The organism is Delftia sp. WSY_7 (genome assembly GCF_043104845.1).
GTDB classification, from domain to species: Bacteria; Pseudomonadota; Gammaproteobacteria; order Burkholderiales; family Burkholderiaceae_C; genus Comamonas; species Comamonas tsuruhatensis.
This window is the reverse complement of sequence record NZ_JBICLB010000033.1, coordinates 503361-560638: the sequence shown is the minus strand read 5'-3', so window position 1 is coordinate 560638 and position 57278 is coordinate 503361. Positions and strand designations below refer to the sequence as shown.

Here is a 57278-nt window from a genome sequence, read left to right as displayed (position 1 = left end):
GCCTTACGCTTGCCGCACAACCGTGTTTTCCAGGAGGGCTTGTATGCACCATGCTGTTTCCCGATCCGGCGCCCATGTCCGGCACGCTGCAATCCTGACGGCCTGTCTTGCCGCGGGACTGGCGGATGCGCAGGGACAAGAGACGCAGGCGCAGGAGGCGCAGGCTGTGGCCACAGCCGCCGAGGGCCGCGATGCGGCCAGGGCGCAGGAGGGTGCGGTGAATCGCCCGGAATTCGGCCCCGCGCTGCTGGCGGCCGCCCAGGCCGGCGAGGCGCTGCAGGTACGCGACTGGCTCAAGCGCGGCGCACCTGTCGATGTGCGTGACCGGCAGGGCAATACGCCGCTGCTGCTGGCCGTGCGCGGCAACCATGTGGAAGTCGCGCGCTCGCTGCTGGTCCATGGGGCCAACCCCAATCTCAAGAATGACCTGCAGGACAGTGCCTATCTGCTGGCCGGTGCCCTGGGCCGCCTGGAGATACTGCGCATGACGCTGTCGTACGGCGCCGATCTGCAAAGCACCAACCGCTACGGCGGCACGGCGCTGATCCCGGCCTGCGAGCGCGGCCACGTCGATACCGTGCAGGCCTTGCTGGCTGCCGGTGTACGGGCCGACCATGTGAACCGGCTGGGCTGGACCTGCCTGCTCGAAGCCGTTTTGCTGGGCGACGGAGGCCCGCGCTACCAGGACATCGTCCGCCAGCTGATCGCGGCCAGGGCCGATCTCAATCTGCCCGACAAGGATGGCGTGACCGCCGTCGTCCACGCCCGCCAGCGCAGCCAGCATGAGGTGGAGCGCCTGCTGCAGGAGGCGGGAGCGCGCTGATCGGCGCAAGTGAAAACAAGTGAAAACGCCTGAAACCAGGGGTGATGCGCCAGATTCAGACGGGTCTGATTGCTTTGGAAAGGTTGCGTTGCAAATGATTCCCATTTTCAACGTGGATCTTTGCCATGCGCACAGCACATTTGCTATCTCGACCCTTCGTCTCCGGCCCCCAGTCGTGCCTTTTTTCGGTGTTCGCTGCGGCGCTGGTCACGCCCGCTTATGCGCAGGACGCCACTGCCGATGAGCGTCAGGTGCAGTTGGCGCCCTTGACCGTCTCCGGGCAGCGCTCCACCGGCTCGCGCACCGAGGCATCCGAATCGGCCAAATACGCCAAGCCGCTGCTGGATGTGCCGCAGACCATCACCGTGGTGCCCGGGCAGGTGCTGCAGGAGCAAAACGCCCTGAGCCTGCAGCAGGCGCTGTCCAATGTATCCGGCATCACCTTCAATGCGGGCGAGGGCGGTGCAGGCTCGGGCGACAGCATCAACATCCGCGGCTTCAGCGCCAATGCCAACCTGCAGATCGACGGGCTGCGCGACAGCGGGCAGAAGAGCCGAAGCGATCTCTTCAACACGCAATCCGTCGAGGTCATCAAGGGACCCAACTCGGTCTTCGGCGGCGCGGGCACCTCGGGCGGCAGCATCAACATGATCAGCAAGCAGCCCAAGGCCCATGACTTCACCGAGGCCGACGCAGGCCTGGGCACGGCCAGCTACCGGCGCGTCACGCTCGACGCCAACAGGGTGCTGGCTGGCGGCAAGGCTGCCATGCGCCTGAACCTCATGGGCCATGACAGCAACGTGGCGGGGCGCAATGCCATCTTCAAGCGGCGCTGGGGCGTGGCGCCCTCGCTGGCCCTGGGGCTGAATTCGCCCACGCGCCTGACCCTCGGCTTCTTCCATCAGAGCGATGACAATCTTCCCGACTATGGCGTGCCGGCCTTTCGCGGCAAGATGCTCGATGGCGTCTCGCGCAATGCCTATTTCGGCTGGCGCAACCTTGACCGGGACAAGATCGGCCAGGATGCCCTGACCGCGAAGATCGAGCATGACTTCGCCTCGGGCGCCAAGCTGCAGAACCTCTCGCGCTACTCGCGGCTGAGCCGCGATACCGTGATCTCGGCCTCGCATGTCGATCTCCGGGGTATGCATCCTGGCTACTACCGGCCCGCAGGTCCGCAGGCCTACGGCCGCGATGCGGCCACCACCCTGTGGATCAACCAGACCAACCTGACCCAGCGCTTCGACACAGGCGTGCTGGGGCATACGCTGGTCACGGGCTTCGAGATCGCACGCGAGACCTATGACCGCACCACCTCTTCCTACAACATCAACCGGCAGTTCCCGGCCGGCGGATATCCGCTGGCCCGTCCGCCCGGATACTGGACGGGCACCACGGACTTGCAAAACAGCGGAAGGAACGAGACCCGCCTGGACACCCGCGCGCTGTATGCCACCGACTCCATTGCGCTGGGGCCGCGCTGGGATCTGAACCTGGGCCTGCGCTATGACTGGATCGACGGGCGCTCCAACGCCGCAACGGCCGCTGGCGTGCGCACCTCGGTGGACAGTTCCGACGGCCGGCTCAGCGGCCGCACGGCCCTGAGCTTCAAGCCCGCCGACAACGGCCGCATCTACCTGGCCTATGGCACGGCCTTCAACCCCTCCGCGGAATTCCTGGTCTCCAATGGTTCCGGCCTGGATGCGGCCACGGCCTCGCTGGCGCCCGAGAAGAACACCAGCCTGGAACTGGGAACCAAGTGGGATGTGCGGGACCGCCAGCTGGCGCTGACAGCCGCGCTGTTCCAGGTGGACAAGACCAATGCCCGCGAGCAGATGGCCGATGGCAGCTATCTACTGGCCGGTGAGCAGCGCGTGCGCGGGCTGGAGCTCGGTGCCGCAGGCAAGGTGACGCCGCAATGGGATGTCTTCGCCAACTACACCTTCATGGCCAGCAAGACCCTCAAGTCATTGAACGAGCCTGCGCGTGTGGGCCAGGCGCTGGGCAATACGCCGCGCCATTCGCTGAACCTGTGGACCACCTATGCATTGCCCCAAGGCTGGACGGTGGGCTATGGGGTGCGCTTCGTGGGCACGCGCAATGTCACCTCGGCAGGCGATGGGAAGCTCTCTGCCTATTGGGTGCACAGCGCCATGGTCGGCTATGAACTCAACCGGCAATGGAAGCTCAGGCTCAATCTCGAAAACATCGGCAACAAGGCCTATGTGGCCGGCGTGCGCCAGCGCCTGGGCGAGCAGTCGCGTTCTTCGGCCGTGGAGTACGGAGAGGGTCGCACGGTCAGATTGACCGCGCTATACCAGTTCTGAGAAGCACGATGGCCTGGTCTCCGGTGCCGTGGGCGCCGGGACAGGATGAATCAGGCTTGAATCGGGCTGCCCCCAGGGGCAGCTCTTTTCTTTGGCGGCCACCTTGCCTGGGGCAAAAAAAGAGCCCGCACAAGGCGGGCTGGTGATGGTCAGGCCGACGGCAAAAACCGCCGACACGCAAGCATCTTACTGGATCTTGGCCTTTTCGCGCAGCGATTCCTGGAATTGCGCCAGCTTTTGCTGTTGCAGCTGCTGCACGATCTGGGGCTTGACTTCCTCGAACTTGGGCAGTTCGGCCTGGCGCACGTCGTCCTGGCGGATGATGTGGTAGCCGAACTGGCTCTTGACCGGCTCCTGGGTCATGCCGCCCTTTTCGAGCTTGATCAGGGCTTCGGAGAACTCGGGCACGTAGTTGCCGGGGTTGGCCCAGTCGAGGTCACCGCCACGGGCGCCGGATCCGGGGTCCTTGGACTCCTTCTTGGCGATGTCTTCGAACTTCTTGCCGGCCTTGATCTCGGCAATGATGGCCTTGGCGCGGTCTTCCGACTCGACCAGGATGTGGCTGGCCTTGTATTCCTTGCCGCTGTTGGCAGCGACGGCCTTGTCGTACTCGGCCTTGGCTTCGGCGTCGGTCACGGGGTTCTTCTTCTGGAAGTCTTCGAACAGCGAGCGGATCAGGATGGTCTGGCGGGCCAGTTCCATCTGCTGCTTGTAGGCTTCGCTGTTGGCCAGGCCGCGCTTGTTGGCTTCCTGCATGAAGATCTCGCGGGCGATGACTTCTTCCTTGATCTGCCCTTCCATCTCGGGCGTGACGGGGCGGCCGCTTTGCTCGATCTGCTGCTTGAGCACTTCGGCGCGTGCCTTGGGCACAGCCTTGCCGTTGACGACGGCGATGTTCTGGGCCGAGGCGGACAGGGCTGCGGTGCTCAGCACGGCGGCAGTCACCAGGCTGGTCAGAAGCTGTTTTTTCATGCGAATTCCAGAGATGAAGGAAAAATTGATTCTATAGCGTGGATACGCAACAGGCTCCGAATCTTCGGAGCCTGTAAAAGTTCAAAGAACCTCGATGGCGATGGCGTGAGCGCCCTGGTCAATGAATTCTTGCAGCGCATCATACACAAGGCGGTGGCGTGCCACGCGCGGCTTGCCTTGAAACAAAGGTGACGCAATGCGCACGCGGAAATGCGTGCCGAAGCCGGTGCCGTTGGCTCCCACATGGCCGGCGTGCTGGTGGCTTTCGTCGATCACTTCCAGGTGATCGGGGGCGAGGCGCTCGCGCAGCACGGCCTGCATGGCTTCGGCGGTGATGGGCAGCGGATGGGCGGGTGCGCTCATGGCTGCTTGTCCTGTTGCACGCCGGACGGGGGCAGGGCGTCGGGCGTGGCGGCGGCTGCCTCGCCCTTGTCTTCCTGCATGAAGCGGCTCATGTAGATGGCCTGTCCGATCACGAAGACCAGCATCAGCCCCATGCCGCCGAACAGCTTGAAGTTGACCCAGGTGTCGGTGTCGAAGCGGTAGGCGATGACCAGGTTGAGCGCGCCCATCACCGCGAAGAAGGCTGCCCAGCTCCAGTTCATGGTGCGCCAGGCGTTGTCCGGCAGTTGCAGTTGCGCGCCCATGACGGAGCGCAGCAGGTTCTTGCGAAATACCAGCTGGCCAATCACCAGGGCGCCGCCCATGAGCCAGTACAGCACCGTGGGCTTCCACTTGATGAAGGTGTCGTTGTGGGCGAGCAAGGTGGCGCCGCCGAACAGCACGATCACGCCCAGGCTGACCCATTGCATGGGCTCGACCTTGCCATGGCGCACGCGCAGGTAGGCGATCTGCGCGATGGTGGCGACGATGGCCACGGCCGTGGCCGTGTAGATGCCCCAGACCTTGAAGGCGACGAAGAACAGGATGATGGGGAAAAAGTCGATCAGTAACTTCATTGGAAGATTTCGATGGGCTTGGAGTCAGGCATGGTGCCTGAGCGCTTGGCAGGCGCATTGTGGCGCAGCCGGCGCGGCCCGGCATCGGTGCAGGGCCGCGCCGGCTGGGGTTTTTGCGGGCCTGGGGCCTAGGCCTTGGGCGGCTCGAATTCCAGCGACGCGGAATTCATGCAGTAGCGCAGCCCTGTGTCGGAGGGACCATCGGGGAACACATGGCCGAGGTGGGCGCCGCACTGGCTGCAGACAGTCTCGGTGCGCACCATGCCATGGCTGCGGTCCACGATTTCGGTGATGGCGCCTGGGATGGCGCGGTCGAAGCTGGGCCAGCCACAGCCGGCGTCGAACTTGGTATCGGAGTCGAACAGCTTGGCGCCGCAGCAGATGCAGTGGTAGCTGCCATCGGCCCAGAACTGCTCATAGCGGCCTGTGAAGGGGCGCTCGGTGGCCGCGTGGCGCGTCACCTGGAAGGCGGCGGGCTCGGCGCCCTTGGCCTGCAGCTCGGCCTGCCATTCCTGCTCGGTCTTGTGGATGGGAAAGCTCATGATGAACAGCTGATCTCGATGGAGGAAGCCCAGTCGGGCGGGAAGCCTGCCCATTCGGCATGCTCGGCGTGGGGTGCGAACGGGGTCTGCAGCACGGCCAGCAGCTGGCGCACCGCGGTGAAGTCGCCCGCCTTGGCTGCGCGGATGGTGATTTCTCCCAGGTGGTTGCGCAGCACGAAGCGCGGATTCGATTCTTGCATCAGCGCGGCCGCTGCCGTGCCATCCACGGTCGCAAGCTGCCGTACGTAGCCTGCCGCCCAGGCGTCGAAGGCGGGCCGGTCCAGCACCAGGTCGCGCACGGGCGCCAGGTCGGGCTCGGTGCCGCCGGCTGTGGCCACGGCATCGGTCAGGCGGCTGAAGAAGATGGTGTAGTCCACGGCGTTGTCGGCCATGAGCTGCAGCAGCGGGTTCACCAGGGCGGCAAAGCGCGCCTCGGCAGGCGGCGTGCCGGGAGCATCTTCGGGCAGGCCCAGCTTGCGCAGCATGAGAGAGCCATAGGCCTGCGGAAACACCTGCTTGTACGACTCCAGCGCCGCAATGGTCAGCTCCTCTTCGCCGATCAGCGGCAGCAGGGCCTGGCCCAGGCAGTACAGGTTCCAGTACGCGACCTGGGGCTGGCGGTTGAAGGCGTAGCGGCCCTGGGTGTCGCTGTGGTTGCAGATATGGCCGGGGTCGAAGGCGTCGAGGAACTGGAAGGGACCGTAGTCGATGGTCAGGCCCAGGATGCTCATGTTGTCCGTGTTCATCACGCCATGGCAAAAGCCCACGGCCTGCCAGTGCGCCAGCAGCCGCGCCGTGCGCTCGCTCACGGCCTGCAGGAAGTTGGCGTAGGCGTTGCCGGCCAGTGCCTCGGCCGTGCGGCATTCGGGGTAGTAGCGGTCGATCACGTAGTCGGCCAGCTGGCGCAGCGGCGCCATCTGGTCGCGCGCCGCAAAGTGCTCGAAGTGGCCAAAGCGTATGAAGCTGGGCGCCACGCGCGCCACCACGGCGGCGGTCTCGATCTCTTCGCGGCGAATGGGGGCGGGCGATCCGGTCACGCTCAGCGCGCGCGTGGTGGGAATGCCCAGGGCGTGCATGGCTTCGCTGCACAGGAATTCACGGATGGACGAACGCAGCACGGCGCGTCCGTCGCCCATGCGCGAGTAGGGCGTGCGGCCCGCGCCCTTGAGCTGGATTTCCTGGCCCGAGGCGGTCTCGCCCAGCAAGATGGCACGGCCGTCGCCGAGCTGGCCGGCCCAGACACCGAACTGGTGGCCGCTGTAGACGCTGGCCAGCGGATGGCTGCCGGGCAGCACGGCATTGCCGGTGAGCGCCTGCAGGGCCTCATCGCAGGCCAGCCATTGCGGGTCCAGGCCCAGCAGCTCGGCAGTGCCGGTGCTGGTGGCGATCCAGTGCGGCTCGGGCAGCGGCGTGGGGCGCAGATGGGTGAAGAAGTCGGGGCCCAGGGCGGCAAAGCCATCCTGCCAGGAGATGGGAAGGCGCGGGGAGGTCGCCGGAGCCCGGCCTTCGGCGGCAGCGTGCAGGTTCATGCGGGAATTGTCCCCCAGCGCCTATGCCCCGTGGGACGCAAGGTTCATGCGCGCATTCACCGCATGCATTCACGCACGCAGTTGCTGCCGGTACTGGCCCGGCGGCATGCCGAACCATCGGCGGCAGGCGCGAAAGAGGTTGCTCTGGTCCACGAAGCCCAGCAGGTCGGCCACCTCGGCCAGGCTGTGGCGCGGCTCGCCCAGGTACTGCCGGGCCAGCTCGCGGCGGGTGTCATCCAGCAATTGCTGGTAGCTGGTGCTCTCGGCCTGCAGGCGGCGCTGCAAGGTACGGTCGGTCAGGCCCAGCACTGCGGCCACTTCCTCGCGGCGCGGCTCGCCCTGGGGCAGCAGGCGCGCAATCTCATGGCGCACGCGGGCGCCCACGCCGGCCTGGCCCAGCTGATCCAGCTCGGACTCGACCAGTTTTTCGTGCAGGGCCAGCAGTTCGGGGTTGTGCGTCGGGATGGGCGCGAGCAGGTCGTCTTGCGACAGCAGGAAGCGGTTGGCGCGCTCGCCAAAGCGCGGCAGCAGGCCGAAGGCCTGTCGGTAGCGGGCCTCGTGCAGGGGCAAGGGCGCCTGGGCCATGAATTCCACGGCCAGCGGCTGGACTTCGCGCCGCGTCAGCCAGCTGCACAGCACCAGCAGCGTGAGCACGGCGAACTCCACGCGCTGGCGCGGCACGGCGCGCGTGGCGCCGATGTGGTGTATGGACAGCCAGTGGCCGCGCGCATCGCGCTCCAGCGTGAAGGCGGTGGCGTCCGAGATCACGGCCATGTGGCGCTCCAGGTCACGAAAGCCCGCCAGCAGGTGCGGGCTCGAAGCCAGCGAGTAGCCCACCAGGTCGATGTTGCCGTGGCGCGCGGCCAGCTGCCGGTCCAGGCCCAGCGTGGGATTGGCCGACTGCGCCACTGCCAGCTCCCACAGCCGGCTCACGCGGTCCACATCGATGCGGGTCTGCGAATGCTGCAGTGCGGCAAGGTCGATGTTGGCCTCCTCACTCAGCCTTTCCACGGCCAGCCCCTCGGCGGCCATCATGTCCAGGATGCCCCGCACCCATGCGGCGGAGCTGCTGCGCTGCGTTGTCATGGCCGGGTTTTCCTGGGCCGTCCGGGGCGCCTTTTGCGTTCTGAAGTCACTTTTTTGGCTTGGTTGCGATAGCGGCGTGCGGGCGCGCTGTTCCTAGAATTTTTGCAGCGCGGCGAACGACTGCGCAGTGTGGCCCAAGGGCCGGGCACGGCCCATACGGGAAACCCCAAAATCATAGGAGACAAGCATGCGCACAGGACAGCGGTGGATGGCTGGCGGCATACGCCTGGCCGTGGCTTCAATGGCCTTGTGGCTCGCGGCCTGCGGCGGCTCGGGCGGCGGCGGCCCCGAGCTGCGCGAGACGGCCTACGGCCCCTTGCGTGGCGTGGACGACGGCGCCGCCACGGGCACCTATTACTGGAAGGGCGTGCCCTTTGCCCAGGCGCCCGTGGGCGCGCTGCGCTGGCAGCCGCCGGCCGAGCCCAAGGCCTGGGAGGGCGTGCGCGAGGCGCGCCAGTTCGGCAATGCCTGCCTGCAGATCGGGCGCATGTACGGCCCGGGCGCCAACAACCGCTTCGACGACACCATTGCCTCCACCCTGGGCCAGCCCGTGGGCAGCGAGGACTGCCTGACGCTCAACATCTGGCGCCCGGCCAGCGGCGCCGAGAAGCTGCCGGTGCTGGTGTTCATCCACGGCGGCAGCGCCATCTCGGGCTATACGGCCGATCCGCTGTATGACGGCGCGGCCCTGGCACGCGCCGCCAATGCCGTGGTGGTGACGGCCAACTACCGGCTGGACATCCTGGGCTACATGCACATGCCGCAGATGCAGGCCGGCGCGCCGGCCACGGGCAACTTCGCGCTGCTGGACAATCTGCAGGCGTTGCGTTTTGTGCAGCGCAATATCGCGGGCTTTGGCGGTGATCCGGGCAATGTCACGCTCATGGGCCAGTCGGCGGGTGCCACCAATGTGCTGGCGCTGCTGGCGGCCGAGTCGGCGCGCGGCCTGTTCCACAGGCTGGTGCCCATCAGCGGCGGGCTGTCGCTGCCGTCCAACCTGCCGGCCGGCGTGCTGGCCACGCTCAAGCCGGCTTCGGCCTACGCCACCCAGTCCGCGCTGCTGCTGGCCCATCTGATGGTGGCCGATGGGCTGGCTGCCGATGTGGCGGCTGCGGCCACGGTGGCTGCCGGCTGGACACCGGCGCAGATTGCGGCCTACCTGCGCGGCAAGGATGCGCGCGTGCTGCTGCAGACCCTGGTGGCCAAGGGCCTGACGGGCGCGGGGCCGATTCCCGACGGCCTGCTGCTGCCCCCCGACCCCATGGCCGCGCTGGCTGCGGGCCAGTACAACCGCATGCCCGTGATGGCCGGCTACACGGCCGAGGAGGGCAAGCTGTTCGCGCCCCTGCTGGCTGCGCTGGGCGGCAAGCCGGGCTTCAGGATCGATGATGCGGCGCGCTTTCGCATGATGCAGTCCTTCGACGCGCAGTCGCCCAACGCGCCGGGCCTGGCCGACATCATCGATGCCGCCTACCTGCCCGTCGATACGCCGGTCACCGGCTACAACGCCCGCATGGCGCAGCTGACCCATCTGTTCGCCGATCCCAGCCGCGACCAGTTGCTCAATACGCTGCGCACCCGGCAGGCCGAGGTCTGGAGCTACCGCTTCGACTGGGCGCGCCAGCCCGCGCCCTGGAACACGGTCTACGGTGCGGCCCATGCGTTCGATCTGCCGTTTCTCTTCGGCAACTTCGGGCCATCCGTGTTCTCCCGCGTGACCAACAGCACGGCCAATGCACCGGGGCGGCTGGCGCTGTCGAACGCCATGATGGCCAGCCTCAAGGCCTTCATGCAGACGGGCGACCCGCAGAACGCGGCCCTGGGCCAGACATGGAAGCCCTGGCCGTCCAGCCTGATCTTTGATGCCGAGCCGGGCGCGACCAGCATCCGGGTGCAGTGAGCGAGTAGATGAGCGAGCAGGGGCTTGCCGCGGCAAGCCCCACGAGATAGCCAACAACAACGAAGGAGACAGGTACCCATGACAGCCAAGACCGTTTTCACACAGGCCTGGCGCTGGCCGCTGGCGGGGGCCATTGCCGCCGCCGCCGTGGGCCTGGCCGCCTGCGGAGGGGGATCGTCGGGCATGCCCGCGCCCATGGGGCCGGGCCAGCAATCGGGCTACATCACCCTGCCGGACGGCAGCAGGATGCGCTACTCGCTGCTGCTGCCCGAGGGACAGGGTCCGTTCCCGCTGCTGGTCGAGTACGACGGCTATATCTCGGGCTCGTACCCCAACATCAGCAGTCCCTGGACCAAGGAAGGCTATGCGGTCATGGGGCTGAACGTGCCGGGCACGGGCTGCTCCACGGGGGACGACAAGGTGTTTGACGCCAGCGTAGGTGCGGCCGGAGCCTTCGCCATCGAGTGGGCCGGGCGGCAGGCCTGGTCCAACGGCCGCATCGGCATGATCGGCTACTCGTACTCGGGCTACAACCAGCTGTGGGTGGCGGCGCACCGACCCAAGGGGCTGATGGCCATCACGCCCAGCAAGAATGTGGGCGATCCCTACCGCGACGTGGGCTATCCGGGCGGCATTGCCAACATCGGCTTTCCGGCGCAGTGGTGGAACGGCTTCCCGCGCATCTGGCGCACGGCCGCCGACCTGGCGGCGAAGAACGGCGGCGACACGGAATGCGCCAAGACCGTGGCCGACAACATCGAGAAGATCAAGCGGCCCGAGCTGGATCTGATCAAGTGGCTGGACAACCCCTATGCCGATGGCCTGTACCTGGAGCGCAGCGCCATGCTGCAAAGCGGCAAGATCAATATCCCCACGCTGGGCACGCAGTCCTGGCAGGACGAGCAGATCGGCCCGCGCTCGGGCTACTACGAGGACACCATTGCGCCCGACAGGATGTGGCTGGTCAGCTCCAACGGCGACCACCACACGAACATCACCTCGGACCATATCGACCAGACGCTGAAGCGCTTCCTGGCGCGCTTCGTCAAGGGCGAGGACAACGGCTTCGACAAGGAGCCGCGCGTGCGCCTGCTGCAGGAGATGCAGACCACGGACGCCAAGGCCCCCAATGGCGGCGCCAAGCTCATGCCCACGGGCGAGGCACGGTTTGACCGGCTGCCTGTCCAGGTCAAGCCCCTGCGCCTGTTGATGCAGCCCGGCCAGGCGCTGGGCGACAGTGCACCCACCTCAGGCACGGCTTCGTCCAGCTACCGCTATCCGGCCCTGAGTCCGCAGGTGAACAACCCGGCGGCCGAAGGCTGGCCCGCCGTGCCCGCGTCGGAAAAGGATGGCCAGCTGGTCTTCACCACGGCAGCCCTGCCGCAGGACCTGAGCTTCTATGGCGAAGGCTCGGCCGACCTGTGGCTCAGCGCCACGGCCGCCAACACCGACATCCAGGTCACCGTGTCCGAGGTGCGGCCGGACGGGCAGGAGATGTTCGTGCAGCGTGGCTGGCTGCGTGCGTCCAAGCGTGCCCTGGACACGGCGCGCTCCACGACGCTGAGGCCGTGGGGCGCGTTCACGCGGGACAAGGACGTGCCCATGGTGTCGGGCAAGCCCGAACTGTTGCGCGTAGAGATCCAGAAATTCGCGCATGTGTTCCGCGCCGGCTCAAGCATTCGCGTGACAGTGGATTCGCCATCGCAGACCGGATACTGGATCTTCGGCAACGACAAGACGCCGTCCACGAACACGCTGTGGCATGACGCGGCGCATGCCTCCAGCATCGTCCTAGGGTATATCCCATACGAGCATGCGAAGACGCTGCCGAGTTGCGACAAGACAATGCGTCAACCATGCCGGAAAAACGATGCGCCTGTCCCTGCGGGGATCGGACCCAGGGCGCCGGCCTGAGCCACCCTCCATGCGGGCAGCGGCATCGCGCACCAGGGCCTTGGCCTTGCGCGAATCCGCGGTCCGCAGTTCACGACGTTCACGAAGTTCAATCACCTTAGGAGCCTATAGATGCTGGGTCTGATGCAAAGCCAACCACTGTTGATCTCGTCGCTGATCGATTTCGCCGACCGCCACCATGGCGATGCGCAGATCGTCTCGCGCAGGGTGGAGGGCGATATCCATCGCTATACGTACCGCGACCTGGCACGGCGCTCGCGCCAGCTGGCGAACACGCTGGACGGCCTGGGCCTGCAGCCTGGCGACCGCGTGGCGTCGCTGGCCTGGAACGGCTACCGCCACATGGAGATGTACTTCGGCGTCAGCGGCTCGGGCCGCGTGCTGCACACGGTCAATCCTCGCCTGCACCCCGACCAGGTGGCGTGGATCATCAACCACGCGGAAGACCGCGTCATGTGCTTTGACCTGACCTTCCTGCCCATCATCCAGGCCGTGCATGCCAAGTGCCCCACGGTGCGCCAGTGGGTGGCGCTGTGCGATGCGGACCGCCTGCCTGCCGACAGCGGCGTTCCGGGCCTGGTCAGCTACGAGGCCTGGATTGCCGGCCAGTCCGACCAGTACCAGTGGCCCGAATTCGACGAGAACACGGCCTCCAGCATGTGCTACACCAGCGGCACCACGGGCAACCCGAAGGCGGTGCTCTACAGCCACCGCTCCACCACGCTGCACGCCTACGCGGCCGCGCTGCCCGATGTGATGTGCATATCGGCGCGTGACTCGGTGCTGCCCGTCGTGCCCATGTTCCACGTCAACGCCTGGGGCATTCCCTACTCGGCCGCGCTCACGGGCTGCAAGCTGGTGTTCCCCGGCCCGGCGCTGGACGGCAAGTCGCTGTACGAGCTGATCGAGGCCGAGGGCGTCACCTACGCGGCCGGCGTGCCCACGGTCTGGCAGATGCTGCTGGGCCACATCAGGCCGGGCGGCCTGCGGTTTTCCACGCTCAAGCGCACGGTCATCGGCGGCTCGGCCTGCCCGCCGGCCATGATCACGGCCTTCCAGGACGAGTTCGGCGTGGAGGTGCTGCATGCCTGGGGCATGACCGAGATGAGCCCGCTGGGCACGCTGTGCACGCTCAAGAACAAGCAGCTGCAGCTGCCCAAGGACGAGCAGATGAAGATCCTGCAAAAGCAGGGCCGCGCCATCTACGGCGTGGACATGCGCATCGTGGGCAGCGATGGAACGGACCAGCCCTGGGACGGCAAGAGCTACGGCGACCTGCTGGTGCGCGGCCCCTGGATCGTGGACAGCTACTTCAAGGGCGAAAGCCCGCTCATCAAGGATGCGCAGGGCCGCGGCTGGTTCCCCACGGGTGACGTGGCCACCATCGACCCGGACGGCTTCATGCAGATCACCGACCGCAGCAAGGACGTGATCAAGTCCGGCGGCGAATGGATCAGCTCCATCGACATCGAGAACATCGCCATGGCCCATCCGGCCGTGGCCATGGCCGCCTGCATCGGCATGCCGCATCCCAAGTGGGACGAGCGCCCCATCGTCGCCGTGGCGAAGAGGCCCGGTGCCGAGGTCACGCGCGAGGAACTGCTCAAGTTCTACGAGGGCAAGACCGCCAAGTGGCAGATCCCCGACGACGTGGTCTTCGTCGATGCCATTCCGCTGGGCGCCACCGGAAAAATGCTCAAGACCCGGTTGCGCGAGCAACTGGCCGGCTACCGGCTGCCGGGGCTGTGAGCCGCTGCGGGCCAGCCGCCGTGCCAGGGCATGCGGGGGCATGTGCTGATAGGGGCGGCCGGTCCGAGTCTCGTCGGCGATAGCCGCTAGGGGCAATCACCGATCGGTGCGGGGCAAGGGGACCATTACCCTGAGCCTCGCCCAGAAACCACCACAAGAGGAGACGCTTCATGAAGTTTGCGATCAAGGCATTGACGGCATCCCTGGCCCTGGCTTGCGCCACGGGCGCCATGGCCCAGAAGGGCGAGACGGTGAAGGTTGCGTGGATCGACCCGCTGTCCGGCCTCATGGCCGCGCTGGGTTCCAACCAGCTCAAGAGCCTGCAGTACATCGCCGAGGAGCTCAACAAGGGCACGGCCTCGGGTGTGAAGTTCGAGATCATCGGCATCGACAACAAGCTCAGCCCGCAGGAAACCACGGCGGCCCTGCGCTCGGCCATGGACCAGGGCGTGCGCTACGTCTTCCAGGGCAATGGCTCGGGCCCGGCCCTGGCCATCATGGACGCACTGGAAAAGCACAACGCGCGCAACAAGGGCAAGGAAGTCGTCTACCTGAACTATGCGGCGGTGGACCCGGACCTGACCAACAGCAAGTGCAGCTACTGGCACTTCCGCCTGGATGCCGACACCTCCATGAAGATGGAGGCCCTGACCACGTACATGAAGGACGTGCCCGAGGTCAAGAAGGTCTACCTGATCAACCAGAACTACTCGCATGGCCAGCAGGTCTCCAAATACGCCAAGGAGATGCTCAAGCGCAAGCGCCCCGATGTGGAGATCGTGGGCGACGACTTCTCGCCGCTGGCCCAGGTGCGCGACTTCGCCCCCTACATCGCCAAGATCAAGCAATCGGGCGCCGACTCGGTGATCACGGGCAACTGGGGCTCGGACCTGGCGCTGCTGATCAAGGCCGCCAGCGACGCGGGCCTGAACAACGTCAAGTTCTATACCTACTACGCCATTGCCACGGGCGCGCCCACGGCCATGGGCGCGGCCGCCGCCGACAAGGTCTACATGGTGGGCTACGGCCACCTGAACCTGCCCGGCCCGCTGGACCGCATCACCAAGGGCTACAAGGCCAAGTTCAACGACGACATGTACACGGGCTCGCTGTACTCGGGCCTGACCATGCTGGACCAGGCCTTCCTGCGCGCCAAGACCACGGACCCGGCCAAGGTGGCGGCCACCATGGAGGGCATGAAGTTCAACAGCCTCAACGGCGAAGTGGAGATGCGCAAGACCGACCACCAGCTGCAGCAGGGCCTGTTCATCTCGCGCTGGGAAAAGGCCGGCGGCAAGTACCCGATGGACTCGGAGAACACCGGCTACACCTTTGTGCCCGTGAAATATTACGAGCCCTATGTGGCCAGTACCCCCACCTCATGCCAGATGAAGCGTCCTTCATGACGCCCAGGCAGGCAGGCTGACTTCGCAAGGGGCGCGAGGCGCCCCTTTCTTTTGCCTGAAATCGGTCAAAACACGGGTTCATGGGCTGATCGATGCCGATCTGTCGCCAATGTGTCCCGGACTGCGGCGAAGTCGCATGCGCGATAGTTTCTAAGGCATTCCCCGAAGGGAAATTGTCATTCAGGCGTTAGTCTGGCGCCAATACAGATATCCGAATCAACCGGAAAAAGGAGACAGAAAAATGAAGTGGATCGTGCATTCGGTGGCCGCCTCGGCCATGCTGGCCTGTGCCTCGGGCGCCTGGGCGCAAAAGGGCGAGACGGTGAAGATCGGCTGGATCGACCCGCTGTCGGGCCTGATGGCCGCCGTGGGCACGAACCAGCTCAAGACCTTCCAGCTGATGGCCGAGGAGTTCAACAAGAAAAATGCCTCGGGCGTGAAGTTCGAGATCATCCCGCTGGACAACAAGCTCAGCCCGCAGGAGACCACGGCCGTGCTGCGCTCGGCCATGGACCAGGGCGCACGCTACGTGGTGCAGGGCAACGGCTCGGGCCCGGCCCTGGCCATCATGGATGCGCTGGAAAAGCACAACGCGCGCAACAAGGGCAAGGAAGTCGTCTACCTCAACTACGCGGCCGTGGACCCGGACCTGACCAACAGCAAGTGCAGCTACTGGCACTTCCGCCTGGATGCGGACACCTCCATGAAGATGGAAGCGCTGACGACCTATATGAAGGACGTGCCCGAGGTCAAGAAGGTCTACCTGATCAACCAGAACTACTCGCACGGCCAGCAGGTCTCCAAGTACGCCAAGGAAATGCTCAAGGCCAAGCGGCCCGACGTGCAGGTGGTGGGCGATGACTTCGCGCCGCTGGCCCAGGTGCGCGACTTCGCACCCTACATCGCCAAGATCAAGCAATCGGGCGCCGATACGGTGATCACGGGCAACTGGGGCTCGGACCTGTCGCTGCTGCTCAAGGCGGCCAATGACGCGGGCCTGAACAACGTCAAGTTCTACACCTACTACGCCTTCGGCTCGGGCTCGCCCACGGCCATGGGCGCGGCGTCCGACGGCAAGGTCTACACCGTGGGCTACGGCCACTACAACATGGGGGGGGCCATCCAGCCGCTGATGGCCGAGTTCAAGAAGAAGATGAACGACGACCTCACGCAAAGCTCGATCTACCACGTTTTCGCGCTGCTGGATGCGGCCTTTGCCAAGACCGGCGGCACCGACCCCGTCAAGGTGGCAGCCGCGCTGGAGGGCATGAAGCTCAAGAGCTTCAACGGCGAAGTGGAGATGCGCAAGACCGACCACCAGCTGCAGCAGGGCCTGTACATCACGCGCTGGGAAAAGGCCGGCGGCAAGAACCCCTATGACGCCGAGAACACGGGCTACACCTTCGCCCCGGTGAAGTACTACGAGCCCTACGTGGCCAGCACGCCCACGTCCTGCCAGATGAAGCGCCCGTCCTGAGACCGGCACGCACCGCTTCCTGTCCCCAACGCACCGAAACCAAGGCCTTTCGATGACGCTTGAGTTCTTCACCATATCGCTGCTCAACGGCGTGAGCTATGGACTGCTGCTGTTCATGCTCAGCTCGGGGCTGACGCTGATCTTCAGCATGATGGGCGTGCTCAACTTCGCCCACACCAGCTTCTACATGCTGGGCGCGTACTTCGGATACACGCTCAGCGGCATCATCGGCTTCTGGGGCGCGCTGTTCGTCGCGCCCCTGCTGGTGGGCGCGCTGGGCGCCATGTTCGAGCGCTACAGCCTGCGCCGCGTGCACAAGTACGGCCATGTGCCAGAACTGCTCGTGACCTTCGGCCTGTCCTACCTCATCCTCGAGGTGGTGCAGCTGGTCTGGGGCCGGGGCACCGTGCCCTACGGCCTGCCGCCCGCGCTGCAGGGCCCGCTGTTCACGCTGTACGGCACGCAGTTCCCGCGCTCGCGCTCCTTCGTGATGCTGGTGGCAATGCTGATGCTGGTGGCCGTCTGGCTGCTGCTGACGCGCACGCGCATCGGCCTGGTCATCCAGGCCGCGCTCAAGAACCCCGAGATGGTGGAGGCGCTGGGCCACAACGTGCCGCGCGTGTTCATGATGGTGTTCGGCGGCGGCTGCGCGCTGGCGGGGCTGGCCGGCGTGATCGGCGGCAACACGTATGTGACCGAGCCGGCCATGGCCATGTCGGTCGGCTCCATCATCTTCGTGGTGGTGGTGGTCGGCGGCATGGGCTCGCTGGCGGGGGCCTTCGTGGCCTCGCTGCTGATCGGCGTCGTGCAGACCTTTGCCGTGGCCATCGACTGGTCGCTGGCCAGCCTGCTGACCTCGCTGGGCAGCCCGGTCGGCGAGCAGACCTTCGGCTGGCCGCTGCTCAAGCTCACCATTTCCCAGGTCGCGCCCATCCTGCCCTACCTGTTCCTGGTGCTGATCCTCATCTTCCGGCCCAAGGGCCTCCTGGGCACGCGGGGAGATTGACACCATGTCCTCGATCACCAAAACGACCATGACATCCACTGCCGCAAAAGGCGCTTCGGGCGCTTCAGGGGCTGCGGGCGCGGGGCGCCACTACAGCTTCCAGCCGCTCAACATCGGCCGCATCCTGATCTGGGGCGCCTTCGCCCTGGCGCTGATCGTCGCGCCGCTGGTGTTCACCAGCAGCCTGGCGCTGACCATGCTCAGCCAGATCGGCTATCTCATCATCATCTGCCTGTCCTACAACATCCTGCTGGGGCAGGGCGGCATGCTGAGCTTCGGCCATGCGGTCTACACGGGGCTGGGCTCGTTCATCGCCATCCATGCGATGAACCGGGCCAGCTCCGGCGACTGGGGCATTCCGCTGGTGCTGATTCCCGTCATCGGCGGCCTGGGCGGCATGTTCTTCGCGGCCCTGCTGGGCTATGTGACCACCAAGAAGTCGGGCACCACCTTCGCCATGATCACCATGGGCATCGGCGAGCTGGTGGCGTCCATGGCGCTGATGTTCCCCGAGTTCTTCGGGGGCGAGGGCGGCATCACCACCGACCGCGTCTACGGCAAGCCCTTCTTCGGGCTGACCTTCGGCTCGGGCATGGAGGTGTACTACCTGATCGCCGCCTACTGCTTCGTCTGCACGGCCGCCATGTTCGCCTTCACGGGCACGCCGCTGGGGCGCATGCTCAACGCCGTGCGCGACAACCCCGAGCGCGTGGAGTTCGTGGGCTACAACACGCAGCGCGTGCGCTACTTCGCCTTCATCATCGCGGGCTTCTTCGCGGGCGTGGGCGGGGGGCTTGCGGCCATCAACTTCGAGATCATCACGGCCATGGACAGCGTGAGCGTCATGCGCTCGGGCTCGTACCTGCTGTTCACCTTCCTGGGCGGCGCCACCTTCTTCTTCGGGCCCATCATCGGCGCCGTGCTGCTGGTGCTGGCCTCGGTGCTGCTGTCGGAGCTGACCAAGGCCTGGCTGCTGTACCTGGGTCTGGTGTTCCTGCTGATGGTGATGTATGCGCCCGGTGGCGTTGCCAGCCTGATCATGATGAACCTGCGCGTGGCGCGGTTCGGCAAATGGCGCCGGCTGGCCCAGCCCTACCTGGCCATCGCCGCCAGCGCCCTGGTCATGATCGTGGGCGGCGCCGCCATCGTCGAGATGATCTACCACCTGCAGCTCAATGCGGCCCTGGGTTCCCAGGTCTCGTTCATGGGCGTGCAGCTCGATACCAGCTCGGCCTCCACCTGGACCGTGGCCGTTGCCGTCTTCGTCGTGGGCCTGGGCCTGCTGGAAGTGGCCCGGCGCTGGTGCCTGCGCCGCTGGGAGCGCATCCAGGAAGAAATCGAAGAAGCCATCAAGCGCGGGGAGGGCTGAACCATGTCCAGCATTGCAATCGAACGTCCGGGCACCGCGGCCGCCGCCGCGGCTGGCGAGGCCACCTATGCGCTGGAGCTGCGCGACCTGTACAAGCGCTTCGGCAAGGCCGAGATCATCCGTGGCGCCCAGCTGGCCGTGAAGCCGGGCGAGCGCGTGGCCATCATCGGCCCCAACGGCGCGGGCAAGAGCACGCTGTTCAACCTGATCAGTGGCCGCTTCGAGCCCACCAGCGGCCAGGTGCTGCTCAACGGCCAGCGCATCGACGGCAAGAAGCCCTATGAAATCAACCGCATGGGGCTGTCGCGCAGCTTTCAGATCACCAACATCTTTCCCAAGCTCAGCGTTTTCGAGAACCTGCGCTGCAGCGTGCTGTGGAGCCTGGGCTACCGCTACAGCTGCTGGCGCTTCCTGTCGAAGCTGCGCGACGCCAATGCCCGCGCCGATGAGCTGATGGAGATGATCGGCCTGCACAGAAAGCGCGACACGCTGGCGGTGAACCTGACCTATGCCGAGCAGCGCGCGCTGGAGATCGGCATCACCATCGGCGGCGGCGCCGGCGTCATCCTGCTGGACGAACCCACGGCCGGCATGAGCAACAGCGAAACGGCCCACTTCATCCAGCTGATCAAGAAGGTCACCGAAGGCAAGACGCTGCTGACCGTGGAGCACGACATGGGCGTGGTCTTCGGCCTGGCCGACAAGATCGCCGTCGTGGTCTACGGCGAAGTCATCGCCTACGACACGCCCGAGGCCGTGCGTGCCAATCCGCGCGTGCAGGAGGCCTACCTGGGCTCGTCCGTGGCGGATCAACAAGCTGGTGCACATTGAGGAAGCGCGGATGCTGAACATCAACAACCTGCATGCCTACTACGGCAAAAGCCATGTGCTGCATGGCGTGGATTTCTCGGTGCAGCCCGGCGAGATCGTCGCGCTGCTGGGGCGCAACGGCTCGGGCCGCTCCACCACGGCCAAGGCCATCATGGGCCTGGTGCACTGGGAGGGCTCGCTGGACTGGAAGGGCCAGAGCCTGACTGGCAGAAAGGCCTACGAGATCGCTCACCTGGGCCTGGGCTACGTGCCCGAGAGCCGCGACGTGTTCCCCAATCTCACCGTGCACCAGAACCTGCTGCTGGGACAGAAGGGAAAGGGCCGGGACAGCCGCTGGGGCTTCGACGACATGTACGCCATGTTCCCGCGCCTGAAGGAGCGCCAGCACACCGAGGCCGGCGTGATGTCGGGCGGCGAGCAGCAGATGCTGACCCTGTGTCGCACGCTGATGGGCGACCCGGACCTGATCATCATCGACGAGCCCACCGAGGGCCTGGCTCCCAAGATCGTCGAGCTGGTGGGCGAGTACCTGCAAAAGATCAAGCAGCGCGGCGTGTCCGTGCTGCTGATCGAGCAAAAGCTCACCATTGCCATGAGCATCTCGGACCGAGCCCTGGTCATGGGTCATGGGCGCATCGTCTTCGACGGCACGCCCGACGGGCTGCGCGCCGATCAGAAGGTGCGCAAGGAGTGGCTGGAGGTTTAAGAAAATCGCCTTGCGCCGGGTCTTCAATTGACGGCTTATGATGGATTTTCTGAAATGACATCCCCATGTCTATCAGGTTAAATTTAAAGAATCGACATCATGCTTTCAATTGAAGACTTGAAAAAGCTGCACGATGAAGCCAAGGCGGTTGCAGTGGATAGATCAACGGCGGAACCGGCTGAATGCATATTCATACACCGGACAGCGGTAATCATGGCCGATGGAGAGGTCGTGACTTGTGCGAACATGTACGCTGAAAATGTGGGCTATCTGAAGAAGGATGTCAATTTTTCTTCGCTATGGAACAACGGGCGCATGCAGTCGGTGCGCGGCACGCTCAATACGGAAGAAGAATGGGAGCAATGCAAGAAATGCTGGTTTCGTGAAATCAGATATGCCGAACAGAGAAATATCTGGGCGAACTTTGGAGGGGAAAGAGCACAAGCTTCGCTGGCCAAGAAAGTTGAATATCAACCGATTGCCTGGGATTTCATAAAGGAGCAGGGGGAGAGAAATAAAAGTGAATAAAATCCGACCCCAGCTGAAGAATCTAGGATTGTTCCGTGTCAAAAAAGAGGATTTATACATAGAATTGGCGTTGCGCATCAAAAAGGCTCCCGTCAATCGATATGATTTCAGCAAACTGTATTTTTCAACCGGCATCCTGGGACGTTACAGCGAAGAGCGTGCCATTTGCTTTCGATTGCAAAACGTCCACCAGGTGGAGCGAATACGCGTATTGATTCCCGATGAAGCGCGTGAGGCGGGTTGGGTAAAGTTGCGGCTGGAAGCCTTTGTTCAGGGGCACGGAGAATTCGATGTGGTTTCCGCTGCACTTGTTCCTGAGGATGGAGACGAACTGTCAAGGCAGGCCTATCTGCTGGGGTTGAAGGAATGGGTTCGCGCCCAGGTGGTGCACAGTGAGTCTCGCCAGCTGGCACAGGTGCCGCATCTGCCAGAGTCCCTGAGTCTTGAACTGACTGCCGCATGCAATCTTCACTGCTCGCATTGCAGCAGCCATGGAGATGAGAATGAGCACCGCATGAACAATCGGCGCCCGGCTTTTTCGCAAGATGTGCTGGAGTCTCTGGCACATGAAGTTTTCCCCTATCTGACGTTGATCAACCTGGTGGGCAGGGGCGAGCCGAGCATGGTGTCCATGCCCCTGTGGAATCGTTTGTTCGAGTTGTGCGAGGCATACAACGTGCTGGTCACCTGCGTAACCAATGGGACATTTGTGAAGCAGCGGTTTGACGAACGAAAGATTCGCTGGGTGGATACGCTCACCTTTTCCATAGACGGGATCACGGACGAGGTTTTTGCCGCCAATCGCACAGGCGCCGATTTGCCTACATTCAAGAAAAATCTGGACTATTACCAAACGCTGCGTCGTGGATCTGATCTGCTTCGCCGGCCACGGCTTGGATTGTCCTGGACACTGAAGCGCAACAATATCCACGAGTTTCCGGATTTCATCCGTTTCGCCATCGAGTCCGAGGCCGACCTGCTGTATGTGCGCCATCTGTTGCTGTTTCGGCCAGAAGATGCGGAGCAGTCTCTGGTTGGCGAACCAGAGTTGTGCAACCACTATCTGTCAATAGGGTATGCCTTGTTGGAGGGGCAGCAAATCAAGCTTGACGTACCTCCGCTGGCCGTTGCGGCCTAGGCCTGCATAGGGAATTTCCGGGTGAGTTAGACCATGGTGAACAGGCTCCTATACGGCGTCTCGACACAATTTGTCCCGCCCGAGACAAGGGTGGATGGCAAAGGCGGAAGAACTCCCTACAATCAAAATCGCACGATCGTTCTTTTTCTATCGCATAGGGGACAACAGCATGACTGCTGAATACAAAGTGGACGGTGCCATCGCCGTCATCACCTTGAACAATCCGCCGGTCAACGGCCTGGGACTATCCACGCGGCGGGGCATCGTCGAGGGGCTGGACAAAGCGTACGCCGACCCGGCCGTCAAGGCCATCGTCATCACGGGCGCCGGCAAGGCCTTCTCGGGCGGTGCCGATATCAACGAGTTCGGCAAGGAAGAGGCGTATCGCGAGCCGCACCTGGTCTCGCTGATCAACTCCCTGGACCAGGGCAGCAAGCCCGTGGTGGCCGCCATCCATACCGTCTGCATGGGCGGCGGGCTGGAGCTGGCGCTGGGCTGCAACTACCGCGTGGCCGCTCCCGGCACCCTGGTGGCCCTGCCTGAAGTCAAGCTGGGCCTGCTGCCCGGTGCAGGCGGCACGCAGCGCCTGCCGCGCGTGCTGGGCGTGGAGACCGCGCTGAACATGATCGTCAGCGGCGAACCCGTCAAGAGCGAGCTGCTGGCCTCCATCCCCGGCCAGAAGCTGTTCGACAAGATGGCCGCCTCGCCCGAGTCCCTGCTGGACGAGGCCAAGGCCTTTGCGTTGGAAGTGGCCGACAAGCACGCGGCGGGTGGTCCGCTGCCGCGCGTGCGCGACCTGCCTTGCAAGCATCCTCAGGGCGACGCCTACTTCCAGTTCGCACGCAACATGGTCAAGGGCATGGCCAAGAACTACCCGGCCCCGGCCCGCTGCGTGGACACGGTGGAGAACGCCGCGCGCAAGAAGTTCGACGAAGGCATGGCCCTGGAGCGCGAAGCCTTCATGCAACTGATGTGGTCGCCCGAGTCGCGCGCGCTGCGCCACCTGTTCATGGCCGAGCGCGCGGCTTCCAAGATCGCCGACGTGCCCTCGGACACGCCAGTGCGCGAGATCAAGACCGTGGGCGTCATCGGTGCCGGCACCATGGGCGGCGGCATCTCCATGAACTTCCTGAACGCGGGCATCCCCGTGACCATCCTGGAGACCAAGCAGGAAGCGCTGGACCGTGGCGTGGCCACCATCCGCAAGAACTACGAAGCCCAGGTCAAGAAGGGCAAGCTCACCCAGGAAAAGTACGACCAGCGCATGGCCCTGCTGAGCACCACGCTGTCGTATGACGCGCTCAAGAACGCCGACCTCATCATCGAGGCCGTGTTCGAGGAGTTGGGCGTCAAGGAAACCGTGTTCAAGCAGCTGGACGAAGTGGCCAAGCCTGGTGCCATCCTGGCCTCCAACACCTCCACGCTGGACGTGGACAAGATCGCCGCCTTCACCAAGCGCCCGCAGGACGTGGTGGGCATGCACTTCTTCAGCCCCGCCAACGTGATGAAGCTGCTGGAAGTGGTGCGCGGCAAACATACCGCCAAGGACGTGCTGGCCACCGTGATGAAGCTGGCCAAGAAGATCAAGAAGACCGCCGTGGTCTCTGGCGTGTGCGACGGCTTCATCGGCAACCGCATGATCGAGCAGTACTCGCGCCAGGCCGGATTCCTGCTGGACGAAGGCGCCACGCCCGCCCAGGTGGACAAGGCCATCGAGAAGTTCGGCTTCGCCATGGGCCCGTTCCGCATGGGCGACCTGGCCGGCAACGACATCGGCTGGGCCATCCGCAAGCGCCGCGCTGTCGAGCGCGCCGACATGAAGTACAGCCGCACGGCCGACAAGCTGTGCGAGCTGGGCCGCTTCGGCCAGAAGACCGGTGCGGGCTGGTACGACTACCAGGCGGGCAAGCGCGACGCCATCCCGTCCGAGCTGGTCAACCAGATGATCGAGTCGCACCGCAAGGAGCTGGGCATCACCCCGCGCAAGATCTCCGATGAGGAAATCGTCCAGCGCCTGGTCTTCGCCCTGGTCAATGAAGGCGCCCACATCCTGGAAGACGGCATCGCCGGCAAGTCGGGCGATATCGACATGGTCTACCTGACCGGCTATGGCTTCCCCATCTGGCGCGGCGGCCCCATGCACTACGCGGGTGAGGTCGGGCTGTTCAACGTGGTCCAGGCCATGAACCGCTTCGCCAAGAACCCCAACGACGACGCCGATTTCTGGCAGCCAGCCCCGCTGCTGGCGAAGCTGGCGGCCGAAGGCAAGCAATTCAGCTGAGACGTGCGGCGCACGAACTTTTTGCGAACCACCGCAAACCCGCCATACAAGGAATATCCATGACATCCGCCGTGATCGTTTCCACCGCCCGCACGCCCCTGGCCAAGAGCTGGAAGGGTGCCTTCAACATGACCCATGGCGCCACGCTGGGCGGCCATGCCGTGCAGCACGCCGTGCAGCGCGCAGGCGTCGACCCTGCCGCCGTCGATGACGTGATCATGGGCTGCGCCAACCCCGAAGGCGCCACCGGCATGAACATTGCGCGCCAGATCGCGCTCAAGGCCGGCCTGCCCATCACCGCATCGGGCATGACCATCAACCGCTTCTGCTCCTCGGGCCTGCAGACCATTGCCACCGCATCGCAGCGCATCATCGCGGGCGAGGGCGATGTTTACGTGGCCGGCGGCGTGGAATCCATCTCCTGCGTGCAGCAGGAAATGAACCTGCACATGATCCAGGACCTGGCCCTGGCCAAGCAAAAGCCCGAGATCTACTGGAGCATGCTGCAGACCGCCGAACAGGTCGCCAAGCGCTACGGCATCGGCCGTGACGCCATGGACGAATACGGCGCCGCCAGCCAGCAAAAGGCCTGCGCGGCCCAGGCGGCCGGCCTGCTGGATGCCGAGATCGCCCCCATCACCGTGACCATGGGCGTGGCCGACAAGGTGCGCGGCCTGATCACCAAGGAAGTGACCTGCAGCAAGGACGAGGGCGTGCGCGAGGGCACGACCAAGGAAGGCATCTCGGGCATCCGCCCCGCGCTGCCCGGCGGTGTGATCTCGGCCGGCAATGCCAGCCAGTTCTCCGACGGCGCAGGCGCCTGCGTGGTGGTGAGCGAGGACTATGCATCGCGCAACAACCTCAAGCCCATCGGCCGCTTCCTGGGCTTTGCCGTGGCCGGCTGCGAGCCCGACGAAATGGGCATCGGCCCCGTCTTCGCGGTGCCCAAGGTGCTCAAGAAGCTGGGCCTGACGGTGCAGGACATCGACCTGTGGGAGCTCAATGAAGCCTTTGCCGTGCAGGTGCTGTACTGCCGGGACAAGCTGGGCATCCCCAACGATCGCCTCAATGTCAACGGCGGCGCCATTGCCCTGGGCCATCCCTATGGCGTGTCGGGCCAGCGCCTGACGGGCCATGCCCTGATCGAAGGCAAGCGCCGCGGTGCCAAGCGTGTCTGCGTGACCATGTGCATCGGCGGCGGCATGGGTGCCGCCGGCGTGTTCGAAGTGCTGTAAGTACAGGTGGCGGCTGCGGCCGCCACCGCCTGTTCCCGTTACTCCTGTTGGCCGCACGCGCTCCCTCTGGCGGCGCCTGCGGCTTCTTTTTTGATTCCGGACCCCACCATGCGCCTGCGTTCCACCATCGATTTCCTGCTCTATGAATGGCTGCGCGCCGATGCGCTGGGCGAGCGCGAGCGCTTTGCCGACCATTCGCGCGACACCTTCGATGCCGTGCTCGACACCTGCGAGCGCATCGCCCGCGAGAAATACGCCCCCTTCAACCGCACCGTGGACACGCAGGAGCCGCAGTTCGACGGCGAGAAAGTCATCCTGCCCCGGTGCACCCACGATGCGCGCCAGGCCTATGCCGACTCGGGCATGCTCAGCGCCGCCCAGGACTACGACATCGGCGGCATGCAGCTGCCCTACACCGTGGAGGCGGCGGCCAACAGCTTCTTCGCGGCGGCCTCCATCAGCATCGGCTCCAACATGCTGACCTCGGGCAATGCCAACGCCATCATGGCCCACGGCACGGACATGCAAAAACAGGTCTTCGCCGCCAACGAATTCAACGGCCGCTGGGCCGGCACCATGTGCCTGTCCGAGCCCCAGGCCGGCTCCTCGCTGAGCGATATCGCCACCCGCGCCGAGCCCGATGGCGCCGACTTCGAGAGCGATGCGCTGGGCCCGCGCTACCGCCTCAAGGGCAACAAGATGTGGATCAGCGCGGGCGATCATGAGCTGACCGAGAACATCGTCCACCTCGTGCTGGCCAAGATCCCGGGGCCGGACGGCAAGCCCGTGCCCGGCGTCAAGGGCATCTCGCTGTTCATCGTGCCCAAGAAGCTCGTGGACACCGAAGGCCAGCTGACCGGCGAGCGCAACGACGTGGCCCTGGCCGGCCTCAACCACAAGCTGGGCTGGCGCGGCACCACCAACACGCTGCTGAACTTCGGGGAAGGGCGCTTTCCCGTGCGCGGCGGCGCCGGGGCCGTGGGCTACCTGGTCGGCAAGCCCGGCGAGGGCCTCAAATGCATGTTCCACATGATGAACGAGGCCCGCATCTCCATCGGCATGGCCGCCACCATGCTGGGCATGGCGGGCTACCACGCCAGCCTGGACTACGCGCAGAACCGCCCGCAGGGCCGGCCGATCAAGGGGGCGCCGGGTGCAGCCGGCAAGGATGCCACGCGGCCCCAGTCGCGCATCATCGAGCACGCCGACGTCAAGCGCATGCTGCTGGCGCAAAAGTCCTATTGCGAAGGCGCGCTGGCGCTGAACCTGTTCTGCGCGCGCCTGGTCGATGAGCAGCACACCGGCACGCCCGAATCCGTGGCCGAGGCCCGGCTGCTGCTGGAAGTGCTGACCCCCATCTCCAAGAGCTGGCCCAGCGAGTTCTGCCTGGAGGCCAACTCCCTGGCCATCCAGATCCACGGCGGCTACGGCTACACGCGCGACTTCCCCGTGGAGCAATACTGGCGCGACAACCGCCTGAACATGATCCACGAAGGCACGCACGGCATCCAGGCCATGGACCTGCTGGGCCGCAAGGTGCTCATGGAAGGCGGCAAGGGCCTGCAGCTGCTGGCCACGCGCATCAACGACACCATCCAGCGCGCCATGGCCCGGCCCGAACTGGCCGGCCATTCCAATGAACTGGCCAAGGCGCTGCAGGAAGTCGGCGCCACCACCAAGGCCGCATGGGCGACCGATGACCCGCAGCAGGCCCTGGCCAATGCCGTGCCGTATATGCAGGCTTTTGGCCACACGGTGCTGGCCTGGACCTGGCTGGACGTGTCCCTGGCCGTGCTGGACAAAGACCCGGGCCTGACCGTCCCCGCCAACGCTGGCCGCATGGCCGCCATGCGCTACTTCTTCGGCTACGAACTGCCGAAGATCGGCGCCTGGCTCAAAGTCGTGCGTGAGCGCGACATGACTTGCGCGCAGATGAGTGAAGAGGCGTTCTGAGGGAGTTGGCAGCACGGCTGCCGTAGGATGCAAAAAAGCGCGGACCATGTGGTCTGCGCTTTTTTTATTTCAGGGATTTTCAAGGTTGCCGGAGAGCCTGGCCTGCTCCTTGACCCATTCCCTGGTTTTTCCGCGAACGCACCATTCGGGGGTTTTTACCCAGTCTGTGAAATACATGTTTGGATGGCCTTGTAGGAGGTTGCAATGGGTGTAGCCTAGTTTTGGCATTGCCTTGTATTGAAGCGGGGCTAGAAATAAAAGACAGAATAATGCCGAGATAAAGCATAAAATAAGTGATTTGATTAATATGCCTTCTGTCTTTGTTTGCATGCGTTGCTTGCAAGGAATGGCTTTTACGATATATAGCAAAGTCAATGATAAGAGAAATGGTAAGCAAAGAGCCGAAAAAGGCGCCATTGGCCATATTCGAACGACTGGTGCCAGCGTTTTGATTTCATGGGTTGTTGTTATAATTGTTTCATTAATGAGGAAGACGCAAGATAATAATGCCAGGGTGGTCAGTAAGATACCGATATAGGCGTTTTTTCTGATGCTTTGAATATCATGCATTTTTATCTTCTTTGGCTTAATTTACACAATAGGCCTTCACTGTTTTTTCCGGAAATATAGAGTGTTTCGTTATTTTTGTTTGAAGGATTCCTTGACTGAATGTTGCTCCAATCTGGATGGCTTGTGTTAATCCGGTAAAATCCCTGCGCTTTATCATTTGGCGTGGATTTTATAGCCTTGATAACGTTTTGCTTTATCTGCCAGCGCTCGTCAGCGGAATTCAGTGCGAGACTGGTAATAAGAATCATTGCAGCCATGATGGCTAAGGGCAGTACGGCAACAGATATCATGCTTGCAGTCGTCATTCCCGCGGTCAAACCCACCATCGTCGCCAATCCCGCCTTGACCGCCTCCACCCCAATCCCTCCCACAAGATCATGCATGGTCTTCTCGTCATTGAAGATGAAGTCCAGTGTCTCTATCCCGGTGCCCACCACCAGGCTCAGAAGGAACCCGCCCTTGGCCACATTCTGCAGACCGCGAATACCCAGGCCCATCTGGACCATGCGTGGATTGGCGGCAAGGAATCGCGTGCCTTGCAGCAACTGGCGGCGAAGTCCCGCGTAGCCTGTGATGATGATATAGGTGCCTGTGGCGGTTGTCTTGATATAGGAGCGGGCACCGGCCAGGCCCAATGCAATCAGCGTTTTGGTGATCAGGTACGCGTCGCTGACCATCAGGGAGGCGGGAGCGACCCAGGGTTTGCCTGCATTCGGGCTGGCGGTGTCTGTCCAGTATCGCCCAAGCGCACTGTGGGCCAGCATGGCATGCAGCGTGGCCGCCAGGCGAGGATTGTTGCGCGCCTTGTCGCTCAGTATGTCTGCGTATTGCTGTGGCGTCAGCACAATGGCATCGATCTGTTTTCGCTCCATTTGGCGAGCAAGCATGTCGGCATAGCCGATCTGATAGAAGGTGGCGGCAATGGAGGCTGGCATGGTGTATGGAGACGCTGGATCGGAAGCGGAATCGATGAGTCCAGCCAATGCGCCTTGATCAATAAAGGTAATTTGACGGAAATGAGTGGTTGCAAGCAGGCAAATAATCCGCTGTCAGTGTCCAAGCGGGTTTCTGATGTTTGCTGTGCAAGAGTCCTCATTTGATTTCATGGCCTGCACGAGGTCAATCAAAGAAGTCGCCCACAGATCATTTTCAGAATTATCCTTAGGACAATTCCTAGAATCAGGTTTGAAATGCCAGGTGAATAGAGATGCTGCCAATGAGTGTTTGGTCCCAGGCAGCGCCATTCGCCATGGGCGGTATTCGCAGTGCACAAGCGCAGGCTGCCCGGCTCGGCCACGGGCATTTGCGGATGAAGGATGCGGGGAGAGGGGGTCCGTACCGCCGCTGCGCTTGCGGGCAGGCTGTTGGACCGGGGTATGGGCTACGGTCTTATCGTGCCGAATGCTTGCAGACGAGGACTCAGGGACCGGGTGTCAGCGCATCGGAAGCCTTGCAGGCGCTGAAGGCCGCCTGCCGGAGGGCGCATGCCTCAAAGATCCAGTCCGAGATAACGCGTGCCCGGCACGGGATTGAAGCTCACCGGTTCCGCATCCACAAAACCCAGGTTTTCATACAGCCGCTGCGCGGCCTGGAACTCGGGCAGCACGTCCAGGCAGATGCGGGTGTAGCCTGCGTGGCGCGCAGCGTCCAGGATGCCTTCCACCAGTCGCCGCCCCAGGTTCTCGCCGCGTACCGTGGGGCGCACGTAGACACGCTTCATTTCGCCTGTCTGCGCATCCACCTGGCGCAGGGCGGCGCAGCCCACGGGCTGGCCGTCTTTCCAGGCCAGCAGCACGCAGCCTTCGGGTGCGGCGTACTTGCCGGGCAGGGCGGCGAACTCGGTCTCGAAGTCCTGGAAGTCCAGGCTCACGGTGGGACTGGCCACGTACTCCCGGAAGATGCGGACCACGGCGTCGAGGTCTTCGGGGAAGCGGGCGGGGCGGATATCGGTCATGTAAAGGCGTGTGCATGGCCCTGATGAAGGGCCCTGTCGTGCAAACAAAAAAGGGGCCAAGAGTAGGCCAGTATTTCAGGGATTTGGTTCGATCAGGCTTTGAGCGGCAGCTCCTTCTCTCTATCGTTGCTCGCACTTGCGCTTTTCCTGGGAAGCCTGCATGCCCGCATCCAAGCACTTGCTTCTCTCCACATGGTTCAGGACCAGCGGACCCAGCCAAACCGCCAATGCTGTCAGCGCCAAGGGCAGCACCACCAGCACCCACAGCATCCACTTCGCCTCACGCCGGGAATGCCCGGAGACTCCTGCGTTGGGCGATGCGGGATCTTTCATGGCGATGGCTCCGCTCAACTGCACAAGCGCAGATTGGTGCGCGCAGCCTTGAGCATGGGCAGCACCACATCGGCATCGGTGGGCGGATAGACCTCGCGCAGTTCCTGATCCGTCTTGCCGGCTTCCTCGGCCAGCGGGGCCAGGGTCTGGCGGCAGGCGGCTGCGTCGCCCGAGCGAAGCTGCGCCAGCGCCAGGTCGTTGCGCAGCCAGCCCTTGGTAACGCCGGTCAGCACCTCATCGCAGTCCTGCAGCACCGGCGCCAGCGTGGTCAGCGCCAGGCGGTAGTCCTTGGCGTCGTACGCGCGCTTGAAGTTTCTGCGCGATGCGGCAATGGCCTTGTCCGTGCAGCCGGGTGTGGGCCGAAGGTAATCGCCGCCAAACCAGGCCCGCATGCCGCAGAAGTCCCGGCATGCCTCGGCGGTGGCCGTGTCGACGCCGACGCGCTGGCCTGCAGGCGTGAAGTCCACGGCGCAGGCCGAATTCGCCATCCTGGCCCGGCCGTTGGTGATGGTGCCTTCCAGCTCACAGGTATGGCCGTTGGCACCGACGGTCTGGATGTGGAACTTGCCGCCAGCCTGCACCACCAGATCGCCGCCCCCGCCTTTGCGGACATAGATGCCCGGTGATGGTGTGGTTTGCTGTGCACTGGCTACGCCGATGTAGCAGGCAAGAACCAAGGACGGCAGGCGTAGCAGGTGGACTGCGAGTTTCATGGGCAGGGGCTTGGGAGTTGCGGTGTAGATGGCCAGCGCCGGAATTGCAGCGAGTGTATCGATGAAGACCATTGGTCTTGGCAACGCCGTTTGTCTGGTGACCGTGTGGTGCGGCGCACAGTTACATTGCTCCTCCATAAAGCCTTGGTCATTCATGGAAACCACAAAGCACATCAATCCAGACCACTATCTGGAAACCGAACAAGGTCGCCTGTTCACCCCGGAACGCAGTGCTGTCGCATGGGAGTTGGCGTACCGGGACTTGGACAAAGCACTGTCTGCCAGCTCGCCCGCGACCAAGCTCTATGTGGTGGTGGGGGTGCAAGCTGCAGGCAAGAGCAGCTGGATTCAACAGAACGCCGCAGCTTTGGGTGGTGATGCGGTGTTCTTTGATGCCGCCCTTCCGAAGACGGTGCATCGTGAGCGTGCCATTCAGATCGCCAGATCACATGGCGTGCCCGTAGTCTGTATTTGGCTCAAAGCCGATTTGCAGACCGCCTTGCGGAGGAACACGCAGCGGCGAGCCGATCACCAAGTGCCGGAGCAGGCCATTCGCAGCGTGTTTGCCATGTTCGAGCCGCCGAGTGAGCAGGAAGGGTTCGAGGTAGTCCATATCGACGACACCGAGCCGGCCCCCGGGAGCTCCATCCAGCCCATGGGGCCGCGCCAGTTCCCGTCCCTTCAGGATCTCGACCAGCAGGTGATTGTGGGCTGGCGAGCTTGCGAGATGGCGTTGGCCGTAGGCGGCCGCTGGGATATGGATGAATCAGGTCGGCAGCACTGGGTACCTGGCGAAGCAGTCTGGAGTCATCCGCAGGTGCCCTATCTCCAGTTCATCGAGATTTGGCTCCAACTGATGGACGGACGTGTCTGGTCAATGCTTTCCCGTATCGAGGATGGCAGCGGGTTTCACGGCCTGTACCTTGTGACTCCAGAGGCGTCTGAGTCGGGTCCCGGCGTGCCTGCATCCATTGGTTACCGTGACCGACTGCTGGCTGAGTTGCCCTTGGGTCTTGTGCGGATAAAAGACATGCGCCGGGATGCAGATGGCTTTGTCGTGGAGATGTGCATGCACATCGGCCAGAAAGTGGTTCGGTTCCTGTCAGGGGAGGTCTATGAGCGGGGTCAGGGCCTGTTTGAAGTCATAGAGCTTGATGAATCGATACTCGTCCAGATAGAAAGCTAGGTGCAGCCAAGCATTGGGCAGCAATCGCTGATGTGCCTTTTGCCATCGGCATGTCCTGATGTGGAAAGCGCGCAGAGACAGGCTCCTCACAACCCCAGATGCAAAGCCTCCCCCGGCCCCTGCGCAGGCACGGCGCAGCAGATCAGGGCCTCGCCCGCTGGCACGGCGAAGGAGGGTGGCGAGGCATAGGTCACCCAGCCCTGCAGCACACGCGTGCGGCAGTCGCCGCAGCTGCCCCCTCGGCAACCGAAGGCGGGCTCCAGGCCTCGCGCCTCGGCCACTTCGAGCAGGCTGCCGTCGCCGGGCTTCCAGCGAGCTTCCTTGGCCGAGTCGGCAAAGATGATGCGGACAGGCTGTGTGGCGGGTGCCGGCAGTTCGGCGGCGGGGGCTGCACCGGCCATGGATCGCTTCAGGGCCGAGGGACCGAAGGCTTCTGCGTGGATGCGCTCGTCGGGCACATTGCGTTCGCGCAGGCCGTCATAGGTGGCCTGCATGAAGGCGTCCGGGCCGCAGAGGTAGAAGTCGTAGTCGTCCCAGGGCAGGGTGGCTTTCAGCAGGGCCATGTCGATGTGGCCCTCATGGTCGTAGTCGCGGCCGGCCTTTGCCGTGCCAGGCTGGCTGAGCGTTCGCACCCAGTGCACCTCGGCATTGCCGGCCTTCACCAGTTCGGCAATCTCCGTGTCAAAGGCCCGTTCGCTGCGCGTGCGAGCCGCCTGGAACAGCCAGGTGGGCCGCAGGCTGCGGGTGCGCCGGCCTTCGTGGACGATGTGGCGCAGCATGGCCAGCAAGGGCGTGATGCCTATGCCCGCGGCCAGCAGCACGGCGGGGCGGCGCAGGGCCGCATCGGCGGTGAAGCTGCCAGCGGGCGGGCGGGCCTCGACCAGATCGCCTGGCTTCAGGCCATGCAGATGGCTGGATGCGCGGCCTTGCCTCTTGACGCTGATGCGCAAGCGCCCGTCCGAAGGCGCCAGCGACAGTGTATAGGTGCGCTGCAGATGCCTGCCGTCGGCCAGCGTGAGGCGCAGCGGCAGGTGCTGGCCGGCCAGGGGAGCCACCGTGGCCATGCCATCGGTCGGCTCCAGGTAGAGCGAGCGGATGGTGGAACTCTCATCCACGGCCTGCGCCACCCGGAACGGTCGCCACTGCCGCCCCAGCCGGGCGGCGGCCAGGCGCTGGCTGGCATCGGCCCAGCTTCCGGTCATCTGCAGGTGGGGCGACCAGCCGTCGGCCGCCATGCTCCAGCGCAGCGGCAGGGCGTCGGGCCGGCGCACGATGCGGCGGGGCTTGAAGGTCCACAGGCGCTCGGCGCCCTCGAAGGCGGCGATTTCCGGGGAGTCAAGGATGACGCTGGCCTCGCCCGTCATCTGCAGCATTTCCCCGGTTTCGGAGTCGATGAACAGCAGGCCCGCCTTGGGATTGACCAGGAAGTTGCCCAGGGTCATGAAGAACAGGTTGCCCGAGAAGTCGGGGATGGTCAGCGTTCCATCGGCGTTGATCCGCACAAAGCCCGGCTTGCCGCCACGGTGGGAGACATCGACCTGGCGCAGGCCATCATCCCCATCAACGTAGGACGCCACGTAGAACGTATCCGCCTGCGCAATCAGTGCCTGCGCGCGCGGGTCCAGCGATGCCAGTTCGATCGCCGGCACCTGCGTGGGCTCGTCCGCAGGCCGGACGAACCGGACGCTGCGGTTCTGGATATAGCGCGGGCAGTTGCCGAAGCTCTGGACCACGCCGATGTCGAAGGCGCCCGCCCCATCAACGCCTGTCTTGCGCCGCACGGTGCCGTTGAGCCGGTTGCGCCGGCGCGTCATGGGGTCCATGCCCAGCAGGCCCACGGCATGGCCGTCGCCCAGGCCCGGCTCGGCCGGGTCGGCCGCATCGCGGCCCGCCGCCACATGCAGGGTCGATGGATCGGGAGAGTGCAGGAAGCCCGGCTCGCCGGCCCGTACCGTGGCCCAGGCGTCGCCTTGCGCATCCACGCTGCCCAGCACCACGAAATGCAGCAGCGGGTAGAACTCGCGGTGCTGGTCCAGCAGGAAGGGGCGCAGGAACTTGCGGCCCGGCATGTCCATGCGGCCCACGACGCCAACGCTGTGCTGGATCGCCAGTTCGCCCGCATGCCAGGGCGAGGCGGGGTTTTGCAGGGGTTGCGGGTGCATGGTGCGCTCCTTTGCCGGGGTTTCAGGTGAGGTGTGGCTCAGGCACTCAGGCCCGCAGGCCGGCCGGTGTCTGGGCGAATGCCACGAAGCCCGGCAGCGCCTCGATGCGGCCCAGCCAGGCGCGCACCTCGCGGTAGGGTTGCAGGTCCACATTGCCCTCGGGCGCGCTGGCGATGTAGCTGTACAGGGCCACGTCGGCAATCGTGGGCGTGGCGCCGGTGAGGAAGGGGCGGGTGGTCAATTGCGCCTCGATCTTGCCGAGGATGGCGTGGGCGCGGGCTATCACTTCCTCGGCCTGGAAGGGAGCCTTGAACACCGTGACCAGCCGGGCCGCCGCCGGGCCGAAGGCAATGGGGCCGGCGGCGATGCTCAGCCATTTCTGGATCTCGGCCTCGGCCTGTGCGCCCAGGGGCATCCAGTCCTGGCGGTCCAGCTTGCGCGCCAGGTAGACCAGGATGGCGTTGGAGTCGGCAATCACCGTGCCGTTGTCGTCCAGCACCGGCACCTGGCCCAGAGGGTTCAGCGCCAGGAATTCGGGCTTCTTCTGCGCGCCGTTGGCCAGGTCCACGTGGACCAGCTCATGCTCCACGCCCAGCAGGCCGAGGAAGAGGCGGGCGCGGTGGGCGTGGCCGGACAGGGGAAAGTGGTAGAGCTTCATTGCGGTTCCTTGGGGTTGGTGAAGGCGCCGGTTGTCGGCGCCACGGGACGTATCCTCCTTCTCCGCCCGCATCTTTAGAATCCCTGGCGGCGGCAAGTCACTCTTGCGGGAACGCGAACAAAGCGCCGGCACAAACCTGGGCAAACCTGGGCAGTCCTGCGCGGGCCGCTCGCAGCCGGGCAGACATACGACACAGACAAGGCAGGCACAGATGGATCGCTTCCAGTCCATGACGGCATTTCTCGCAGTGGTGGACACGGGCGGCTTCGCCTCGGCCGCACGTCGGCTCAAGGTCTCGCCCTCCGTGGTGACGCGGGCCGTCTCCGACCTGAAGGAGCGCCTGGGCGTGCGCCTGCTCACGCGCACCACACGCTTCGTGCGCGTGACCGAGGCCGGCACCGCCTACGCCGACAGCTGCCGCCGCATCCTGGCCGAGCTGGAAGAGGCCGACGAGCATGCCGCCAGCGCCCATGCCGCACCGCGCGGCCGGCTCACGCTCACGGCGCCGGTCAACTTCGGGCGCATGCACGTGCTGCCCGTGGTGCACGACTACCTGGGCCGGTTTCCCGAGGTGGACGTCAACTGCTGGTTTGTGGACCGCGTGGTCAGCCTGGTGGACGAGGGCGTGGACGTGGCCGTGCGCATCGGCGATCTGCCCGACTCCTCGCTGCAGGCCATCCGCGTGGGCAGCGTGCGGCAGGTGCTGTGCGGCTCGCCCGCATACCTGGCAAGCCACGGCGTGCCCCAGCGGCCCGAGGAGCTTGCGCAGCACACCACCATCACCGCATCCGGCCTCACCTTCACGCCCGAATGGCGGTTTCTCGAAGGCGACAAGGCCCTGGCCGTGCGCCTGCAGCCGCGCCTCATGTCCATGACCAACGAGGCTGCGGCAGACTGCGCCCTGGCCGGGCAGGGCATCACGCGCCTGCCGCTCTACCAGATCGCCAAGCCCGTGCAGGACGGCGCACTGCGCCTGGTGCTGGAGCCCTTCGAGCGGCGGCCGCTGCCGATTCATGTGGTGCACAGGGAAGGGCGGCACGCCGCACACCGCGTGCGGGCGTTCATCGATATGGCGGTGGATGCGCTGCGGGTGGCGGCGTTGAAGTGGTAGCGGGGCCGAGACTTCGCTACCGCACGGCCGTGGCCTCGACACAGATCGTCTGCCCCGGATGGTGCTCCTCAATGGTGGACACGGCATCGTCGATCAAAACGCGGTCCTCCAGCGAGTAGGCAAAGCGGCTGAGGTTGGGCCATTGTCGGGCGGCGTAGTCGGCCTCGGAAATCGCATCGCTGCCGCACCAGATGGCGTCGTTTTCGGTGGCGGCGAGAAGTGCCTGTGCCAAGCCGGTAGATGTGATCGCCAGGAAGATCATGGGCATGTGGTCCGGATGTTGATGGGTGGACAGTTTGCCTTCGATGGCCAGTCCGCCGGGCCTGCCTAGATCAAACAAAACTAGAATGATAGTCATTCTCGTTATCGATTCATCACCTCCCCCCGGCCATGCCCACCCCTTCCGCTTCTTGGACCGCTGCGCGCTGGCACCAGCTTTTCTGTGCCTGCCAGCAGCAACTGGTGTCCTATCTGGCCGGCAAGACCGGCAGCCGTGATGAGGCGCAGGAGCTGGCCCAGGAAACCTGGCTGCGCCTGGCCGATGCGCCGCCGCAGCTGCCCGATGGCAGCTCGCCCACGCTCGAAGCCGCGCGGGCCTACCTGTTTGCCACGGCCAAGCATCTGGCGATAGACAGGCTGCGCCAGCGCGGTGCGCAGCAACGCTGCATGGACGACTGGGCGCAATTGCAGCCCGAGGCCGAAGGCGATGTGGCCGACCGCGCCATGTACCGGCAGGCACTGGCCGTGGTGGAGCGCACGATTGCAGACCTGCCCGAGCGCATGCAGGCCGCCTTGCTGGCCCACCGCCTGCATGGCGAGCGGCAGGCCGACATCGCCCAGCGCCTGCAGGTCTCCCTGAATACCGTGGAGCGCGACCTGATGCAGGCCGACGCCTGCCTGGAAGCCGCCTTGCTGCGCTGGCGCGGCGGGGTGGAGGCGGGCTTGCAGGCCTCTTCCAGAAAGCGGCGGCGGCGTGCCCTGGGCGCACTGCTGGGCGTGGCCGGCATGGCCTGCGCGGCCTGGCCCGCCTGGCAGATGTGGAGCCGCCGCGTGCTGTGGCAAGGTGAACTGGCCAGCGCCACGGGCGTACAGCGCAGCCTGGAGCTGCCCGATGGCAGCGTGCTGCGCGTGGACGCCGCCAGCCGCGTGGCGCTGACCTACCGTGCCGACCTGCGACAGGCACGGCTGCTGGAAGGCGCCGCCTTCTTTGCCGTGGCGCGCGATGCGGCACGGCCCTTTGTGGTGGAGGCCGGCCCCTTGCGCGTGTCCGTGCTGGGCACGCGCTTTGGCGTGGAACTGGAGCCCGATGCGGTGCGCGTGCAGGTGGAGTCGGGCCAGGTGCGGGTGGAGCATGCGGCCACCGGACGCAGCCAGTTGCTGCAGGACAGCCAGTCGCTGCGCATTCCCCTGGACGGCGGTGCGGGAGATGCCGATGGCGCTGCCTGGCAGCCGCAGCTCCAGCAACGGCCCGCGGCCTGGCGCGAGGGCGAACTGGTCTTCGAGCAGGAGCCGCTGGGCCGCGTCGTGCACCGTCTGGGCCGCTACACGCGGCGCCGCCTGGTGGTGGAGGAGGGCGCGGCGCAACTGGCCATCAGCGGCCATGTGCGCATTGCCCAGGCCGAGCGCTGGCTGCGCGGGCTGCCGCAGTTCGCCCCGGTGCAGGTCAGCGTGCTGGACGACGGCGGGCTGCGGATTGCGCGGCGCGGCGGGCGCGCGGAGCCGTGAAGTTTTTTTCAGGGTTTTTGGGAGTGACTCGTATTTGCATATGAAAGGCCGGGCGCCCTGCCTGTGCCGGCGATTCGCAATGAGCCTGTCTTCCAGAAAGTCCTTATGTCCGCTCCCAAGTCCTCCAGATTCCGCCTCCACCGCACAGCGGTTTTTCATGCATGTGCAGGCCTGGTGCTGGGCCTGCAACTGCAGTTGGCCGCCGCGCAATCGGTGTCCTTCGACGTGCCGGCCCAGCCGCTGGCCCAGGCGCTGAGCCAGTTTGCGCGCCAGGCGGGGCTGCAGCTCACCTACTCCTCCGAACTGGTGCAGGGCCGGCAGGCCCCGGCGCTCAACGGCAGCCACGATGTGCGCCAGGGCCTGGCGGCATTGCTGCAGGGCAGCGGCCTGCAGGGGCGCATCGAGGGCGGCACGCTGACGCTGCTTCCCGCTGCGGCCAACGCGCCTGAGAATGCACACCGCCTGTCCGAGATCACCGTGACGGCCGGCGACCAGTATGTGAGCCTGCTGCCCGCACCCTACGCCGGCGGGCAGGTGGCCAAGGGCGTGCGCCTGGGCGTGCTGGGCAATACCGGCAACATGCAGGCGCCGTTCAGCACCACCAGCTACACGTCCGAGGCCGTGCGCAACCAGCAGGCCGGCACCATTGCCGAGGCGGTGAACCGCGACCCTTCCGTGCGCTACACCGTGCTGCCGGGCGGCAACGTGGACAACCTCTATATCCGGGGCTTTCCGATCTGGGAAGGCAACTCGGGCGAGATCGCCTTTGACGGCATCTACGGCATTGCCCCCAACTACCGTGTGCGCACCGAGTACGTGGACCGCATCGAGGTGGTCAAGGGGCCCGGCGCGCTGCTGTTCGGCATGTCGCCCAACGGCTCCGTGGGCGGGGTGATCAACATCGCTCCCAAGCGCGCCAACGAAGATGTGGCGCGGCTGACCACGGGCTGGACTTCGGACAGCCTCTGGCGAGCCCATGCCGACGTGGGCCGGCGCTTTGGCGACGAGGCCCAGTACGGCATCCGTGTGAACGCCAGCAAGTACGGCGGCGATACGTCCATGGACCATCAAAGCACCGACGGCCATGTGCTGGCCGTGGCGCTGGACTACGAGGTGGAGCGCTTCCGGGCCACGCTGGACCTGCTCTCGCAGGACGAGCGCATCGACGGCGTGGGCCGGCCCATCATGCCCACGGGGCTCACTTCCATGCCTGCTGCGCCGGATGGCCGGCGCAACGTGACCCAGCCCTGGGAATGGTCCAGGAATCGCGAGCGCGCCGTGCTGCTGCGCACCGAGCTGGACCTCACGCAGCAGCTCACGCTGTTCGCCAACATCGGCCAGTCGCGCGCCAATGTGGACCGCATCTATGACTCGGCCCCGCGCCTGACCAGTGCTGCGGGTGCCACCAGCATCGCGCCCACCTATGCGGTGTTCGACGTGGACCGCAGCACCATCGACGCGGGCCTGCGCTCGCGCTTTGCGCTGGCCGGTGTCAAGCATTCGGTCACGCTGCAGCTGGCCAGCTACCGCGAGGATTTCCATCGTGCGCTGCAGGCGGGCTCGGCGGTGGCGTCCAACATCTATGCGCCTGTTGCCCATGCGCCGCAAAGCATTGCGCGGCCTTCGGCCATTCCGCGCATTCATGACAACCGCAACACCAGCCTGGCCCTGGTGGACACGCTCTCGCTGCTGCAGGACAGGCTGCAACTGTCGCTGGGCCTGCGCCACCAGGCCATCAAGTCCACCAACTACAACGTGCTCACAGGCGGCACCGCCAATGTCTACGACGAGAGCGTGACCACGTCCGCCGTGGGCGTGGTCTGGCGCCAGGCGCCCAACTGGAGCCTCTACGCCAACTACATCGAAGGCCTGAGCAAGGGCGACATCGCCCCGCCCGCCGCCAGCAACTACGGCGAGGTGCTGCGCCCCTACAAGAGCCGCCAGTACGAAGTGGGCAGCAAGTACGACTTCGGCAGCTTCATGGCCACGGCCGCCCTGTTCAGCATTGAAAAACCCAGTGGCGGCCTGGACCAGGGCGTCTACAAGACCAACGGCGAGCAGCGCAACCTGGGCATGGAGCTGTATGCCTACGGCGAGGCCGCACGCGGCCTGCGCCTGCTGGGAGGCGTGACCTGGCTCAAGCCCGAGATCACGCGCTCGGCCACGCCTGCGCTGGTGGGCAACCGGCCCATCGGCACCTCGCGCCTGCTGGCCAACCTGGGCGTGGAATGGGATGTGCCCGCCCTTGAGGGCCTGACCCTGGTCGGCGACTTGGCCTACACCGGCGCCCAGTTCGTGGACCAGGCCAACCGCCTGCGCATCCCGGGCTGGACACGCACCGACCTGGGCCTGCGCTATGCCACCCGCATCGCAGGCCGCAAGACCACGCTGCGCGCCACGGTGCAGAACGTGGCCGACCGCAAGGCCTGGGCCGGCGTCACGTCCTGGGGCGCTGTCTCGCCGATGATTCCGCGCACCTTCGTGGTGTCGGCTTCGGTGGATTTCTGAGGTCGGCGCGGTGGCTGGGCGGGCCGCGCTCTATGCTTGAGGCATGAACGCAAGCAAGACCCTGCTGATCGTCTACCACTCCATGACCGGTGGCACCCGCCAGATGGCCGAGGCCGCGCGCGACGGCGCAGCGGCCGAAGGCCAGGGCGTGCAGGTGCGCCTGCTGCACGCCTGCGAGGCCGGCCCGGACGATGTGCTGTCCGCCGACGGCTACCTCTTCGCCACCCCGGAAAACCTGGCCGCCATCAGCGGCCAGCTCAAGGACTTCTTCGACCGCAGCTACTACGCGGCGCTGGACCGCATCAACGGCCGGCCCTATGCCAGCCTCATCTGCGCCGGCAGCGACGGCCAGAATGCCGCCCGCCAGATCGCCCGCATCGCCACCGGCTGGCGCCTCAAGCCCGTGGCCGAGCCCCTGATCATCTGCACCCACGCCCAGACCACCGAAGCCATCCTGGCGCCCAAGCAGATTGCCGCAACTGAGCTGGAACAGTGCCGGGCGCTGGGGGAGGCAATGGGGGCCGGGCTGGCGCTGGGGGTCTTTTGAGGGTTGCCAGCATCTTGGGTGCCCTACATTTCTTGGTGGCCCGGTCGCCCGGTGTGGCTCAGCCGAACAGGCGCGACCAGAATCCGCCTTTTTCACCCACCTGCTGCCGGGCTCCCTGCATGTGGGCGCGTATGCCGAGCAATTGGGCATCGTCCGGATCGTGGCGCAGGGCGATCTCGACCAGTTCAGGCTGAAGGTGCGAGGCCTTGAGCTGGCCCAGGGCCCTGAGGGCGGTGACCTTGTGCGCATGAACGAAGCTCATGCTGCGAACTTCCCATTGCGCTTGCTGTTGCTGAGACGAAAGCTGCGCATAGCGGCGCTCGGCTTCGGCCACGATGTCGAGGACGTCCTGGTGGTGGCTGGTCTCGTTGAGATAGGCGCATGCGGTCTGCGCGCAGTCCAGATACAGGCCGGTGTCAAGCGCGTAGTCCTCCATCAGCAGCAGGGACAGGTCGGTGGCTTGCTTGCGGTTCCCCAGTTGCCGATAGGCATGGCGCAGGTTTTCCAGCAGGGCCTGGAAACAGGTCTGCTGCAGCCCGGCTTCGAGGACGGCGGCCGCCTGCTCGTACTGTTCCTGCGCGTTGTACAGCACGCCCAGGTTGTTGCAGCACATGGCATAGGTGTGGATGTCCAGCGCGGCGGGCGCGGCCTCCTGGCCGTTTGCCGGCGTGCCGGCGCTGGCGAAGCGCTCCAGACAGCGTTCGTAGAGTGTGGTCTGCAGGCGCTCGATTTCCTGCAGGGCTGCTGCATCCGTGTCGGGGCGCTTCCACTTGCCCACGGTCACGCCGGCCGTGTAGTAGTCGGGTGCCGCCGGGCTATCAGCCAACTCGGGATAGGAAAAGATGCTGCGCCAGGGCACGGCATGCTCCATCTCGAAAATGCGGGCTTGCAAGTCCGCCTGGGGCTGCAAGGCATGAGACTTGCGGTAGGCGGCCAGCGCGGGCTCGGGTGCGTCCAGCCAATAGTGGGCACTGCCCAAATAGCGGTGTCCATAGGCATTGCCTGGTGACATTGCCAGTGCGCGCTGCGCCCATTCGCCGACCTGGCGCAATGCCATACCGCGGTCCTCGGTGAATTGGTCACTGGAATCGAGATACACCAGGCACAGCATCAGCCATGACCATTCGCTACCCTGGCCTGATTCGGCAGTGGCCTGAATGCTGGCCAAGAGGCTGGCAATCGTTTCATTGTCCAGATGGCTGAAAACCGTGGTGCCGGACCATAGCGCATGCATGCGCGCGTGGTCGCCCTGGCTGAAGGCATGCATTCCTTGGGAAATTAATCGGTCCATGGTCTGTTGGGAATATTGTGGGAGGCGCCATCGTATCCGCTGTGTTTGACAGGAGGATGGGGCACCACTCAATCGGAGTGATAAGACGCCCGTGCAGACAATGTCTGAACAACAGGTCAAAGCCCCGTCAACTGCGGCAATGCCTTCTCGCAGGCCTTGCGGCACAGGTAGCGCAGGTCGTGATCGCCATCTTCACTGCGCAGGTAGCCGGCGCCGGCGGCGTTGATGTTCCATTCATAGACCTTGCCCGAGCGCAGCAGCCGTCCGCTGAAACTGCAGGGCAGGATGATGGATTCCTCGTGGAAGCTGCCAGCCGAGACTTGCTTTGCCGTCGCGAAATAGCGGGCCACGTCGGCGGCGTCCAGGCTGACTTTCTCGCATCCCATGGTCTCGCCCGTGCCTACGGAACGGGTGACCGGGCCGATGACGGAAATGGGTGCCGCCTTGGCCGCGTGTTTGGGCGTGGATGCGGAAGTAGATGAGGCTTGCAACGGCGCATGCAGGCACAGCATCACGGCAGCCCAGGCGGCAATGCGCAGGCTGCGAGAGGGATTGTTGAAAAGCTGGCTGGATGGCATGGCTCAGGCTCCCGTGAAGATGTAGCGCAGCAATTGGGCGCCTTCGGTCGCTTCCTTGCGGGCAATGGCGCCGTGGGAGTAGACATCGGACAGCAGCTTGAGCTTGTAGTGGTCCACCAATTGCTGGGTCAGCCATTTGGTCTGGAACAGCTGCGATTGGGTGGGCGCCTCGTAATCCTTGGTCGATGGCAGGAAGCGGCCCACCACCTCGATGCCCACGGAGTCGCTGTTGGCCGGATAACGCAACGGATAGGCCTTTGTGTTCTCGTGCGATGACACATTCTTGGCCCGCTTGCTGAAGCTCAGGCCCTTTTGGTGCAGCAGGGCATTGATGTTCTTGAGTTCCGTGGGGTCGCAGGTGCTCTCGTTGACGCAGCGCGGCTGAAGAATTCCCACATGCCAGCAGATCTTTTCCAGACTGGCGGTTTGGTAGATCTTCCCGTCCTTCTCGATCAGGAAGTGCGCCCCTGTCTTCTGGCCGCTCTTGTAGGCATTGAGCACGCTGGCTGCCGTGGACGAGTCTGTGCGGTGCAGCACGATGGAGGTGACGGACAGCAAGGCGCCGTGCTCTATGGATGGATAGGTCTTGACTTCGACGCTTTTGTCTACCATCAATCCTTTTTCGATAGTGGCCAATTATTTCTCCCTCTGTATTCCGGCTGAGTGAATGCGAATGGCGGAAAGCCGGGAGAGCATACGGGCTGAAGGGATAAAAATAATTCGAAATGTACTGTGCACCTCTTTATTGGAAATAAATTGAAACAATTGGGTGGATTTCATGAAGGATGGATGAATTCCGGAAATCCCCGGAATTCACAGGGGCTCAATGGCGACGCAATGCAATGCCTGCGCGATGGCCCACGACTGCGACTAGGATGCAGCCCATCCCGACCCACTGCGCCGCCGACGGCACGGCGCCAAACCAGACCAGATCCACCAGCAAGGCCATGGCGGGGTAGACGAAGGACAGTGCCGCAATGGCCGGCGCCGGCAGCCGCTGGAATGCGGCATACATCACCGTGTACATGAAGGCCGTATGGACCAGTCCCAGGGTCAGCACCATGGAGGCGGCCCGCGCTGACAGCAATTGAGGGCTGGTTGCGGCGATATGGGTGAGCAGGGGCAGGGCCCACAGGCTCAGCACCAGTCCGCCCGCAAGCATCTGCAGCATGGCGATCTGGGCCGAGGGCATGTGGCCCAGGCGGCGCGTGGCGACCGTGGTGCCTGCGTAGAGAGCGGCGGCCAGCAGGGCCAGGGCCACGCCTATCCAGGCGCCTGTTCCAGCATGCGATGCATCCACGCCATCCAGCCCGACCAGGCCGCTGCTCAGCGTCACCCCCAACAGGGCCAGCAGCAGCCAGGGCAGCTTGCGGCGTTCGACGGGCTCGCCCTGCAGCGCCGAAAGAGCCAGCAACATGAAGGGCTGCACGTGGTAGACCACGGTGGCCACGGCGATGGAGCTGTAGTGGTAGGCGCTGAAGAGGGCGACCCAGTTGAGCACCAGGGCGATGCCGCCGCCAGCCAGCCACAGCCATTCACGGCCTTGAGGGGCGACCCATTCGCGCCGCCAGGCCAGCCACAGGCCCAGGCCCAGTGCGCCCAGCACGCAGCGGGCGAATACGACCAGCAGCGGCGGCAGTGCGCTTTCCACGACGAGCAGGCCGATGGTGCCCGACAGCGCCATGGCCAGCAGCATGCGCCAGGTGCCGCCCTGGCTGGCTCGGGGCCGTGTGGTTGAGGTTGCAGAGGTGAGGCTGGGGCTGTGGGACATGGTGTCGATTCCTGGGCGCGCTTCAGTATGGAGCGCATGGCCGTATCTTGCGGACCTTGCAATCAATCAACAATCCGCCAGTCATTCAAATTAATATTGCGTGTCATGCAACAAAGACCGGAGTAGCGCCTTGCCCGATACCGCCATGCCCCTGGATGAAATGCTGGTCTTCGCCCGTGTGGTGGAGCACCAGAGCTTTGCGGGCGCGGCCCGGCAGTTGGGGCTGACGACCTCGGCCGTGAGCCGCAGCGTGGGGCGGCTGGAGGCGCATTTCGGGCTGCGGCTGCTGCAGCGCACCACGCGCTCGCTGTCGCTGACCGAGGCGGGGGCCGAGATCCATCAGGCCTGCCTGCGGCTGGTGGAGGATGCCCAGGCCGTGCAGGCGCTGGCCGGCCAGTTGCGCCAGCAGCCGCGCGGGCTGCTGAAGATCAGCGCGCCGGCCGTGCTGGGCGATCTCTGGCTGTCGCCACTGCTGCCGGGCTTTTGCGCGCGCTGGCCCGAGGTGCAGGTGCAGGTGGACATGACGGACCGCATGGTGGACCTGGTGGCCGAGGGGCTGGACCTGGGCCTGCGCATCAGCGTGCCGGGCCAGATCGCGCCGGGGCTGGTGGCGCGGCCGCTCAAGACCATCCGCTATGTGCTGGTGGCCACGCCCGGCTATCTGGCGCGGCATGCGCAGATCACGGAGCCCGGGCAACTGCTGGCGCATCCCTTCATCAGCCTGGGCTACGGGCAGTTCCAGAACGAGGTCGAATTGCGTCCGCAGCGCGCTGGGCATCAGCCGGCTGCGCCCGCTACGCGTCTGCTGGTGAATACGCCCATCACCATTGCCAGCAGCCTGGGCATCATCCAGGCGCTGCAGCAGGGGCAGGGCATCGGCGTGGTAGCGGACTTTGCGGCGCAGGCGGCGCTGCAGGCCGGGCAGCTGGCGCCCGTGCTGCCGGGCTGGGCGCTGTGCGGCAAGTACGCGCCGCGCGTGGTGCATGCGGTCTATGCGCCCACGCGCCATGTGCCGCTGAAGCTGCGGGCGCTGATCGACTACCTGGTCGAGGTGGAGGGTGAGGGCGCCGCGGCCCCCACCACCTAACCCATGCGCCTTCGCAGCGCCGCGCTGGCCCAGTCCACGGCCACGGACAGTGCCAGCATGGCGATGATGACGGTGCTGGCCTGGGCGTAGTGGAACAGCGACAGCTCGAAGTACAGCAGCTGCCCCAGTCCGCCCGCGCCCACGAAGCCCAGGATGGCGGCCATGCGGATGTTCATCTCCCAGCGGTACAGCGTGTAGGCCAGCAACTGCGGCGCGGCGCCGGGCAGCGTCGCGTAGAGGAATGCCATGGTGCGGCCGCTGCCGGACAGGCGCAGCGCTTGGGTGGGGGCGGCGGGCTGGTTCTGCAGGGCCTCGGCATACAGGCGCCCCAGCACGCCGGCCGTGTGCAGCGCCAGCGCCAGCGCGCCTGCGAACGGGCCCAGGCCCACGGCCAGGGCGGTGATGGTGGCCCAGACCAGCTCGGGCACGGAGCGCAGCACGTTGAGCACCAGGCTCCAGGGGGCGCGCCAGCGCGGCAGCGCCAGCAGCAGGCCCAGCACGGCCGCCAGCAAGGTGCCGACCACGGAGATGGCCAGCGTCTCCCACACGCCCACGGCCACCTTGCGCAGCCATTCGGCGCTGGTGTCGGGCGGGAAGAAGCTGATGACGAATTCCAGCATGGAGCGGCCCGCCGCGCCGGTGAACAGCGAGGGCAGGTCCATCTCCAGCATGGCAAAGCTGGCGGCCACGCCCAGCACCAGGGCGGCGCAGGCGAGGGCGCTGCGCCAGCCCCAGGCGCTGGCACGCGCGGCGGGTGGCGTGTCCAGCGCGCGGCGCAGGCCGCGCGAGAGCAGGTCGGCGCCCCAGACCAGCAGCATGAAGGTCAGCAAGATGGTGGAGGCCTCGCCGCCGTTGAGCATCTTCATGGCCTGGTCCATGAGCTGGCCCAGGCCGCCCGCGCCCACAAAGCCCATGACCACCGAGGCGCGTATGGCGCACTCCCAGCGGTAGACGGTGTACGAGGTCAGCTCGCGCGCGGCCTGGGGCAGCAGGCCGTACAGCATGGCCAGCGGCCGGCGCGCGCCGGCCTGCGCCAGGGCACGCGCGGGTGCGGGGTCGGCCGATTCCAGGATTTCCGCATAGACCTTGGCCAGCATGCCGCCATAGGTCAGGCCCAGGGCCAGCACGCCAGCGGCCGGCCCCAGGCCGAAGACGCGCACGAAGACCAGGGCCCAGACCAGCTCGGGCACGCCGCGCAGGATGGTGAGCAGGCCGCGCGTGACGGGGTTGAGCGCCCGCCGCTCGCGCGCGGCGCCCGTGACCAGGTAGGCCAGCGGCACGGCCAGCACAAACGCCAGGGCCATGCCGGCCGTGGCAATGGCCAGGGTCTCCAGCGTGGCGCGGCCCAGGTAGCCCAGGAAGTCGCGCCCGGTCTCGGGCGGCAGAAACGTGGCCAGAAAGCGGCCGATGACCTGCAGGTTGCCGGGATCGAACAGCGCGCCCAGGCTGAAGCCCGCGCCCTGGAACAGCGGCCACAGCACGACGGCGGCCAGCACCAGGGCGCCGAGGCGGCGGGGCGCGGCGGGATCACGCAGCGCGTGCAGATCGGAACTCAACGGCATGCGGATGCGGACAGCGGTGCGGCAAAGGCGGCGGGCGCGGGTGTCCACGCAGGGCGGGAGGGATCATCGCCAGCATGCTCGGACCCATACAGCGCACGCAGGTGCTCCTGCGTGACTTCAGCCGCCGGCAGGTCGAAGGCGATGGCGCCATCGCGGATGCCCACGATGCGCGCAAAGCAGGCCAGCGCCAGGTCCACGGCATGCAGGCTGGCGACCAAGGTGGCGCCGCGCGCGGCGGCTTCGTGCACCAGCAGTTGCACGGTGGACAGGGCCAGGGCCGGGTCCAGCGCGGCCACGGGCTCGTCGGCCAGGATCAGCTCGGCCTGCTGGTAGAGCACGCGGGCAATGCCCACGCGCTGCAGTTGCCCGCCCGAGAGCTGGTCGCAGCGCGCGAACAGCTTGTCTGCGAGCTGCACGCGGGCCAGGGCCTCGCGCGCGCCGGCGGTGTCCTGTGGGTAAAGCAGCGAAGCCAACGCCTTCCAGGCCGGCCAGCGGCCCAGCCGCCCGGCCAGCACGGCCGTGACCACGCGCTGGCGCGGCGGTATGGGCGGCGCCTGGTGCACCGTGCCGATGCGCGCGCGCAGCAGCCGGGGTGCGCCCGCGCTGGACGCAGGCACCTCGTTGCCCAGCACGCTGCGCCGGCCCTGGCTGGGCGCCAGCGCCGTGCCGATGACGGACAGCAGCGTGGTCTTGCCCGCGCCCGAGGGGCCGATCAGCGCAATGGCTTCGCCCTGGCGTGCGGCCAGCGTCACGCCGCGCAGCGCAATGCCGCCGCCGGCGTGGGTCAGGCCCACGCCTTGCAGTTCAAAGCTCATGGATTACGCCTGCCGCGGCTTACTTGAGCAGGCCGGCCGACTTGGCGGCGGCCTCGATGCCTTCGTAGTTCGAGGCCTGGGTGGGAATGAAGCGCGCGGCACGCTGCAGCTCCAGGATGGCCTTGTGCTCTGGCTTGGCCGGGTCCAGCGCCAGGAAGGCGTCGGTCAGCTTCTTGACCAGGGCCGGGTCCAGGTCGCCGCGCACGGTCCAGTTGTAGTCGAAGTAGGGCGGCGTGGTGGCGAACACGCGCACCTTGCTGGTATCGACCTTCTTGGTCTCCACCAGCTTGTCCCAGACCGATGCGTTGAGCACGCCGGCCTCGGCCTTGCCTGCAGCCACGAAGGCCACGGTGGCGTCATGCGCGCCGGAGAAGGCCACGGTCTTGAAGTCCTTTTCGGGGTTGATGCCGTCCTGCTGCAGGAAAAAGCGCGGCATCAGGCTGCCCGAGGTGGACGAGGGCGCGCCAAAGGCAAAGCTCTTGCCCTTGAGGTCGGCCAGGGTCTTGATGGCGGGGTTGGCCGTGATGAACTTGGAGGTGAACCTGGCGTCTTCCTCGCGCTGCACGATGGGAATGGCCGTGCCGTTGGTGCGGATCTTGGCCTGCACGAAGGTGAAGCCGCCCAGCCAGGCCAGGTCCAGCTTGCGCGTGGCCAGCGACTCGACCACGGCGGCGTAGTCGGTCACCGGCGTGAACACCACCTTCATGCCGGTCTGTGCCGAGAGGTACTTGCCCAGCGGCTCGAACTTGCGCTGCAGCTCGGTGGGAGCTTCATCCGGGATGGCCGAGACGCGCAGCACGGCGGGTTCGGCGGCCAGCGCAGGCAGGCTGGACAGGGTGGAGGCGGCCAGCACGCAGGCAGCCGCCTGGCGCAGCGCCGAGCGGCGCGCAGGAATGTGGTTCATGGATGGGCTCCGTTCAATCAGCCACAGCCGTCCGGATACACGGCGGTTTAATAAGGCGCCCGGGGTTGACACGGGCGCCGAAGGTACAAGGGCGGTACACCGACCGCTGAGGCTGCATTGTAGGGAGCGGGCTTTTCCGTTGGGGAGCGTCAGGCTTGAGCGCCGGACCTGCCGGCACAGCGCGGCCGCCGATCTTTTTCCCGCGTGCGCTGCGTTTGTGCACCGCCTGGGACCTTGCTTGGTCGGGGACTTGAACATGCGTTGCACCAAAATATCCATTATTGGTATGACCAATAAATATCCTGGTGCGTTATCTGCACTCTTTTAGGTGTTTACCCTGTTCATCTGCCCACTTGAAAGCTCTGAGAATCGCACCACTTCGCGCAATGGTCTAAATTTTGGCTTAATTGGTTGGACCAATTTGCCAATGGCCCACAAGGCGCCAGCGCGGGGAACACTCCCAGACACCGTTGCAGCCAGCCAGCAGACATCCTGTGCGGATCGCACCGCGTGCCAACGCTGCAACGAGAGGGAGTGGCCGACAAGGGGCGCTTACCGCGCCCTCCCCATCATCTAGAGACACGGTCATGCAAACCATCTGGCAGCAGAACTACGATCCCGCCGGGAACATCTGGATCTCGGCGCTGATCGCGCTGATTCCCATCATCTTTTTCTTCCTGGCGCTGACCAGGTTCCGTCTCAAGGGCTACCAGGCTGGCACCGTCACCGTGGCGCTGGCGCTGGGCGTGGCGCTGCTGTTCTACAAGATGCCCGTGAGCGCGGCACTGGCCTCGGCCGTGTACGGCTTTTTCTACGGCCTGTGGCCCATCGCCTGGATCATCGTGGCGGCCGTGTTCCTCTACAAGATCTCGGTCAAGACGGGGCAGTTCGACGTGATCCGCTCGTCCATCCTGTCGGTCACTCCCGACCAGCGGCTGCAGCTCATCCTGGTGGGCTTTTGCTTCGGCGCTTTCCTGGAGGGCGCGGCCGGCTTCGGCGCGCCCGTGGCCATCACGGCCGCGCTGCTGGTGGGCCTGGGCTTCAAGCCGCTGTATGCGGCGGGCCTGTGCCTGATCGCCAACACGGCGCCCGTGGCCTTCGGCGCCATGGGCATTCCCATCATCGTGGCAGGGCAGGTCTCGGGCGTGGATGCCTTCGCCATCGGCCAGATGGCCGGACGCCAACTGCCCTTCATGACGGTGCTGGTGCTGTTCTGGCTGATGGCCATCATGGACGGCTGGCGCGGCGTCAAGGAAACCTGGCCGGCCGTGCTGGTGGGCGGCGGCTCCTTCGCCGTGGTGCAGTTCCTTACGGCCAACTACATCGGCCCCGAGCTGCCGGACATCACCTCGGCCATCGTCTCGCTGGTGGCGCTGACGCTGTTCCTCAAGGTCTGGCAGCCCAAGCGCATCTTCCGTTTCGACACGGAAGGCGAGGGCGGCAAGGCTGCGGCAGTTGCAGCACCGGCCATCACCTCCGGTGCGCCGCTGACAGCAGGCGCCGTCATCAAGGCCTGGTCGCCCTTCATCATCCTCACGGCCATGGTGACGATCTGGAGCATCAAGCCCTTCAAGGCGCTGTTCGCTGCAGGCGGCCCGCTGGCCTCCACCGTCATCAACATCCCCGTGCCCTTCCTGCACAACCTGGTGGAGAAGACGCCCCCCGTCGTGGCCGCCGCTGCGCCCTACGGCGCGGTCTACACCTTCAACTGGCTGCTGGCCACCGGCACGGCCATCCTGATCGCGGCGCTGATCACCATCACCTTCACGCGCCTGTCGCCGGCCAAGGCCGTGGCCACGCTGGGCGAGACTTTCAGGGAACTGGCCGTGCCGATCTACTCCATCGGCATGGTGCTGGCCTTCGCCTTCGTGGCCAACTACTCGGGCCTGTCGGCCACGCTGGCCCTGGCGCTGGCACACACGGGCCAGGCGTTCACGTTCTTCTCGCCCTTCCTGGGCTGGATCGGCGTGTTCCTCACGGGCTCGGACACCTCGGCCAACGCGCTGTTCGCCGCGCTGCAGGCCACCACGGCGCAGCAGCTGGGCCTGCCCCAGGTGCTCACGGTGGCGGCCAACACCACGGGCGGCGTGACGGGCAAGATGATCTCGCCCCAGTCCATCGCCATTGCCTGCGCGGCCGTGGGCCTGGCAGGGCGCGAGTCGGACCTGTTCCGCTTCACGGTCAAGCACAGCCTGATGTTCGCCGTGATCATCGGGGTGATCACGACGCTGCAAGCCTATGTGTTTACGTGGATGATTCCGGGGTATTGACATGAAACACCCCCTGAGTCGCTGCGCGCCTTCCCCCTCTCTACCCGCTTCGCGGGGGAGGGGGACGACACCCTCGCGGCGGGGCGGCCCTTGCTCGGTGTCCCTGGCTTGGGCAGTGCGGGTTTCATGCGATGAGGCTGGCGCATAGCGCCGTGAATCACTGAAAACCAATTCTGAGAATCCCCATGCGCGTTGCCGATCAAGTTGTCGAGAAATTGCTTGCCCTGGTGCAGGCCAGCGGAGTGCAGCCCGGACAGCGGCTGCCCGCGGAGCGGCAACTGGCGGCCGAGCTGGGCGTCTCGCGCACCTCGGTGCGCGAGGCGATACAGAAACTCACCAGCCAGGGCGTGCTGGTGGCGCGGCGCGGCGATGGCACCTACCTGCAGGAGCCGGCGCCGGCTGCCGAGCCTGCGGACTGGCTCAAGGACGCCATGCGGCCGCTGGCCGGCCTGATGGAGTCCGACTCCCACTACCGCTACGACGTGCTGGAAACCCGCCACGCGCTGGAGACCAGCACGGCCTGGCTGGCCGCCCAGCGCGCCACTGAGCGCGACAAGGACCATATCCAGCGCTGCTTCGAGGTGATGATCCAGCACCAGCAAAGCGGTCACGCCGAGCTGGCGGCGCGCGCCGATGCGCAGTTCCACCTGGCCATTGCCGAGGCCTCGCACAACCTGGTGCTGGTGCAGGTCATGCACAGCCTGTTCACCGTGGTGCTGTCCACGGTGGAGCGCAACCGCCACGACATGTTCCGCCTGAGCGCGCCCCAGACCCTGCAGGAGCTGACCGTGCAGCACCAGAGCCTCATGCAGGCCATCCTGGACGGCGACCCGCAGCGCGCCCGCGAATGCATCGGCGAGCACCTGGAGCATGTGCGCACCACCATCCAGCGCCTGGACGAGGACCGCGCGCGGCGCGAGCGCTCCATGCGGCTGCCTCTGGACGCCGCGCCCGCGCTGCTGCCCACTTCAGACCTGATACGAAAGACATGAGACACCCATCATGATCATCTCCTCCACCTCCGACTACCGTGCGGCGGCGCAAAAGCGCCTGCCGCCTTTCCTGTTCCACTACATCGACGGCGGCGCCTATGCCGAGCAGACGCTGCGCCGCAATGTCGAGGACATGGCCGCCGTGGCGCTGCGCCAGCGCGTGCTCAAGGACATGAGCCGGCTGGACACCAGCATCGAGCTGTTCGGCGAGAAACTGTCCATCCCCGTGGCGCTGTCGCCCGTGGGCCTGACGGGCATGTACCGCCGCCGCGGCGAAGTGCAGGCCGCGCGCGCGGCCGACGCCCATGGCATTCCGTTCACCATGTCCACGGTCTCGGTCTGCCCCATCGAAGAGGTGGCGCCCAAGATCAAGCGCCCCATGTGGTTCCAGCTCTATGTGCTCAAGGACCGGGGCTTCATGCAGAACGCGCTGGAGCGTGCCCAGGCGGCCGGCTGCTCCACCCTGGTCTTCACCGTGGACATGCCCGTGCCCGGCGCGCGCTACCGCGATGCGCATTCGGGCATGAGCGGCCCGAATGCCGCCATGCGCCGCTACTGGCAGTCGGTCACGCATCCGGCCTGGTCCATGGACGTGGGCCTGCTGGGCCGCCCGCATGACCTGGGCAACATCTCGGCCTACCGGGGCAGCCCCACGGGCCTGGCCGACTACATCGGCTGGCTGGGCGCCAACTTCGATCCCTCCATTTCCTGGAAGGACCTCGAATGGATACGCGCCTTCTGGAAGGGGCCCATGGTCATCAAGGGCATCCTGGACCCCGAGGACGCCAAGGACGCGGTGCGCTTTGGCGCCGACGGCATCATCGTCTCCAACCATGGCGGCCGCCAGCTCGACGGCGTGCTGTCCTCGGCCCGCGCGCTGCCGGCCATTGCCGATGCGGTCAAGGGCCAGATCAAGATCCTGGCCGACTCGGGCATCCGCAACGGCCTGGACGTGGTGCGCGCCATCGCCCTGGGCGCCGACTGCGCCATGATCGGCCGCGCTTTCATCTACGCGCTGGCCGCTGCCGGCGAGGCCGGCGTCAAGCACCTGCTGGAGCTGCTGGAAAAGGAGATGCGCGTGGCCATGACGCTGACCAGCGTCAGCAAGGTGGCAGACATCACCGGTGACCTGCTGGTGCGCGAAGCATGAGCGCGCCGGCCATCTCCGCCATGCCCCAGGTGTCCCGCGAAACCCTGCTGCAGCAGCTGCGCCAGGCCGTGGGCGCGGCCCATGTGCTCACCGACGACCAGGCCACGCGCCGCTTCCGCAAGGGCCACCGCACGGGCGAGGGCCCGGTGCTGGCCGTGGTGCGGCCCGCGACGCTGCTGGAGCAGTGGAAGGTGGTGCAGGCCGCCGTGGCGGCCGGGCGCATCGTCATCATGCAGGCCGCCAACACGGGCCTGACGGGCGGCTCCACGCCCGACGGCGCGGACTACGACCGCGAGATCGTGCTCATCAACACCTTGCGCATCACCGGCGTGCAGATCATTGGCGGCGGCGCCCAGGTGGTGTGCCTGCCCGGCGCCACGCTGGACCGGCTGGAGCAGGCGCTGGCGCCGCTGGGGCGCGAGCCGCATTCGGTGATCGGCTCGTCGTGCATCGGCGCCTCGGTGCTGGGCGGCATCTGCAACAACTCGGGCGGCGCCCTGGTGCGGCGCGGCCCGGCCTACACCGAGCTGGCGCTGTACGCGCGCGTGTGCGGCGACGGCTCGCTGGAACTCGTCAACCACCTGGGCATCGCCCTGGGCCGCACGCCCGAGGAAATCCTCACGCGGCTGCAAAACGGCGACTACACCGAGTCCGACATCGCCCACGATGCGCAGCGCGCCGCCTCCGACCCGCGCTATGCCGATGCCGTGCGCGCCGTGGACGAGGACACGCCCGCGCGCTTCAACGCCGACCCCTCGCGCCTGTTCGAGGCCTCGGGCTCGGCCGGCAAGCTGTGCCTGTTCGCCGTGCGGCTGGACACCTTCCCCAAGGAGCCGAGCACCGTCTTCTATATAGGCAGCAATGCGCCCGACGACCTCACGGCCGTGCGCCGCGAGCTGCTGACCGCGCTGCCGCGCCTGCCGATCGCCGGCGAGTACATCCACCGCACGGCCTACGACATCGGCGAGAAATACGGCAAGGACACCTTCCTGCTGATCGACCGCTTCGGCACGGCCAGGGTGCCGGCCGCCTTCGCCCTCAAGAGCCGCGTGGACGGCTTCTTCGAGCGCTTCGGCCTGCGCGGCGTCACCGACCGCGTGATCCAGGCGCTGACCAACCTGCTGCCCAGCCACCTGCCCGCGCGCATGCGCCAGTGGCGCGACCGCTATGAGCACCACCTGCTGGTGCGCGTGTCCAACGACACGGCCGAGGCCACGCGTGAATTCCTCACGCGGCACTTCAGCGGCAGCACCACGGGCGGCTGGTTCGAGTGCGATGCCGACGAGGGGCGCAAGGCCTTCCTGCACCGCTTCGCCATCGCGGGCGCGGCCATCCGCTACCGCGAGGTGCACCGCGCCCAGGTCGAGGACATCGTGGCCCTGGACGTGGCCCTGCGCCGCAACGACCGCGAATGGGTGGAGCAGCTGCCCGCCGAGGTCGAGCGCGACATGGTCCACAAGCTCTACTACGGCCACTTCTTCTGCCATGTCTTCCACCAGGACTACATCGTCAAGAAGGGCGTGGACCCGCTGGCCATGGAGCACCGCATGTGGGAACTGCTGGACGCGCGCCGCGCCGAGTACCCGGCCGAGCACAACGTGGGCCACTTGTACGTGGCCAAGCCCGCGCTGGCAGGCTTCTACCGCGAACTGGACCCCACCAACACCTTCAACCCCGGCATAGGCCACACCTCGCGCAAGCTGGGCTGGGAGGAGTGTTGTGACCGGCCGGGGGGATGGCCCAAGGGGTATTCGGAGTAGGGGCAAGCTGTGTGGGCAGGTACGCCAGGGCCAGCTGGCGCATCACGATCCCCAGCTCTGCCGGGTCGCCATTGGCCAGGATGGCGTTGATGTTCTCGATGGCCATGGGCCATGACCGGATCGCTGCGGTACAGCTCGGCCACGGCGTCGTCATGGGACCTGCTTCGCATCATCCGATTTCCTCAAAGCCTGCCTCTGTTCAATCCAGCTGGATGTTTCCTGCCGTGGGCAGGATGCTGTCCAGCACCCAGGCCTGCACGGCGGCGGTGTCGGCGAGGTCGCCGTCGAAGACGAACTGCGGCAGGTAGGGCTTGCCCTCCTTGTCCTGGCGCCCGTGGTTCTTCCAGACCTTGAGGGGGACGCGGAACGTCACTGTGGGCGAAAGTGCCTTGTCGGCCACGTCGGTGTACTGCGTGTCCGTGCCGGTCATGCTGCCCACGTGCACGATGCCCGGAATCTGCAGCGCCGCACTCACGAAATCCAGGCAGGCGCTCTGGCATTGGGCATCCGTGACCAGCACCAGCTTGCCCTTGAAGGGGTTTGCGCGCGCGGCGGCGGTGTCTTGCTGCAGCTCCTTGTGCGTTTCATCGACCTGCGGCTGCTCGACAAAATCTTCCCCGCGAGATGCGGCATCGCCCATCAGCGAGGCCATCTGCTGTGTGAACTGGTAGACCAGGCTGCCGGCGCCTTCCGTGCGCAGGAGCTGTGTCCTGCGCTCTTCGAACGCCTCCAGGGCCATGGCGGAGACACGCCAGTAAGCCCTGGCTTGGGAGTGCTGCGTGGCGCCTGCCGTGATGGCATCTGTCAGCAGGGCCATCAGGATGCGGTAGCCGAGCAGGGAGTTGCCCCCGCCATTGCCGCGCACATCGAGCACCACGGCCTGCGCATCTCCTGCCTGCCGGATGCCCTCCAGCATTTTCTCGAAGGCGGCCATGGCCTTCTCGGACGATGGCATGAAGTTGGACGCTTGGATCCACTGCACTCCCGGTCGCACTTCCTTGATGCCCTGGCGCGGTGCCCGGGGCCGCGCCAGGGCACGGGCGTCCTTGTCGTCCAGCGGCTGCCATGCCAGGTTGAAACTCCGGATTTCGCCTGCAGCGGAGCGGGTCGTGCATTGACGCACCCTGAGCGGCTCCCACAGCGGGGCGCTGGGCGATTCGCGGGTCAGGTGCCATGCCAGATCGGACTTCGTTCCCTCCAGGTGCACGAGCCGGTCCACGAAGGGCGCCACTTTGTCGGTGAGCAGATCGTCGATAGGGATGCCGTCGCACGACAGTACCTGCTCCCCCACCTGCGGCGTATCGATCGGCCATTGCGCAGCGCGGCCCGAGACGCGGTAGCGGCCTGCCTGGCGCTGCACGGCCCAGCCCGCCCACGTCGTGCGTACAGGCGTGGCGGCATGGTGGTTGCGCCATACGGCCAGATGGCCGTCCCGGTATCCGGTGGTGTAGAAGCGCAGCGCGGCAAAGGCCTGCTGTTCCGTGGCTGCGCGCCCAGACAGCGCCATGGCCTGGTCGTATCCCTCGCTGAACCACTGGTGGAAAGCACTTGCGCCAGGGTCGAGGACGGCGGGATGTGCCTCCCGGATCATCTGGTGCACTCGCTGGATGTGGGCCACGGCGGTGTGGCTCCAGCGCGCTGCCTCCTGGCGGGCCTGTTCGGGCGTGGGCCTGTCGGCCTTGCCCCCATCCTGCGCCTGGCAGGACCAGGCGATGAAGAGCCATGACAGCCCTGCGATCCATCGACGATCCATGGTCTCCCTCTCCTTCTTTGCCGCACTGCAGGCGGCATGGCTTGGAAAGCGGGAAATTGTGCAGGGCTGCGCAGTGAAAAGATATCGGAATGATCTGAATCCGTGCTTTCCGACAAGCACCGGCTGCCGGCCGGCAGACAACCTGCA

General features: G+C 65.6%; 48 protein-coding genes. 26 read left to right on the top strand and 22 right to left on the bottom strand.

The window, feature by feature from the left end; all coding sequences use genetic code 11:
- Nucleotides 1-43: 43 nt before the first annotated feature.
- Both ACF8ME_RS14655 and ACF8ME_RS14650 read left to right on the top strand, forming a co-directional pair.
- On the top strand, nt 44-823 hold the full coding sequence (locus tag ACF8ME_RS14655) for an ankyrin repeat domain-containing protein (protein WP_017406456.1): 780 nt from the start codon (nt 44-46) through the stop codon (nt 821-823).
- Nucleotides 824-948: 125 nt separating this feature from the next.
- Nucleotides 949-3150, top strand: a complete 2202-nt coding sequence (locus ACF8ME_RS14650) for a TonB-dependent receptor (RefSeq protein WP_392417122.1) — start codon at nt 949-951, stop codon at nt 3148-3150.
- A gap of 186 nt (nt 3151-3336) precedes the next feature.
- Here ACF8ME_RS14650 and ACF8ME_RS14645 read toward each other — a convergent pair whose 3' ends face one another.
- The 6 genes from ACF8ME_RS14645 to ACF8ME_RS14620 all read right to left on the bottom strand — a co-directional run bounded on the left by ACF8ME_RS14645 (nt 3337) and on the right by ACF8ME_RS14620 (nt 8238).
- Nucleotides 3337-4122, bottom strand: coding sequence for a peptidylprolyl isomerase (locus tag ACF8ME_RS14645; RefSeq protein ID WP_016446742.1), 786 nt, complete (start codon nt 4120-4122; stop codon nt 3337-3339).
- Between the two features lie 81 nt (nt 4123-4203).
- On the bottom strand, nt 4204-4485 hold the full coding sequence (locus ACF8ME_RS14640) for a BolA family transcriptional regulator (RefSeq protein WP_013802780.1): 282 nt from the start codon (nt 4483-4485) through the stop codon (nt 4204-4206).
- On the bottom strand, nt 4482-5081 hold the full coding sequence (locus ACF8ME_RS14635) for a septation protein A (protein ID WP_017406454.1): 600 nt from the start codon (nt 5079-5081) through the stop codon (nt 4482-4484). The genes ACF8ME_RS14640 and ACF8ME_RS14635 overlap by 4 nt, the downstream gene beginning before the upstream one ends.
- A gap of 128 nt (nt 5082-5209) precedes the next feature.
- Nucleotides 5210-5623 carry a peptide-methionine (R)-S-oxide reductase MsrB gene (gene msrB, locus ACF8ME_RS14630; protein WP_016446744.1) on the bottom strand — a complete coding sequence of 138 codons (414 nt, stop codon included), beginning with the start codon at nt 5621-5623 and terminating at the stop codon, nt 5210-5212.
- Nucleotides 5620-7152 (bottom strand): YdiU family protein, encoded by a 1533-nt coding sequence (locus ACF8ME_RS14625; RefSeq protein WP_392417121.1) that lies wholly within the window; start codon nt 7150-7152, stop codon nt 5620-5622. Before ACF8ME_RS14625 ends, msrB begins: the two co-directional genes overlap by 4 nt.
- A gap of 69 nt (nt 7153-7221) precedes the next feature.
- On the bottom strand, nt 7222-8238 hold the full coding sequence (locus ACF8ME_RS14620) for an AraC family transcriptional regulator (RefSeq protein WP_392417119.1): 1017 nt from the start codon (nt 8236-8238) through the stop codon (nt 7222-7224).
- Between the two features lie 187 nt (nt 8239-8425).
- Here ACF8ME_RS14620 and ACF8ME_RS14615 point away from each other — a divergent pair, with 187 nt between their 5' ends.
- From ACF8ME_RS14615 to ACF8ME_RS14550, 14 genes are all read left to right on the top strand, one after another.
- Nucleotides 8426-10138, top strand: coding sequence for a carboxylesterase/lipase family protein (locus ACF8ME_RS14615; protein WP_392417117.1), 1713 nt, complete (start codon nt 8426-8428; stop codon nt 10136-10138).
- A gap of 78 nt (nt 10139-10216) precedes the next feature.
- Nucleotides 10217-12052: a CocE/NonD family hydrolase gene (locus tag ACF8ME_RS14610; RefSeq protein ID WP_392417115.1), complete on the top strand. Its 1836-nt coding sequence runs from the start codon at nt 10217-10219 to the stop codon at nt 12050-12052.
- 111 nt (nt 12053-12163) lie between these two features.
- Nucleotides 12164-13801 (top strand): 3-(methylthio)propionyl-CoA ligase, encoded by a 1638-nt coding sequence (locus ACF8ME_RS14605; protein ID WP_016446749.1) that lies wholly within the window; start codon nt 12164-12166, stop codon nt 13799-13801.
- A gap of 170 nt (nt 13802-13971) precedes the next feature.
- Nucleotides 13972-15207 (top strand): branched-chain amino acid ABC transporter substrate-binding protein, encoded by a 1236-nt coding sequence (locus ACF8ME_RS14600; protein WP_016452910.1) that lies wholly within the window; start codon nt 13972-13974, stop codon nt 15205-15207.
- A gap of 241 nt (nt 15208-15448) precedes the next feature.
- Complete coding sequence (locus ACF8ME_RS14595) at nt 15449-16684, top strand: branched-chain amino acid ABC transporter substrate-binding protein (protein WP_043790376.1); 1236 nt, start codon at nt 15449-15451, stop codon at nt 16682-16684.
- A gap of 52 nt (nt 16685-16736) precedes the next feature.
- On the top strand, nt 16737-17690 hold the full coding sequence (locus ACF8ME_RS14590; protein ID WP_017405244.1) for a branched-chain amino acid ABC transporter permease: 954 nt from the start codon (nt 16737-16739) through the stop codon (nt 17688-17690).
- 4 nt (nt 17691-17694) lie between these two features.
- The gene (locus tag ACF8ME_RS14585; RefSeq protein ID WP_017405243.1) at nt 17695-19059 is read left to right on the top strand and encodes a branched-chain amino acid ABC transporter permease; all 1365 of its coding nucleotides are present in this window, start codon (nt 17695-17697) and stop codon (nt 19057-19059) included.
- Between the two features lie 3 nt (nt 19060-19062).
- Entirely contained in the window at nt 19063-19890 is an 828-nt protein-coding gene (locus ACF8ME_RS14580; RefSeq protein WP_012205149.1) for an ABC transporter ATP-binding protein, read from the top strand.
- A gap of 10 nt (nt 19891-19900) precedes the next feature.
- Nucleotides 19901-20596, top strand: a complete 696-nt coding sequence (locus ACF8ME_RS14575) for an ABC transporter ATP-binding protein (protein ID WP_061287574.1) — start codon at nt 19901-19903, stop codon at nt 20594-20596.
- Nucleotides 20597-20695: 99 nt separating this feature from the next.
- A complete protein-coding gene (locus ACF8ME_RS14570) occupies nt 20696-21124 on the top strand; it encodes an SPASM domain-containing protein (RefSeq protein WP_392417112.1) in 429 nt (142 codons plus the stop codon).
- On the top strand, nt 21117-22262 hold the full coding sequence (locus ACF8ME_RS14565) for a radical SAM protein (RefSeq protein ID WP_128422615.1): 1146 nt from the start codon (nt 21117-21119) through the stop codon (nt 22260-22262). Before ACF8ME_RS14570 ends, ACF8ME_RS14565 begins: the two co-directional genes overlap by 8 nt.
- Before the next feature lie 169 nt (nt 22263-22431).
- Nucleotides 22432-24543, top strand: a complete 2112-nt coding sequence (locus ACF8ME_RS14560; protein ID WP_392417109.1) for a 3-hydroxyacyl-CoA dehydrogenase NAD-binding domain-containing protein — start codon at nt 22432-22434, stop codon at nt 24541-24543.
- 59 nt (nt 24544-24602) lie between these two features.
- Complete coding sequence (locus ACF8ME_RS14555; protein ID WP_016446755.1) at nt 24603-25778, top strand: acetyl-CoA C-acyltransferase; 1176 nt, start codon at nt 24603-24605, stop codon at nt 25776-25778.
- A 108-nt stretch (nt 25779-25886) separates the two neighbouring features.
- Nucleotides 25887-27731 carry an acyl-CoA dehydrogenase gene (locus ACF8ME_RS14550; protein WP_392417107.1) on the top strand — a complete coding sequence of 615 codons (1845 nt, stop codon included), beginning with the start codon at nt 25887-25889 and terminating at the stop codon, nt 27729-27731.
- Nucleotides 27732-27800: 69 nt separating this feature from the next.
- Here ACF8ME_RS14550 and ACF8ME_RS14545 read toward each other — a convergent pair whose 3' ends face one another.
- The 5 genes from ACF8ME_RS14545 to ACF8ME_RS14525 all read right to left on the bottom strand — a co-directional run bounded on the left by ACF8ME_RS14545 (nt 27801) and on the right by ACF8ME_RS14525 (nt 31301).
- Entirely contained in the window at nt 27801-28301 is a 501-nt protein-coding gene (locus ACF8ME_RS14545) for a hypothetical protein (protein ID WP_156179813.1), read from the bottom strand.
- 2 nt (nt 28302-28303) lie between these two features.
- A complete protein-coding gene (locus ACF8ME_RS14540) occupies nt 28304-29236 on the bottom strand; it encodes a hypothetical protein (protein WP_392417105.1) in 933 nt (310 codons plus the stop codon).
- A gap of 554 nt (nt 29237-29790) precedes the next feature.
- Nucleotides 29791-30255 carry a GNAT family N-acetyltransferase gene (locus tag ACF8ME_RS14535; RefSeq protein WP_063326367.1) on the bottom strand — a complete coding sequence of 155 codons (465 nt, stop codon included), beginning with the start codon at nt 30253-30255 and terminating at the stop codon, nt 29791-29793.
- 120 nt (nt 30256-30375) lie between these two features.
- Nucleotides 30376-30588 (bottom strand): hypothetical protein, encoded by a 213-nt coding sequence (locus ACF8ME_RS14530; RefSeq protein WP_392417103.1) that lies wholly within the window; start codon nt 30586-30588, stop codon nt 30376-30378.
- Between the two features lie 14 nt (nt 30589-30602).
- Nucleotides 30603-31301: a hypothetical protein gene (locus ACF8ME_RS14525; RefSeq protein ID WP_392417101.1), complete on the bottom strand. Its 699-nt coding sequence runs from the start codon at nt 31299-31301 to the stop codon at nt 30603-30605.
- Nucleotides 31302-31455: 154 nt separating this feature from the next.
- On the opposite strand from ACF8ME_RS14525, the gene ACF8ME_RS14520 reads away from it, so the two are divergent.
- A complete protein-coding gene (locus ACF8ME_RS14520; protein ID WP_392417099.1) occupies nt 31456-32487 on the top strand; it encodes an AAA family ATPase in 1032 nt (343 codons plus the stop codon).
- Between the two features lie 86 nt (nt 32488-32573).
- On the opposite strand, the gene ACF8ME_RS14515 is transcribed toward ACF8ME_RS14520, so the two are convergent.
- Nucleotides 32574-34649: a pyridoxamine 5'-phosphate oxidase family protein gene (locus ACF8ME_RS14515; RefSeq protein WP_392417098.1), complete on the bottom strand. Its 2076-nt coding sequence runs from the start codon at nt 34647-34649 to the stop codon at nt 32574-32576.
- A gap of 46 nt (nt 34650-34695) precedes the next feature.
- Nucleotides 34696-35307 (bottom strand): glutathione S-transferase family protein, encoded by a 612-nt coding sequence (locus tag ACF8ME_RS14510; protein ID WP_034392716.1) that lies wholly within the window; start codon nt 35305-35307, stop codon nt 34696-34698.
- A 211-nt stretch (nt 35308-35518) separates the two neighbouring features.
- Between ACF8ME_RS14510 and ACF8ME_RS14505 the strand changes: the two genes are divergently transcribed.
- A complete protein-coding gene (locus ACF8ME_RS14505; protein ID WP_392417096.1) occupies nt 35519-36418 on the top strand; it encodes a LysR family transcriptional regulator in 900 nt (299 codons plus the stop codon).
- A 16-nt stretch (nt 36419-36434) separates the two neighbouring features.
- On the opposite strand, the gene ACF8ME_RS14500 is transcribed toward ACF8ME_RS14505, so the two are convergent.
- Nucleotides 36435-36686, bottom strand: coding sequence for a hypothetical protein (locus tag ACF8ME_RS14500; protein WP_392417095.1), 252 nt, complete (start codon nt 36684-36686; stop codon nt 36435-36437).
- 122 nt (nt 36687-36808) lie between these two features.
- On the opposite strand from ACF8ME_RS14500, the gene ACF8ME_RS14495 reads away from it, so the two are divergent.
- The 3 genes from ACF8ME_RS14495 (at nt 36809) to ACF8ME_RS14485 (ending at nt 41198) form a co-directional block, all read left to right on the top strand.
- Nucleotides 36809-38143 carry a sigma-70 family RNA polymerase sigma factor gene (locus ACF8ME_RS14495; protein ID WP_392417094.1) on the top strand — a complete coding sequence of 445 codons (1335 nt, stop codon included), beginning with the start codon at nt 36809-36811 and terminating at the stop codon, nt 38141-38143.
- A gap of 174 nt (nt 38144-38317) precedes the next feature.
- Complete coding sequence (locus ACF8ME_RS14490; RefSeq protein WP_392417093.1) at nt 38318-40651, top strand: TonB-dependent siderophore receptor; 2334 nt, start codon at nt 38318-38320, stop codon at nt 40649-40651.
- A gap of 43 nt (nt 40652-40694) precedes the next feature.
- Nucleotides 40695-41198: a flavodoxin family protein gene (locus tag ACF8ME_RS14485; RefSeq protein ID WP_046238385.1), complete on the top strand. Its 504-nt coding sequence runs from the start codon at nt 40695-40697 to the stop codon at nt 41196-41198.
- A 58-nt stretch (nt 41199-41256) separates the two neighbouring features.
- Here ACF8ME_RS14485 and ACF8ME_RS14480 read toward each other — a convergent pair whose 3' ends face one another.
- The 4 genes from ACF8ME_RS14480 to ACF8ME_RS14465 all read right to left on the bottom strand — a co-directional run bounded on the left by ACF8ME_RS14480 (nt 41257) and on the right by ACF8ME_RS14465 (nt 44838).
- Nucleotides 41257-42465, bottom strand: a complete 1209-nt coding sequence (locus ACF8ME_RS14480; protein ID WP_392417090.1) for a hypothetical protein — start codon at nt 42463-42465, stop codon at nt 41257-41259.
- Nucleotides 42466-42605: 140 nt separating this feature from the next.
- Nucleotides 42606-43067: a hypothetical protein gene (locus ACF8ME_RS14475; protein WP_392417088.1), complete on the bottom strand. Its 462-nt coding sequence runs from the start codon at nt 43065-43067 to the stop codon at nt 42606-42608.
- A gap of 3 nt (nt 43068-43070) precedes the next feature.
- A complete protein-coding gene (locus ACF8ME_RS14470; RefSeq protein WP_013802750.1) occupies nt 43071-43679 on the bottom strand; it encodes a peptidoglycan recognition family protein in 609 nt (202 codons plus the stop codon).
- A 211-nt stretch (nt 43680-43890) separates the two neighbouring features.
- Nucleotides 43891-44838 (bottom strand): DMT family transporter, encoded by a 948-nt coding sequence (locus ACF8ME_RS14465; protein ID WP_392417087.1) that lies wholly within the window; start codon nt 44836-44838, stop codon nt 43891-43893.
- Between the two features lie 145 nt (nt 44839-44983).
- Between ACF8ME_RS14465 and ACF8ME_RS14460 the strand changes: the two genes are divergently transcribed.
- Nucleotides 44984-45925, top strand: coding sequence for a LysR family transcriptional regulator (locus tag ACF8ME_RS14460; RefSeq protein WP_392417153.1), 942 nt, complete (start codon nt 44984-44986; stop codon nt 45923-45925).
- Here the strand turns inward: ACF8ME_RS14460 and ACF8ME_RS14455 are convergent.
- From ACF8ME_RS14455 to ACF8ME_RS14445, 3 genes are read right to left on the bottom strand one after another with little or no spacing between them, the layout of a single operon-like run.
- Entirely contained in the window at nt 45922-47487 is a 1566-nt protein-coding gene (locus ACF8ME_RS14455; RefSeq protein WP_392417085.1) for a PhnE/PtxC family ABC transporter permease, read from the bottom strand. The two genes, ACF8ME_RS14460 and ACF8ME_RS14455, sit on opposite strands and share 4 nt — an antisense overlap.
- Nucleotides 47478-48302 (bottom strand): phosphonate ABC transporter ATP-binding protein, encoded by an 825-nt coding sequence (locus ACF8ME_RS14450; RefSeq protein ID WP_392417084.1) that lies wholly within the window; start codon nt 48300-48302, stop codon nt 47478-47480. Before ACF8ME_RS14450 ends, ACF8ME_RS14455 begins: the two co-directional genes overlap by 10 nt.
- Nucleotides 48303-48321: 19 nt before the next feature.
- On the bottom strand, nt 48322-49206 hold the full coding sequence (locus ACF8ME_RS14445) for a putative selenate ABC transporter substrate-binding protein (RefSeq protein ID WP_016452887.1): 885 nt from the start codon (nt 49204-49206) through the stop codon (nt 48322-48324).
- 587 nt (nt 49207-49793) lie between these two features.
- Here ACF8ME_RS14445 and lldP point away from each other — a divergent pair.
- The 4 genes from lldP (at nt 49794) to dld (ending at nt 55378) form a co-directional block, all read left to right on the top strand.
- The gene (lldP, locus tag ACF8ME_RS14440) at nt 49794-51476 is read left to right on the top strand and encodes an L-lactate permease (protein WP_192367802.1); all 1683 of its coding nucleotides are present in this window, start codon (nt 49794-49796) and stop codon (nt 51474-51476) included.
- A 185-nt stretch (nt 51477-51661) separates the two neighbouring features.
- On the top strand, nt 51662-52468 hold the full coding sequence (gene lldR / locus ACF8ME_RS14435) for a transcriptional regulator LldR (RefSeq protein WP_012205183.1): 807 nt from the start codon (nt 51662-51664) through the stop codon (nt 52466-52468).
- 10 nt (nt 52469-52478) lie between these two features.
- On the top strand, nt 52479-53618 hold the full coding sequence (gene lldD, locus ACF8ME_RS14430) for an FMN-dependent L-lactate dehydrogenase LldD (protein WP_016452885.1): 1140 nt from the start codon (nt 52479-52481) through the stop codon (nt 53616-53618).
- Nucleotides 53615-55378 carry a D-lactate dehydrogenase gene (gene dld / locus ACF8ME_RS14425; RefSeq protein WP_392417081.1) on the top strand — a complete coding sequence of 588 codons (1764 nt, stop codon included), beginning with the start codon at nt 53615-53617 and terminating at the stop codon, nt 55376-55378. Before lldD ends, dld begins: the two co-directional genes overlap by 4 nt.
- Nucleotides 55379-55577: 199 nt before the next feature.
- Here dld and ACF8ME_RS14420 read toward each other — a convergent pair whose 3' ends face one another.
- Nucleotides 55578-57131, bottom strand: coding sequence for a S41 family peptidase (locus ACF8ME_RS14420; protein ID WP_392417079.1), 1554 nt, complete (start codon nt 57129-57131; stop codon nt 55578-55580).
- Between the last annotated feature and the right edge of the window lie 147 nt (nt 57132-57278).

Excerpts from the sequence above, each read along its gene's own strand:
- ACF8ME_RS14465 (WP_392417087.1), bottom strand. The coding sequence starts at position 44,838 with ATGTCCCACAGCCCCAGCCTCACCTCTGCAACCTCAACCACACGGCCC.
- ACF8ME_RS14460 (WP_392417153.1), top strand. The coding sequence starts at position 44,984 with ATGCCCCTGGATGAAATGCTGGTCTTCGCCCGTGTGGTGGAGCACCAG.
- ACF8ME_RS14610 (WP_392417115.1), top strand. The coding sequence starts at position 10,217 with ATGACAGCCAAGACCGTTTTCACACAGGCCTGGCGCTGGCCGCTGGCG.
- ACF8ME_RS14555 (WP_016446755.1), top strand. The coding sequence starts at position 24,603 with ATGACATCCGCCGTGATCGTTTCCACCGCCCGCACGCCCCTGGCCAAG.
- ACF8ME_RS14580 (WP_012205149.1), top strand. The coding sequence starts at position 19,063 with ATGTCCAGCATTGCAATCGAACGTCCGGGCACCGCGGCCGCCGCCGCG.
- ACF8ME_RS14480 (WP_392417090.1), bottom strand. The coding sequence starts at position 42,465 with ATGCATGCCTTCAGCCAGGGCGACCACGCGCGCATGCATGCGCTATGG.
- ACF8ME_RS14420 (WP_392417079.1), bottom strand. The coding sequence starts at position 57,131 with ATGGATCGTCGATGGATCGCAGGGCTGTCATGGCTCTTCATCGCCTGG.
- ACF8ME_RS14475 (WP_392417088.1), bottom strand. The coding sequence starts at position 43,067 with ATGCCATCCAGCCAGCTTTTCAACAATCCCTCTCGCAGCCTGCGCATT.
- ACF8ME_RS14540 (WP_392417105.1), bottom strand. The coding sequence starts at position 29,236 with ATGCCAGCCTCCATTGCCGCCACCTTCTATCAGATCGGCTATGCCGAC.
- ACF8ME_RS14655 (WP_017406456.1), top strand. The coding sequence starts at position 44 with ATGCACCATGCTGTTTCCCGATCCGGCGCCCATGTCCGGCACGCTGCA.
- ACF8ME_RS14585 (WP_017405243.1), top strand. The coding sequence starts at position 17,695 with ATGTCCTCGATCACCAAAACGACCATGACATCCACTGCCGCAAAAGGC.
- ACF8ME_RS14505 (WP_392417096.1), top strand. The coding sequence starts at position 35,519 with ATGGATCGCTTCCAGTCCATGACGGCATTTCTCGCAGTGGTGGACACG.
- ACF8ME_RS14605 (WP_016446749.1), top strand. The coding sequence starts at position 12,164 with ATGCTGGGTCTGATGCAAAGCCAACCACTGTTGATCTCGTCGCTGATC.
- lldD (WP_016452885.1), top strand. The coding sequence starts at position 52,479 with ATGATCATCTCCTCCACCTCCGACTACCGTGCGGCGGCGCAAAAGCGC.
- ACF8ME_RS14535 (WP_063326367.1), bottom strand. The coding sequence starts at position 30,255 with ATGACCGATATCCGCCCCGCCCGCTTCCCCGAAGACCTCGACGCCGTG.
- ACF8ME_RS14500 (WP_392417095.1), bottom strand. The coding sequence starts at position 36,686 with ATGCCCATGATCTTCCTGGCGATCACATCTACCGGCTTGGCACAGGCA.
- ACF8ME_RS14445 (WP_016452887.1), bottom strand. The coding sequence starts at position 49,206 with ATGAACCACATTCCTGCGCGCCGCTCGGCGCTGCGCCAGGCGGCTGCC.
- ACF8ME_RS14595 (WP_043790376.1), top strand. The coding sequence starts at position 15,449 with ATGAAGTGGATCGTGCATTCGGTGGCCGCCTCGGCCATGCTGGCCTGT.
- ACF8ME_RS14620 (WP_392417119.1), bottom strand. The coding sequence starts at position 8,238 with ATGACAACGCAGCGCAGCAGCTCCGCCGCATGGGTGCGGGGCATCCTG.
- ACF8ME_RS14635 (WP_017406454.1), bottom strand. The coding sequence starts at position 5,081 with ATGAAGTTACTGATCGACTTTTTCCCCATCATCCTGTTCTTCGTCGCC.
- ACF8ME_RS14560 (WP_392417109.1), top strand. The coding sequence starts at position 22,432 with ATGACTGCTGAATACAAAGTGGACGGTGCCATCGCCGTCATCACCTTG.
- ACF8ME_RS14515 (WP_392417098.1), bottom strand. The coding sequence starts at position 34,649 with ATGCACCCGCAACCCCTGCAAAACCCCGCCTCGCCCTGGCATGCGGGC.
- ACF8ME_RS14495 (WP_392417094.1), top strand. The coding sequence starts at position 36,809 with ATGCCCACCCCTTCCGCTTCTTGGACCGCTGCGCGCTGGCACCAGCTT.
- ACF8ME_RS14625 (WP_392417121.1), bottom strand. The coding sequence starts at position 7,152 with ATGAACCTGCACGCTGCCGCCGAAGGCCGGGCTCCGGCGACCTCCCCG.
- ACF8ME_RS14645 (WP_016446742.1), bottom strand. The coding sequence starts at position 4,122 with ATGAAAAAACAGCTTCTGACCAGCCTGGTGACTGCCGCCGTGCTGAGC.
- ACF8ME_RS14650 (WP_392417122.1), top strand. The coding sequence starts at position 949 with ATGCGCACAGCACATTTGCTATCTCGACCCTTCGTCTCCGGCCCCCAG.
- ACF8ME_RS14570 (WP_392417112.1), top strand. The coding sequence starts at position 20,696 with ATGCTTTCAATTGAAGACTTGAAAAAGCTGCACGATGAAGCCAAGGCG.
- ACF8ME_RS14550 (WP_392417107.1), top strand. The coding sequence starts at position 25,887 with ATGCGCCTGCGTTCCACCATCGATTTCCTGCTCTATGAATGGCTGCGC.
- lldP (WP_192367802.1), top strand. The coding sequence starts at position 49,794 with ATGCAAACCATCTGGCAGCAGAACTACGATCCCGCCGGGAACATCTGG.
- ACF8ME_RS14575 (WP_061287574.1), top strand. The coding sequence starts at position 19,901 with ATGCTGAACATCAACAACCTGCATGCCTACTACGGCAAAAGCCATGTG.
- ACF8ME_RS14615 (WP_392417117.1), top strand. The coding sequence starts at position 8,426 with ATGCGCACAGGACAGCGGTGGATGGCTGGCGGCATACGCCTGGCCGTG.
- ACF8ME_RS14640 (WP_013802780.1), bottom strand. The coding sequence starts at position 4,485 with ATGAGCGCACCCGCCCATCCGCTGCCCATCACCGCCGAAGCCATGCAG.
- ACF8ME_RS14485 (WP_046238385.1), top strand. The coding sequence starts at position 40,695 with ATGAACGCAAGCAAGACCCTGCTGATCGTCTACCACTCCATGACCGGT.
- ACF8ME_RS14450 (WP_392417084.1), bottom strand. The coding sequence starts at position 48,302 with ATGAGCTTTGAACTGCAAGGCGTGGGCCTGACCCACGCCGGCGGCGGC.
- ACF8ME_RS14545 (WP_156179813.1), bottom strand. The coding sequence starts at position 28,301 with ATGCATGATATTCAAAGCATCAGAAAAAACGCCTATATCGGTATCTTA.
- ACF8ME_RS14530 (WP_392417103.1), bottom strand. The coding sequence starts at position 30,588 with ATGAAAGATCCCGCATCGCCCAACGCAGGAGTCTCCGGGCATTCCCGG.
- ACF8ME_RS14520 (WP_392417099.1), top strand. The coding sequence starts at position 31,456 with ATGGAAACCACAAAGCACATCAATCCAGACCACTATCTGGAAACCGAA.
- ACF8ME_RS14470 (WP_013802750.1), bottom strand. The coding sequence starts at position 43,679 with ATGGTAGACAAAAGCGTCGAAGTCAAGACCTATCCATCCATAGAGCAC.
- ACF8ME_RS14600 (WP_016452910.1), top strand. The coding sequence starts at position 13,972 with ATGAAGTTTGCGATCAAGGCATTGACGGCATCCCTGGCCCTGGCTTGC.
- msrB (WP_016446744.1), bottom strand. The coding sequence starts at position 5,623 with ATGAGCTTTCCCATCCACAAGACCGAGCAGGAATGGCAGGCCGAGCTG.
- lldR (WP_012205183.1), top strand. The coding sequence starts at position 51,662 with ATGCGCGTTGCCGATCAAGTTGTCGAGAAATTGCTTGCCCTGGTGCAG.
- dld (WP_392417081.1), top strand. The coding sequence starts at position 53,615 with ATGAGCGCGCCGGCCATCTCCGCCATGCCCCAGGTGTCCCGCGAAACC.
- ACF8ME_RS14510 (WP_034392716.1), bottom strand. The coding sequence starts at position 35,307 with ATGAAGCTCTACCACTTTCCCCTGTCCGGCCACGCCCACCGCGCCCGC.
- ACF8ME_RS14455 (WP_392417085.1), bottom strand. The coding sequence starts at position 47,487 with ATGCCGTTGAGTTCCGATCTGCACGCGCTGCGTGATCCCGCCGCGCCC.
- ACF8ME_RS14590 (WP_017405244.1), top strand. The coding sequence starts at position 16,737 with ATGACGCTTGAGTTCTTCACCATATCGCTGCTCAACGGCGTGAGCTAT.
- ACF8ME_RS14525 (WP_392417101.1), bottom strand. The coding sequence starts at position 31,301 with ATGAAACTCGCAGTCCACCTGCTACGCCTGCCGTCCTTGGTTCTTGCC.